The organism is Marichromatium sp. AB31 (genome assembly GCF_003718685.1).
Lineage (GTDB): Bacteria > Pseudomonadota > Gammaproteobacteria > Chromatiales > Chromatiaceae > Marichromatium > Marichromatium gracile.
Map to the genome: position 1 here is coordinate 1 of NZ_RHFI01000014.1, position 57,671 is coordinate 57,671.

At 70.2% G+C, this 57,671-nt stretch carries 39 protein-coding genes, 3 tRNA genes and 1 CRISPR repeat array (1 of these 43 running past the window's edge); of the genes, 24 read left to right on the top strand and 18 right to left on the bottom strand.

Annotated elements, in window-relative coordinates:
* The 8 genes from EBL84_RS11280 to serS form a co-directional block, all read left to right on the top strand.
* Positions 1-587, top strand: a 587-nt coding sequence (locus EBL84_RS11280) for a DNA repair protein RecO (protein WP_123140907.1), incomplete at its 5' end; no start/stop codon positions are given.
* Positions 588-607: 20 nt separating this feature from the next.
* Entirely contained in the window at positions 608-1,396 is a 789-nt protein-coding gene (gene pdxJ / locus EBL84_RS11285) for a pyridoxine 5'-phosphate synthase (protein WP_123140908.1), read from the top strand.
* Between the two features lie 148 nt (positions 1,397-1,544).
* Positions 1,545-2,780 carry a sugar phosphate nucleotidyltransferase gene (locus EBL84_RS11290; RefSeq protein WP_123140909.1) on the top strand — a complete coding sequence of 412 codons (1,236 nt, stop codon included), beginning with the start codon at positions 1,545-1,547 and terminating at the stop codon, positions 2,778-2,780.
* Entirely contained in the window at positions 2,774-3,439 is a 666-nt protein-coding gene (locus tag EBL84_RS11295) for an endonuclease III domain-containing protein (RefSeq protein ID WP_123140910.1), read from the top strand. Before EBL84_RS11290 ends, EBL84_RS11295 begins: the two co-directional genes overlap by 7 nt.
* A gap of 18 nt (positions 3,440-3,457) precedes the next feature.
* On the top strand, positions 3,458-4,039 hold the full coding sequence (locus EBL84_RS11300; RefSeq protein WP_123140911.1) for a class I SAM-dependent methyltransferase: 582 nt from the start codon (positions 3,458-3,460) through the stop codon (positions 4,037-4,039).
* Positions 4,040-4,304: 265 nt separating this feature from the next.
* Positions 4,305-4,926: direct repeats of the CRISPR family, unit length 37 nt; unit sequence GTTTCAATCCTTGTTGTAATGGATTGAGCATTGCGGC.
* A gap of 382 nt (positions 4,927-5,308) precedes the next feature.
* The gene (gene crcB, locus EBL84_RS11305) at positions 5,309-5,683 is read left to right on the top strand and encodes a fluoride efflux transporter CrcB (protein WP_190287942.1); all 375 of its coding nucleotides are present in this window, start codon (positions 5,309-5,311) and stop codon (positions 5,681-5,683) included.
* Positions 5,680-5,985: a DUF190 domain-containing protein gene (locus EBL84_RS11310; protein ID WP_123140912.1), complete on the top strand. Its 306-nt coding sequence runs from the start codon at positions 5,680-5,682 to the stop codon at positions 5,983-5,985. The genes crcB and EBL84_RS11310 overlap by 4 nt, the downstream gene beginning before the upstream one ends.
* A 16-nt stretch (positions 5,986-6,001) precedes the next feature.
* The gene (serS, locus tag EBL84_RS11315) at positions 6,002-7,276 is read left to right on the top strand and encodes a serine--tRNA ligase (protein WP_123140913.1); all 1,275 of its coding nucleotides are present in this window, start codon (positions 6,002-6,004) and stop codon (positions 7,274-7,276) included.
* Between the two features lie 16 nt (positions 7,277-7,292).
* On the opposite strand, the gene EBL84_RS11320 is transcribed toward serS, so the two are convergent.
* Positions 7,293-7,634 (bottom strand): hypothetical protein, encoded by a 342-nt coding sequence (locus EBL84_RS11320; protein WP_123140961.1) that lies wholly within the window; start codon positions 7,632-7,634, stop codon positions 7,293-7,295.
* 354 nt (positions 7,635-7,988) lie between these two features.
* Between EBL84_RS11320 and EBL84_RS11325 the strand changes: the two genes are divergently transcribed.
* The 3 genes from EBL84_RS11325 (at position 7,989) to EBL84_RS11335 (ending at position 14,201) form a co-directional block, all read left to right on the top strand.
* Complete coding sequence (locus EBL84_RS11325) at positions 7,989-11,189, top strand: GGDEF and EAL domain-containing protein (RefSeq protein ID WP_190287943.1); 3,201 nt, start codon at positions 7,989-7,991, stop codon at positions 11,187-11,189.
* A gap of 38 nt (positions 11,190-11,227) precedes the next feature.
* A complete protein-coding gene (locus tag EBL84_RS11330) occupies positions 11,228-12,226 on the top strand; it encodes an MDR family oxidoreductase (protein ID WP_123140915.1) in 999 nt (332 codons plus the stop codon).
* Between the two features lie 214 nt (positions 12,227-12,440).
* Positions 12,441-14,201, top strand: coding sequence for a SufS family cysteine desulfurase (locus EBL84_RS11335; RefSeq protein WP_123140916.1), 1,761 nt, complete (start codon positions 12,441-12,443; stop codon positions 14,199-14,201).
* 57 nt (positions 14,202-14,258) lie between these two features.
* Here EBL84_RS11335 and EBL84_RS11340 read toward each other — a convergent pair whose 3' ends face one another.
* Positions 14,259-14,444 (bottom strand): hypothetical protein, encoded by a 186-nt coding sequence (locus tag EBL84_RS11340; protein WP_005224143.1) that lies wholly within the window; start codon positions 14,442-14,444, stop codon positions 14,259-14,261.
* A 72-nt stretch (positions 14,445-14,516) separates the two neighbouring features.
* Positions 14,517-15,188, bottom strand: a complete 672-nt coding sequence (locus EBL84_RS11345; protein ID WP_062275071.1) for a Bax inhibitor-1/YccA family protein — start codon at positions 15,186-15,188, stop codon at positions 14,517-14,519.
* A gap of 294 nt (positions 15,189-15,482) precedes the next feature.
* Between EBL84_RS11345 and EBL84_RS11350 the strand changes: the two genes are divergently transcribed.
* Positions 15,483-15,572 (top strand) — tRNA-Ser (locus tag EBL84_RS11350).
* A 266-nt stretch (positions 15,573-15,838) separates the two neighbouring features.
* On the opposite strand, the gene EBL84_RS11355 is transcribed toward EBL84_RS11350, so the two are convergent.
* The 7 genes from EBL84_RS11355 to EBL84_RS17525 form a co-directional block, all read right to left on the bottom strand.
* On the bottom strand, positions 15,839-18,109 hold the full coding sequence (locus EBL84_RS11355; RefSeq protein WP_123140917.1) for a pentapeptide repeat-containing protein: 2,271 nt from the start codon (positions 18,107-18,109) through the stop codon (positions 15,839-15,841).
* Between the two features lie 22 nt (positions 18,110-18,131).
* Positions 18,132-18,368, bottom strand: a complete 237-nt coding sequence (locus EBL84_RS11360; RefSeq protein WP_123140918.1) for a hypothetical protein — start codon at positions 18,366-18,368, stop codon at positions 18,132-18,134.
* Between the two features lie 98 nt (positions 18,369-18,466).
* Positions 18,467-19,252, bottom strand: coding sequence for a thioesterase II family protein (locus tag EBL84_RS11365; RefSeq protein WP_123140919.1), 786 nt, complete (start codon positions 19,250-19,252; stop codon positions 18,467-18,469).
* A complete protein-coding gene (locus EBL84_RS11370) occupies positions 19,242-20,522 on the bottom strand; it encodes an MFS transporter (RefSeq protein ID WP_123140920.1) in 1,281 nt (426 codons plus the stop codon). Before EBL84_RS11370 ends, EBL84_RS11365 begins: the two co-directional genes overlap by 11 nt.
* A gap of 13 nt (positions 20,523-20,535) precedes the next feature.
* Positions 20,536-22,653, bottom strand: coding sequence for a TonB-dependent receptor (locus tag EBL84_RS11375; protein WP_123140921.1), 2,118 nt, complete (start codon positions 22,651-22,653; stop codon positions 20,536-20,538).
* 334 nt (positions 22,654-22,987) lie between these two features.
* A complete protein-coding gene (locus EBL84_RS11380; RefSeq protein WP_123140922.1) occupies positions 22,988-26,398 on the bottom strand; it encodes a non-ribosomal peptide synthetase in 3,411 nt (1,136 codons plus the stop codon).
* On the bottom strand, positions 26,395-29,373 hold the full coding sequence (locus tag EBL84_RS17525) for a salicylate synthase (RefSeq protein ID WP_123140923.1): 2,979 nt from the start codon (positions 29,371-29,373) through the stop codon (positions 26,395-26,397). Before EBL84_RS17525 ends, EBL84_RS11380 begins: the two co-directional genes overlap by 4 nt.
* Positions 29,374-29,582: 209 nt before the next feature.
* On the opposite strand from EBL84_RS17525, the gene EBL84_RS11390 reads away from it, so the two are divergent.
* Positions 29,583-30,323 carry a 4'-phosphopantetheinyl transferase superfamily protein gene (locus EBL84_RS11390; RefSeq protein WP_148040293.1) on the top strand — a complete coding sequence of 247 codons (741 nt, stop codon included), beginning with the start codon at positions 29,583-29,585 and terminating at the stop codon, positions 30,321-30,323.
* Here the strand turns inward: EBL84_RS11390 and EBL84_RS11395 are convergent.
* The 7 genes from EBL84_RS11395 to EBL84_RS11425 all read right to left on the bottom strand — a co-directional run bounded on the left by EBL84_RS11395 (position 30,296) and on the right by EBL84_RS11425 (position 42,911).
* Positions 30,296-31,216 carry an AraC family transcriptional regulator gene (locus EBL84_RS11395; protein WP_123140925.1) on the bottom strand — a complete coding sequence of 307 codons (921 nt, stop codon included), beginning with the start codon at positions 31,214-31,216 and terminating at the stop codon, positions 30,296-30,298. The two genes, EBL84_RS11390 and EBL84_RS11395, sit on opposite strands and share 28 nt — an antisense overlap.
* 138 nt (positions 31,217-31,354) lie before the next feature.
* Positions 31,355-32,062: a VOC family protein gene (locus EBL84_RS11400; RefSeq protein ID WP_123140926.1), complete on the bottom strand. Its 708-nt coding sequence runs from the start codon at positions 32,060-32,062 to the stop codon at positions 31,355-31,357.
* Positions 32,059-33,153, bottom strand: coding sequence for a Gfo/Idh/MocA family oxidoreductase (locus tag EBL84_RS11405; RefSeq protein ID WP_123140927.1), 1,095 nt, complete (start codon positions 33,151-33,153; stop codon positions 32,059-32,061). Before EBL84_RS11405 ends, EBL84_RS11400 begins: the two co-directional genes overlap by 4 nt.
* Positions 33,150-35,234, bottom strand: coding sequence for a class I SAM-dependent methyltransferase (locus EBL84_RS11410; protein WP_123140928.1), 2,085 nt, complete (start codon positions 35,232-35,234; stop codon positions 33,150-33,152). Before EBL84_RS11410 ends, EBL84_RS11405 begins: the two co-directional genes overlap by 4 nt.
* Positions 35,231-36,334: a trans-aconitate 2-methyltransferase gene (locus EBL84_RS11415; protein WP_123140929.1), complete on the bottom strand. Its 1,104-nt coding sequence runs from the start codon at positions 36,332-36,334 to the stop codon at positions 35,231-35,233. The genes EBL84_RS11410 and EBL84_RS11415 overlap by 4 nt, the downstream gene beginning before the upstream one ends.
* Positions 36,331-37,440, bottom strand: coding sequence for a saccharopine dehydrogenase NADP-binding domain-containing protein (locus EBL84_RS11420; RefSeq protein WP_190287944.1), 1,110 nt, complete (start codon positions 37,438-37,440; stop codon positions 36,331-36,333). The genes EBL84_RS11415 and EBL84_RS11420 overlap by 4 nt, the downstream gene beginning before the upstream one ends.
* Positions 37,437-42,911, bottom strand: a complete 5,475-nt coding sequence (locus EBL84_RS11425; protein WP_123140931.1) for a non-ribosomal peptide synthetase — start codon at positions 42,909-42,911, stop codon at positions 37,437-37,439. The genes EBL84_RS11420 and EBL84_RS11425 overlap by 4 nt, the downstream gene beginning before the upstream one ends.
* Positions 42,912-43,182: 271 nt before the next feature.
* On the opposite strand from EBL84_RS11425, the gene EBL84_RS11430 reads away from it, so the two are divergent.
* From EBL84_RS11430 to EBL84_RS11440, 3 genes are read left to right on the top strand one after another with little or no spacing between them, the layout of a single operon-like run.
* Positions 43,183-43,968 (top strand): outer membrane lipoprotein-sorting protein, encoded by a 786-nt coding sequence (locus EBL84_RS11430; RefSeq protein ID WP_123140932.1) that lies wholly within the window; start codon positions 43,183-43,185, stop codon positions 43,966-43,968.
* Positions 43,969-43,990: 22 nt separating this feature from the next.
* On the top strand, positions 43,991-45,208 hold the full coding sequence (locus EBL84_RS11435; protein ID WP_123140933.1) for a DUF1302 family protein: 1,218 nt from the start codon (positions 43,991-43,993) through the stop codon (positions 45,206-45,208).
* A gap of 25 nt (positions 45,209-45,233) precedes the next feature.
* A complete protein-coding gene (locus EBL84_RS11440) occupies positions 45,234-47,585 on the top strand; it encodes an RND family transporter (protein ID WP_123140934.1) in 2,352 nt (783 codons plus the stop codon).
* A gap of 13 nt (positions 47,586-47,598) precedes the next feature.
* On the opposite strand, the gene EBL84_RS11445 is transcribed toward EBL84_RS11440, so the two are convergent.
* Entirely contained in the window at positions 47,599-48,948 is a 1,350-nt protein-coding gene (locus EBL84_RS11445) for an SPOR domain-containing protein (protein ID WP_123140935.1), read from the bottom strand.
* A 171-nt stretch (positions 48,949-49,119) separates the two neighbouring features.
* Between EBL84_RS11445 and uvrC the strand changes: the two genes are divergently transcribed.
* The 8 genes from uvrC to EBL84_RS11485 form a co-directional block, all read left to right on the top strand.
* Positions 49,120-50,967 (top strand): excinuclease ABC subunit UvrC, encoded by a 1,848-nt coding sequence (uvrC, locus tag EBL84_RS11450; RefSeq protein WP_123140936.1) that lies wholly within the window; start codon positions 49,120-49,122, stop codon positions 50,965-50,967.
* 4 nt (positions 50,968-50,971) lie between these two features.
* On the top strand, positions 50,972-51,538 hold the full coding sequence (gene pgsA / locus EBL84_RS11455) for a CDP-diacylglycerol--glycerol-3-phosphate 3-phosphatidyltransferase (protein ID WP_123140937.1): 567 nt from the start codon (positions 50,972-50,974) through the stop codon (positions 51,536-51,538).
* A 63-nt stretch (positions 51,539-51,601) separates the two neighbouring features.
* A tRNA-Gly gene (locus EBL84_RS11460) sits at positions 51,602-51,677 on the top strand.
* 135 nt (positions 51,678-51,812) lie between these two features.
* Positions 51,813-51,888 (top strand) — tRNA-Gly (locus EBL84_RS11465).
* A gap of 114 nt (positions 51,889-52,002) precedes the next feature.
* Positions 52,003-54,105, top strand: coding sequence for a DUF4407 domain-containing protein (locus EBL84_RS11470; RefSeq protein ID WP_123140938.1), 2,103 nt, complete (start codon positions 52,003-52,005; stop codon positions 54,103-54,105).
* Positions 54,106-54,216: 111 nt separating this feature from the next.
* Entirely contained in the window at positions 54,217-55,131 is a 915-nt protein-coding gene (locus EBL84_RS11475) for a sirohydrochlorin chelatase (RefSeq protein ID WP_123140939.1), read from the top strand.
* Positions 55,118-56,560 carry an FMN-binding protein gene (locus EBL84_RS11480; protein ID WP_123140940.1) on the top strand — a complete coding sequence of 481 codons (1,443 nt, stop codon included), beginning with the start codon at positions 55,118-55,120 and terminating at the stop codon, positions 56,558-56,560. Before EBL84_RS11475 ends, EBL84_RS11480 begins: the two co-directional genes overlap by 14 nt.
* 60 nt (positions 56,561-56,620) lie before the next feature.
* Positions 56,621-57,671 carry the 5' portion of a TonB-dependent hemoglobin/transferrin/lactoferrin family receptor gene (locus EBL84_RS11485; protein ID WP_123140962.1) on the top strand. 968 nt of this gene lie beyond the right edge of the window, so the window shows 1,051 of its 2,019 coding nt (coding positions 1-1,051); the start codon lies at positions 56,621-56,623; its stop codon lies off the right edge, out of view.

Sequence of the window (57,671 nt, forward strand, 5' to 3'; positions counted from 1 at the left end):
TGCTCCAGCCCTTCCAGCCGCTGTGGCTGGAACTCGGCGGACGTGGCGAGGTGCGCACCCTGACCCGGGTCGAGGCCGTGGGCCGACCCTATGCGCTCGCCGGTCGGGCGCTGCTCTGCGGTTTCTATGTCAACGAGCTGCTGTTGCGTCTGCTCGGTCGCGAGGACCCGCACGATGCGCTGCTCGACGACTACCAGGTCGCGCTCGCGGCGCTGGCCGCGGGGGACGACCTCGAGCCGGTGCTGCGCCGCTTCGAGCTGCGCCTGCTTGATGCCCTCGGCTATGGCCTCGCGCTCGATGTCGAGACCGCCACCGGTCGGCCGGTGCGCGCCACCGCCGACTATGTCTTCGAGCCCGAGCAGGGGCTGCGCGCGGCCACCGCCACCGATGACCCGCGACTGTGCTGCCGTGGCGCCACCCTGCAGGCGCTCGCCGCCGACGCCGCGCCGGCCGACGCCGAACGCGCGCGCGAGGCGCGGGCGCTGCTGCGCGCCATGCTCGCCCCGCATCTCGGCGAACGTCCGTTGCGCACCCGCGCGCTGTTCCAGCAGTGGTATGGCGGGCGCGAGCGTTCATCCCCACACTAGATTGAGTGGCGACGCCGGTCATGGCGCCGCCTTCCCGACCGTACGAAGCGAGGAGAAATCCCTTGAGCACGCATGCCAACGAGGTGCTGCTGGGCGTCAACATCGATCACGTCGCCACCGTGCGCCAGGCGCGCGGCACCCGCTACCCCGAGCCGATCCAGGCGGCGCTGGTCGCCGAGCAGGCCGGGGCCGACGCCATCACCCTGCACCTGCGCGAGGACCGTCGTCACATCCAGGACCGCGACGTCGAGCTGCTGCGCGGCATCCTGCAGACGCGGATGAACCTGGAGATGGCCGCCACCGCCGAGATGGGCGAGATCGCCGCCCGGCTGCGCCCGCACGATTGCTGTCTGGTCCCCGAGCGACGCGAGGAGCTGACCACCGAGGGCGGACTCGACCTGATCGCCAATCAGGCCTATCTGACCGATTTCTGTGCCCGTCTAGCCGAGGCCGGGGTGCGGGTGTCGCTGTTCGTCGACCCCGAGCCGGCACAGCTCGACGCGGCGCGCGCCATCGGCGCCCCGGTCGTCGAGCTGCATACCGGCCACTATGCCGATGCGCAGACGCGCGAGACCCGCGCCGAGGCGCTGGCGCGCATCGAGCGCGCCGTCGATCACGGTCTGTCGCTGGGCCTGCAGGTCAATGCCGGGCACGGGCTCGACTACGACAACGTCAAGCCGATCGCCGCCATCCCCGGCATCACCGAGCTCAACATCGGTCATGCGATCATCGCCCGCGCGCTCTTCTCCGGACTCGATCGCGCGGTGCGCGACATGCGTGCACAGATCGCCGTGGGCAGCCGTCGCTGAGAGGCATGCGCCGTCGGGGGAGGGCGCTCGGCGTGCCCGATCGACATGACCCTTTCGATCGGAACATGCCCGACGTCGTTCCCCGACCTCGATCTGCGGGCTAGACTGTGCCGCGGGAAAATACTCCCGTCAGCCAAAGCCAAGAGCCATGTCCGCAGATACCCTGATCTTTTTGCTTGCCATCGATCGCGGGGTGGGCCCCGCGCCTCTGACCCGTCATCGCCCGAAGGCGGCCGTTCCCTTCGGTGGCAAGTTCCGGGTGATCGACTTCGCGCTGGCCAACTGTCTGCACTCCGGGCTGCGTCAGGTCCTGGTGATCACGCAGTACAAGAGTCACTCATTGCACAAACACCTGCGCGATGGCTGGTCGATCTACAACCCCGAACTCGGCGAGTTCATCATCCCGGTGCCGGCGCAGATGCGCGATGGCAAGCACTGGTACGCCGGGCCCTTCGACGCGATCCGCCAGAATCGCAACCTGATCGAGCGCAACCGCGCGCGCCAGGTCCTCGCGCTCGATGGCAGCGCCGTCTATCGCATGGACTACAGCGAGGTGGTGCACGCCCATGTCGACGCCCGCGCCGAGGTCACGGTGGCGGTGCGCGAGGTCGATCCCGGCGCGCCGCCCTCGCAGACCCAGGCCCGCGTCGAACTCGACGAGCACGACCGCATCGTGCGCATCCTGCCGGCCGAGCGCGCCGGTGAGATCACCGGCGAGCGCGCCTTCGAGACCATGGGCGTCTATGTCTTCGATCGCGGCTGGCTGTTCGATGCCTTCGCTCGCCGCGAGAGCGCCGATGCCGAGGTCGGCCCGCTGCCCCCGGATCGGCATCTCGCCAAGGACGTGCTCGCCCATCTCACCCAGAGCCACCGGGTGCGCGCCTATCGCTTCGGTCAGGAGCGCGGGCGCGTCACTCCGGATCGCTACTGGTGCGATCTCTCCTCGGTCGATGCCTACTATCGCGCCAACATGGCGCTGTTGCGCCCGCAGCCGCCGCTCGATCTCTACCAGGACGACTGGAACATCCGCACCGCCCAGGGGCAGTATCCGCCGGCGCGTACCGTGCCCGGCGCGCGCAGCGGCAACGAGGGGGTGTTCGTCAACTCGATGCTCGCCGCCGGCACCGTGATCAGCGGCGGTGGGGTCAATCACTCGATGCTGTTCCCCTGCGTGCGCGTCGGTGACAGCGCCATCGTCGAGGAGGCGATCCTGTTCGACGGCGTCGAGGTCGGCGCCGAGGCCCATCTGCGCAACTGCATCGTCGAGAAGGGCGTGGTGGTGCCGCCGGGCGAGCAGGTCGGCATCGATCCCGAACGCGATCGCGAGCGTTTCGATGTCTCGGAAGAGGGCATCGTGGTGGTGTCCAGGGACGTCGAGTGGTAGCGGCGGCCACGCCGCAGACGGTCTATCGGACCCTGCTCGCGGCCCATGGCCCCCAGGGATGGTGGCCGGCCGAGACCCCGTTCGAGGTCATGGTCGGCGCCATCCTCACCCAGAACACCAGCTGGCGTAACGTCGAGCGCGCGCTCGACCAGGTTCGCGCCGAGACGGCGTTGAACGCCGAGGCGCTGCTCGCGCTCGATCCGGCGCGGCTGGCCGAGCTGCTGCGGCCCAGCGGCTACTACAGGGTCAAGACCCGACGCCTGCAGGGATTCTGCAAGCGCTATCATGCCGCTGGCGGTCTCGAGCCGCTCGCCGCGCTCGCCACCCCGAGGCTGCGCGAGTGGCTGCTGGCGACCCCCGGCATCGGCCCGGAGACCGCCGACGACATCCTGCTCTATGCCTTCGCGCGCCCGGTGTTCGTGGTCGATGCCTATACCCGGCGACTGTTCTCGCGGCTCGGGTTGCTCGGCGGTGACGAGGACTACGAGACCATCCGCCGCTGGTTCGAGCGGGCGCTGCCGGACGATGTCGCGCTGTTGCAGGAGTATCATGCGCTGATCGTGGCGCACGCCAAGCATGCCTGCCGGGCCAGGCCGGTCTGTGCGGGGTGTGCGCTGCGGGCGTGCTGTCCGTCATCGAAACCGACCCAGGTGAGCTGAGACGAGGATTGCGAGACCATGCCGCGAGTCGATAACCACACCTTCTACGATGACGCACTCAAGACCCACGGCACCAATGCCGAAGGGGTGCAGTGGATCTCCGAGGAGACCCAGCGGGTACGTTTCCGGGTGCTGCGCGAGTTGCTGCCCGAGGACCTCTCCAGCGTCGAGCTGGCCGATGCCGGCTGTGGTTTCGGCGACTTCCTCGTCTATCTGCGCGAGCGCAACCAGACGCCGGGGCGCTATCTCGGTCTCGACGTGATGGCGCCGATGATCGAGACGGCGCGCGCGCGCACCGGCTGCGAGATCCGCCGGTGCGACGTGCTCCAGGATCCGCTGCCCGAGGCCGATTACTACGTCTGCAGCGGCGCCATGAACATCCTCACCTGGGATGAGACCCAGAGCTTCATCCGCAACTGTCTCGCCGCCAGCCGTCGCGGTTTCGTGTTCAACCTGCTCAAGGGCCGCGACACCTCGCTGATCTACAATTGCCGCCGACCCACCGAGATCCAACAGCTCGCTGATACCTTGAATGCGACCATGAGGGTGCGTGAGGGTTATCTGGCGGGGGATTTCAGCGTATTGCTCGAACACTGCTGACTCGATGCATTGAGATCGATCTGATCGCTGTTGATGTCATCGACCGATGTTGGGTTGCTGAAAAACAGCAACCCAACCTAAATCGCTATGTCATCTCGCAGGTTGAGTTGCCCGTTCCTCACCCTCTCATCGCAACAAAACAGCGTTTAGCGCATCCAAGGTTTCAATCCTTGTTGTATGGGTTGAGCATTGCGGCCGTGCTCGCCCATCTCTACCCGGCAGCGATCCCCGCGTTTCAATCCTTGTTGTACAAGCGGCGCCGGCAGTTTCAATCCTTGTTGTAATGGATTGAGCATTGCGGCCACCAGCCAAGGACCCGAAGGGGATGAGGTGAACGGGGTTTCAATCCTTGTTGTAATGGATTGAGCATTGCGGCATGACGGATCGACGAGTAAAACTTATCGCAGAAGACGTTTCAATCCTTGTTGTAATGGATTGAGCATTGCGGCCTCGATGAGGATATCCCTGCGCCGGGAATCCTTGAGGTTTCAATCCTTGTTGTAATGGATTGAGCATTGCGGCATGGCGGCGCGTGGGGACTGAGAAAATCCCCATGTGTTTCAATCCTTGTTGTAATGGATTGAGCATTGCGGCGTTGCCCCGATGTTGGACTGGACGGACGGTCTTCGGTTTCAATCCTTGTTGTAATGGATTGAGCATTGCGGCGGGTTACCGGCTAGAGCACGCCGACGGCGCACCGATAGGTTTCAATCCTTGTTGTAATGGATTGAGCATTGCGGCGATCGGCGGTGAGATAGTCGCGGATCATCCGATCCGGTTTCAATCCTTGTTGTAATGGATTGAGCATTGCGGCGCGAGGTTTGGCCTGGGAGTAGTGGGCGGAAGTCGAGTTTCAATCCTTGTTGTAATGGATTGAGAATTGCGGCCGCAAATTCCCTAAAAAGCATTTTGAAACAAGCGCTTGGTCTTTTCTGCCGAGGCTCTTGAGTGGCGAAAAATAGATGCCTTGCACCGATGTATGCCCTGTTTTCTCGCTGTCTGACATTGACACTTTTGATTTTATGTCTTTTTTATCAGAAGGTTGCGTCAGTGGCGTTGGGGGTCGGTGATATTTTTTGCTCAGCAGTCTGAGTCGAGGTCGCTGCGGGCAGTGGTATTGCCGTGGCCCGATAATATCAAGTCGGTGCGATCGGTGTCCTCTGTGTGTGCGCTTCGGATGTGCGGCAGTGGCCAGGGTGGGCGGGGCGTTCGCCCGGGCAAAGGCCCGGACGTCCATAGTAGACTTATCCCTTTTGGCGGGAAGATACCGTGTTGCAACTTGTGGCGATCGCCGGGGGCGGCGCGCTCGGGGCGTTGTCGCGCTTCTGGATCTCGACCGGCGTCTACCGGGTGCTGGGGCGTGACTTCCCCTGGGGCACCCTGGCGGTGAACGTGATCGGCTCCTTCCTCATGGGGCTGCTGTTCGTGCTGCTCACCGAGCGGCTGGCGGTGGCGGCCGAGTGGCGCGGCGCCGTGCTGGTCGGGTTTCTGGGGGCCTTGACGACCTTCTCGACCTTCTCGATCGAGACCCTGAATCTGATCGAGCAGGGGGCGCTGTTGCGCGCCACCCTGAACGTGGGCGCGAGCGTCGGGGTCTGCGTGTTGCTGTGCTGGGCGGGCATCGCCCTGGGGAGGTCACTGTGAGTCAGAACGAAGCGATCATGGTGCGGGTCTATCTCGCCGAGTCCGATCATGAGCTCAAACCTCTGGTGCACGCCCTGCGCGACGAGCTGGGGGTGCGCGGGGTGACGGTGCTGCGCGCGATCGAGGGCTATGGTCCCTCGGGGCGCGCCCACGCCGCCTCGCTGATCGATCTGTCGCTCGATCTGCCGCTGGTGGTGGAGTTCTTCGATGCCCCCGAACGTGCCCGTGCGGCGATCGCCCGAATCCGTAATCAGGTGAAACCGGGGCACATCGTGTCCTGGCCGGTCACCGTCGAGTCCTGAGACCCAAGGAGACTACATGCTAGACCCACGACTGTTGCGCAACGATCTCGCGCGCGTCGCCGAGCTGCTCGCCCGTCGCGGCGTGACCCTGGACACTGCCCGTTTCGAGCAGCTCGAACAAGAGCGCAAGCGGCTGCAGGTCGAGGCCCAGACGCTGCAGACCGAGCGCAACACCCGCTCCAAGTCGATCGGCAAGGCCAAGGCCGCGGGTGAGGATATTCAGCCGCTGCTCGCCGAGGTCGCCGACCTGGGTGATCGGCTCAAGGCCGCCGAGCAGGCGCTGACCGAGTGCCAGGGCGAGATCGAGTCGATCGCGCTGGGGCTGCCGAACCTGCCCGACGACAGCGTGCCGGACGGGCGCGACGAGGCCGACAACCGCGAGGAGCGGCGCTGGGGCGAGGTGCCGAGCTTCGACTTCACCCCGCTCGATCACGTCGACCTGGGCGCGCGCAACGGCTGGATGGACTTCGATCTCGCCGCCAAGGTGACCGGCTCGCGCTTCGTCACCCTGTCCGGGCCGATGGCGCGGCTGCATCGCGCGCTGATCCAGTTCATGCTCGACGTGCACACCACCGAGCACGGCTACACCGAGACCTATGTCCCCTATCTGGTCAACGCCGACAGCCTCTACGGCACCGGTCAACTGCCCAAGTTCGAGGAGGATCTGTTCAAGGTTCCCGGCGAGCGCGATCTCTATCTGATCCCGACCGCCGAGGTGCCGGTGACCAATCTGGCGCGCGACTGCATCTTCGAGGCCGATGAGCTGCCGCGCCGCTGGGTCGCCCACACCCCCTGCTTCCGCAGCGAGGCCGGTTCCTACGGCAAGGACACCCGCGGGATGATCCGTCAGCACCAGTTCGAGAAGGTCGAGCTGGTGCAGGCGGTGCCCGAGGCCGAGTCCTTCGCCGCGCTCGAGGCCCTCACCGGGCACGCCGAGTCGATCCTGCAACGGCTGGGGCTGGCCTATCGGGTGGTGACCCTGTGCACCGGCGATCTCGGCTTCTCCTCGCGCAAGACCTACGACCTGGAGGTGTGGCTGCCGGGTCAGCAGGCCTATCGCGAGATCTCCTCGTGCAGCAACTTCGGCGACTTCCAGGCGCGGCGACTGCGTGCACGCTGGCGCAACCCCGAGACCGGCAAGCCCGAGCTGCTGCACACCCTCAACGGCTCCGGGCTGGCGATCGGTCGCACCCTGGTGGCGGTGCTCGAGAACTACCAGCTCGCCGACGGTCGGGTGACCGTCCCCGAGGCGCTGCGCCCCTACATGGGCGGTCTCGAGGTGCTCGGCTGAGTCCGGGCGCGCCGCCTCAGCGCGTCTGCGGGATATAGACGTAGGCGCGCGCCACCCCGGCGCCGACGATCTCCAGTGCCTTGCTGTCGTAGAAGTGCCCGAGCGCGGCGAGTGCGCCCGCCGGGTAGTCGCCGAGATCGACCTGATTGGCGGTGACCCGGTAGCGGCCCTCGCCGGGCGGCAGCTGCAGATAGACCGCGCAGGGGTTGGAGGTACAGGTGCCGGTGTCGCCCGGCGCCAGGGTGATGCTGCCCCAGTCGGTGACATGGCGGGTGGCGGTGGCGCAGCCGACGAGGCTTGCGACCAGGACGAGAACGACAGGTCCGGCGCCGCAGACGGCGCGTGCGGGCTGATGCATGACGGGCTCCGGCCGGTTGCGACCGGCGCGTGTTCGGCAGGTGTCGTCAAGCATAGCGGCGGCGTCGCCGGCTGTCCCCGAGGTTCGTCGATGATGTACTGCTCGGGTGGGGACGCCCCATTTGATCAATGCCCTTGCGCCCGTCAGAATGCGGGTTCCGATGAGTCGCCCCGGGGTGGGGCACGTGGGCACGGATGTTGTTCTATGCTGATCGCCCAAGGGTCAGGGAGACGGAGCCGTGGCGCATGCTCGGTCGCGACCCCTCCCTCCGCCCGTCGCATGTCTGTCTCGCCCCTAACCGAGCACGATGAGAAAAGGTTCCAGTCTCCGTTGTCCCGCCATCCCGAGCCGTCCATGAAGTCGATCGATGCCTGGGCATGTCTCGATGCCCTCGAGTGTGCGATCGCGGTGATCGATTCCGAGGGGCGGGTGCTCTACAGCAACCGTCAGCAGCGCGCGACCCTGCCGCTCGGTGTCTGGGCGGTGCCGGAGGGGCCTGGCCAGGTGCTCGATCAGGCGCGCCAGGGGATCCGTGAGGTCTGCCAGGGGCGGCGCGCCGATTTCACGCTCGAATACGTCTTGCCGCTCGAGGGCGAGACCCGCTGGCTGAGTCTCGGCGCCCGTCTGCTGAACGATGGCGAGGAGGCCGAGCGGCAGGTGCTGGTCGCCCATCGCGATGTCTCCGCCTATCGGCTGACCGAGCAGGCACTGGCGCTCACCCAGGGGCAGCTCGGCAGCGTGCTCGACAACTCGCCCGACCTGATCTTCTTCAAGGGTGAGAACGGGCGTTATCTCGGTTGTAACCGCGCGCTCGGCGCGCTGGTCGGTCGCGAGCCGGCGGAGATCATCGGTCAGGATGATGAGGCGCTCTTCCCTCCCGAGGTCGCCGCGCGGGTGCGCGCCGATGATCGACTGGTGCTCGAACAGAGGCGCGCGCGCCGCTTCGACTTCTGGTACAGCGACGCGCGCGGCCAGCGCCTGCTCTTCGACGTCCTCAAGACCCCCTATCACGGTCCCGACGGAGAGCTGCTCGGGGTGATGGGCTGCGGGCGCGATCTCAGCGCCCTGTATCGCACCCAGACGCTGCTGAGCGAGGCGCAGGCAATCACCGCGCTGGGCAGCTGGGAACTCGACCTCGCCACCGGTCGGGTGTTCTGGTCGGCGCAGCTGCTGGCCATCCTCGGGGTCGATCCCGGGACCTTCGTCGCCAGCGAGCAGGGGCTGCTCGAACGGGTCCATGACGAGGACCGTGGCCGCGTCGCCCGGGTACTGGATGCGGCGCGGTGCGGTATTGCCACCGAGGACGTCGAGCATCGCGTGGTGCGCCCGGACGCCGGGGTGCGCTGGGTGCGCCAGCGCATCCGGATCGTGCCGGGGGATCGTGGCGAGCCGTTGCGGGTGTTCGGCTCGGTGCTTGACATCACCGAGGATCGTCGCGCCCAGGAGGCGCTGCGCCAGAGCGAGGCGCGCTACCGCGCCCTGTTCGAGGGCGCCGAGGAGGCGATGTGGGTGATCGACGGCGCCGACCTGAGCTGTCTGGCCAATCCGGCCGCGGCGCGGCTGTTCGGCTATGACAGCGCCGCCGAGCTGACCGATGTCCATCCCGGCGCGCTCTCGCCCGAGTTCCAGGCCGACGGGCGTCGCTCGGCGGACCGCAACGCCGAGGTGCTGGGGTTTCTCGCCGAGCACGGCAGCGCCCGTTTCGAGTGGCTGCACCAGCGGCGCGACGGCTCGACCTTCCCGGCCGAGGTGCGCACCCGGCGCATCGAGCTCGAGAGCGGACGGCTGCGCGTGGCGATCATCCGCGATCTCAGCGAGCAGCGCCGGCGCGAGGACATCCTGCGCCTGACCAACGCGGTGTTCGAGAACACCGCCGAGGGCATCATCGTCACCGATGCCGACGGCGAGATCGTCGCGGTCAATCCCGCCTTTACCGAGATCACCGGTTACACCCCGGAGCAGGTGCGTGGTCGCAACCCGCGACTGCTCAAGTCCGGTCGTCAGGGTCAGGACTTCTATCGTCAGCTGTGGCGCGCGCTGCTCGAGCAGGGGCGCTGGCAGGGCGAGCTGTGGAACCGGCGCAGCAACGGCGAGCTCTATCCGCAGTGGATGAGCATCAACGCCATCCGCAACCACCACGGTCAGGTGGTCAACTATGTCGCCATCTTCAGCGACATCACCGAGCGCTACCGCTCGGCCGAGGAGATCGAGTATCTCAGCAACCACGACCCCCTCACCGGCCTGCCCAACGCCCGGCTGCTGAAGCAGCGTCTGGCCCAGGCCGTCGACCTGGCGACCATCCATCGTCAGCGCCTCGGGGTCTTCTATGTCGATATCGATCGCTACAACGACGTCATCGCCAGCTACGGTCACAATGTCGCCGACACCGTGCTCTGCGTGCTCGGCGAGCGGCTGAGCGAGTCGACCGGGCCGGGCGATCTGGTGGCGCGGCTGAGCGACGACACCTTCGTCATCCTCACCGAGATCGAGGGCGAGATCTCCGCCGCCTCGGCGTTCGCCGCGCACTATCTCGCCATCTGCTGTCAGCCGATCGAGATCGCCGGTCACGGTCAGCTCACCCTCAGCGCCTCGGCCGGCGGCGCGCTCTATCCCGGCGACGGCGAGAATGCCGCCGAGCTGCTGCGCAATGCCGCCTCGGCGCTGCTCTCGGCCAAGCGCAGCGGGCGGCGCTCGATCGCCTTCTACCGCCCCGAGATCACCGCCGCGGCGGTCGAGCGCCTGGCGCTCGAGGAGGCGCTGCGCATTGCCCTGGCCGAGGAGCAGTTCGTCGTCCATTATCAGCCGCTGGTCGAGCCGCAGCAGAACGGCATCCACGCCGCCGAGGCGCTGCTGCGCTGGCAGCGTGGCGGTCAGCTGGTGATGCCCGGGGTCTTCATCGACATCATCGAGAGCAGCGATCTGGTGGTGCCGGTGGGGCGCTGGGTGATCGAGGCGGTGCTGCGCCAGATGCGGCTGTGGCGCGACGCCGGGCTGCCCGAGATCCGCGTCTCGGTCAATGTCTCCGAGCCGCAGATCACCGCCGGCGGGCTGGCCGAGACCATCGCCGACCTGCTCGAACGCTACGACATCCCCGCGCGCCTGCTCCATATCGAGCTGATCGAGCGGGTGCTGCTGCAAGACCCGGAGCGCGCCCTGGCCGAGCTGGAGCGACTGCGTGCCCTCGGTATCGGCATCTCGCTCGACGACTTCGGCACCGGTTATTCCAGCCTCAGCTATCTCACCCATTTCCCGGTCGACTTCATCAAGATCGATCGCAGCTTCATCAACGACCTCGCCACCGACGGACGCAGCCGCGCGATCGTACGCGCCATCCTGTCGATGGCGCGCAATCTCGATATCGGCACCGTCGCCGAGGGCGTCGAGGACCTTCGCCAACAACGTATCCTCACCGCCGAGGGCTGCGACCTGATCCAGGGCTATCTGATCAGCCGCCCGGTCTCGGCCAACACCCTGACGCGCATGCTCGAGGACCAGCAGCGTGCGCGAGGTCCTCGTCGCTCACCCCAGCGCGCCCTGGTCCCGACGGCGGGCTGACTCGTCCCCCTCATTCCCAACGCACAGGAGATCGCCACATGACGACCACCTTCAGCGCCTATCGGATCGACCGCCACGACGGCACCCAGCAGCTCGAGTTCACCCGGCTGACCGAGGCCGACCTGATGGAGGGCAATGTCACCGTCGCGGTCGAGTACTCGACGCTCAACTACAAGGACGGGCTGGCGCTCACCGGACGCTCGCCGATCGTGCGGCGCTTCCCCTTGATCCCCGGCATCGATTTCGCCGGTCGGGTGGTGGAGTCGGGCGATCCGCGCTTCCGCCCCGGCGATCGCGTGGTGCTCAACGGCTACGGGGTGGGGGAGAAGCACTCCGGCGGCTATGCCGGACGCGCCCGGGTGCCGGGCGACTGGCTGGTGGCGTTGCCCGAGGGGCTGACCAGCCGCCAGGCGATGGCCATCGGCACCGCCGGCTACACCGCGATGCTCGCGGTGCTGGCGCTGGAGTCGCACGGACTCGAACCGGGCGCCGGCGAGGTGCTGGTGACCGGCGCCGCCGGTGGTGTCGGCAGCATCGCCGTGGCGCTGCTGGGACGGCTCGGTCATCGTGTCACCGCGGTCACCGGACGACCGCACGAGGCGGACTATCTGCGCGGGCTCGGCGCCACCGAGATCCTCGATCGCGCCGAGTTCACCCAGCCCCCGCGCCCGCTCGAATCCGAGCGTTGGGCGGCGGCGCTCGATGTCGCCGGCGGACTCACCCTGGCCAACGTGCTCAGTCGCATGCAGCGCGCCAGCGCGGTGGCCGCCTGCGGGCTGGCCGATGCGATGGAGCTGCCGACCACGGTCGCGCCCTTCATCCTGCGCGGCGTCACCCTCTACGGCATCGACTCGGTGATGGCCCCGCACGCGCTGCGCGAGCGCGCCTGGTCGCGGCTGGCGCGCGATCTCGATCTCGACCGGCTCGAGACCATGACCCGCGAGGTCGACTTCGCGCAACTGCCCCAGGCCGCCGAGGAGATCCTTGCCGGGCGGGTCCGCGGTCGCACCGTGGTGCGCATCCCCGAGGCCGACTGAGCCGCGCCACTGGCATCTCGCCCGCGGCGGACCCATCTCCCTACCCAATGGGGGCGCGCGGAGCGCGCCCCGTCGACCGATCGACCACGCCGCCCAGGGACGCGCGCCGTGTGCCACCCGAGTGCCTGCCGCACTGTCGCAGACGCATCCGGCCGACCGCACTGGGCGCCGCCGCGATAGAATCGTGCATCGCCTTAAACCAATGAATTCAGCCATGAACGCTCAAGCCGCACCGGCTCCGCGCAGCGATGACGCGACCCTCGACGTCGCCGCGCTGCGCGCCCAGTTCCCCATCCTCTCCACCCAGGTCGATGGTCGCCCGCTGGTCTATCTCGACAGCGCCGCCTCGACCCAGCAGCCGCAGGCGGTGATCGCGGCGGTCAGCGATTATCACCGTAGCGCCCACGCCAACATCCATCGCGGCAATTACCGCCTCTCGCAGCACGCCACCCGGCTCTACGAGCACGCCCGTGCGGCGGTGGCGCGCTTCCTCAACGCCGCCGAACCCGCCGAGTGCGTGTTCACCCGCGGCACCACCGAGGCGATCAACCTGGTCGCCGCCACCTGGGGGCGCGCCAACCTCGGCCCCGGTGACGAGATCCTGCTCTCCAACCTCGAACACCACTCCAACATCGTCCCCTGGCAGATGGTCGCCGAGCAGACCGGGGCGCGTATCCGCGTCATCCCCATCGACGATGCCGGCGACATCGACCTCGACGCCTATCGTCGGCTGCTCTCGCCGCGCACCCGGTTGGTCGGGGTCAACCAGGTCTCCAACGCCCTCGGTACCGTCAACCCGGTGCGCGAGATCATCGAGCTGGCCCACGCGCACGGTGCCCTGGTGCTGGTCGACGGCGCCCAGTGGGTCGCCCACGGGCGCACCGACGTGCGCGCGCTCGACGCCGACTTCTACGCCTTCTCCGGCCACAAGCTCTACGGCCCGACCGGGATCGGCGTGCTCTATGCCAAGCGCGCGCTGCTCGAGGCGATGCCGCCCTACCAGGGCGGCGGCGACATGATCGAGCAGGTCAGCTTCGAGGCCACCCGCTATGCCGCGCCGCCGACCCGCTTCGAGGCCGGCACGCCCAACATCTCCGGCGCGGTGGGGCTGGGCGCGGCGATCGACTGGATCGAGTCGGTCGGCTTCGAGCGCATCAGCGCCCACGAGCAGTGGCTGCTGCGTCATGCCACCGAGCGTCTGGAGGCCATTCCCGGGCTCGCGCTCAAGGGCCGGGCGCAGCGGCGCAGCTGCGTCACCTCCTGGGTGATGGAGGCGCCGGCGATCTCCAGCCTCGACCTCGGCACCGCGCTCGACCTGCGCGGCATCTGCGTGCGCACCGGCCACCACTGCTGCCAGCCGCTGATGGAGCGGCTCGGCGTGGCGGCCACGGTGCGCGCCTCCTTCGGGGTCTACAACACCCTGGAGGAGATCGACACCCTGGCCGATGCGCTGATCGAGATCGCTGACGAGACGCGCGCGCGTCAGGCACGGGTCGCGCCCGTCGCCGAGACCGCGCTCGACTACCCGGGGCCGAGCGCCGAGTCGCCCGCCGCCGCCGCCGCGCAGATCGCCGAGGACTTCGAGCTGCTGCCCGACTGGCCGACCCGGCACGAATACATCATCGACCTCGGCGGTCGGCTGCCGCACCTGCCCGCGTCGATGCAGAACGCCGCGACGCATGTACAGGGGTGTCAGAGCCAGGTCTATATCGCCGCCCGCGCCATGCCCGACGACCCCGAGCGCGTCGAGTTCCTCGCCGACAGCGACGCCGAGCTGGTGCGCGGGCTGATCGCGCTGCTCCAGCAGCTCTACTCCGGGCAGCGCGCGCGCGACATCCTCGACTTCGACGCCCGCGCCTTCTTCGCCCAGCTCGGGCTCGACGGGCATCTCAGCATGAACCGGCGCAATGGCCTCGAGGCGATGGTGCAGCGACTGCGTCAGGTGGCCGCGCGTCAGGTCGCGGCGGACGCCTGAGCGAATGCGTTGGCACGGGGCCGGACGGCCCCGTGCCGGGGGAGGGTGGGGCGCGCCTCAGCGCACCGCCATGATCAGCACGATCACCAGCGCCGCGACTGCGCCGAGCGGCACGATCGCCGCCGCCCAGTCACCCTTCTCGGCCTTGGGGCCGTGCTCCTGCCAGCGCTTGTAGACCGGCCAGAGATAGAACAGCATCAGCCCGAGCAGGGCCGCGGCCATGATCTTCAGGAACAATTCCATGGTGGAGACCTCCGGCGAGACAAACAAAAGCCCCGGCGCGGGGCCGGGGCTGTTGCGGGGCGAGCAGGGTGATTACTCGTCGCCGCCCATGATGCCGAGGATCTGCAACAGGCTGATGAAGATGTTGAAGATGCTCAGATAGATGCCGTAGGTGGCCATGATGTAGTTGGTCTCCTCACCCCGCGCGATCCGGCTGGTATCGAACAGGATGAAGCCGCTCATCAGCAGGATGATGGCCGAGGAGATCGCCAGCGACAGCGCCGGCATCTGCAGGAACAGGTTCGCGATCACCGCGATCATCACCACCATCATGCCGGCGAAGATGAACCCGCCCATGAAGCTGAAGTCACGCTTGCTGCTGAGCGCGTAACCCGACAGCCCGAGGAAGATCGCGGCGGTGCCACCGAAGGCCAGACCCACGGTCTGCGGGCCGTTGGGCAGCGCCAGATACATGCTCAGGATCGAGCCCAGACCGAAGCCCATCAGGCCGGTGATCAGGAAGATCACGCCGATGCCGGCCGAGGAGTTGGCGGTGCGTGGCAGCACGAACATCCCCAGCACCATGGCCACGATCACCGAGGCCAGGTAGGTCCAGGAGGGCATCGCCAGCGCGATCGACAGCATCGCCGTCAGCGCGCTGAAACCGAGGGTCGCGGCCAGCAGCAGGTAGGTGTTCTTGAGCACCTTGTTGGCCGAGACGGCCGACGGGGCACTCTGAACGAAGGAAAAGTTGTTGTTGGCCATGTCGTGCATTCACTCCTTATGGTCGAACAGGTTGGGAAACCGAGTTGATCGCTGGGTGAGACTGATTGCGATCTCTCAAGTTCCAGAAGGATACCTGACCCGCCGCCCCGCGCAAGCCCGACCGGACTTGGGAAAACGCCCGAGTTGCGGTATCCTTCCATCCCCGCCAGATGCGGACGACCGGCGCCAACTCAAGCCGTCCCCACAGGTCGTCCCGCGCCTGCCCCGGAGAGGTGGCTGAGCGGTCGCAAGCGACGGTCTTGAAGGCTGTCCGTCACGGCGGAGAAAGTTATTGGAGGGATGGCAGAGCGGTTGAATGCACTGGTCTTGAAAACCAGCAAGGGTTAACGCCCTTCCAGGGTTCGAATCCCTGTCCCTCCGCCATATCAATCAAGCGCTTGCGGCGCATCTGCTCACGGTTCGCTTGATTCTGGAAACCCGCCTCTCGGCGGGTTTTTTCGTTTTGGGGCCGGTATGACCCGTGGGCACATGAAGCCGGTCGGTTGGGTTGGCCATCCTTGGCAAGCCAACGGCTGAGCCGTCGCTTGACGATGACCTCGATCGTCTTCTGGCGTCGATCGGGCTCGTTTGTTTGCCCGTCGCGACCGCCATCGCTGCCTCGATGACCGGTGAGCGATGGGCAACCCAACCTACGGGGCTGTCAACGCCTCGTTGAGGATTGGGCAGTCTTCTTCACTCGCCCGTCGTTGAATCGCCTCAGCCAAGATCGGATTGTCTTCAGCTCTTTGAATCATGCGTGCTGCAATGTATTGGTCAGAACAGGCAAGGTTGGCGAGATAGCCCGCTTGTTCCTGCAGGAATTTTTCATCACTAGGCGGGTCGGGCCAATTGGAGAAGAGGCCGCATTGATCATAGATTGCCTGTGGGGCTTGCTCCGGTGAAATCACCGTTGGCGTCAACGGTAGATCGAAGGCAATCGACCAGAAAGTTTCGATGCTTGTGGAAATGCGCTCTTTCGCTTCTTCAGAAAGAAGATCAGAGTAAATTTCAAGCTTGGACAAGCTTGAGCCCATCTTTTTGGGAATGATCGGAAGAAATATTACTGATTTTAGGTAGGAAAGTGTTAGGTTGGCATTCTCGAAATCTGTTGAATAAAATTTCGCCCCTTGCAAACTGCTCCCTTGTAGTTGCGCCTCCCTGAGATCGGCCCCCTGCAGTTGCACCCACCTGAGATCGGCCCCCTGCAGTTGCGCCCACCTGAGATCGGCCCCCTGCAGTTGCGCCCCTATGAGATCGGCCCCCTGCAGTTGCGCCCCTATGAGATAGGCCCCCTGCAGTTGCGCCCCTATGAGATCGGCCCCCTGCAGTTGCGCCCCTGTGAGATCGGCCCCCTGCAGTTGCGCCCCTATGAGATAGGCCCCCTGCAGTTGCGCCATGCTGAGATCGGCCCCCTGCAGTTGCGCCTCCCTCAGATAGGCCCCCTGCAGTTGCGCCCACCTGAGATCGGCCCCCTGCAGTTGCGCCTCCCTGAGATCGGCCCCCTGCAGTTGCGCCCACCTGAGATCGGCCCCCTGCAGTTGCGCCCCTATGAGATAGGCCCCCTGCAGTTGCGCCTCCCTGAGATAGGCCCCCTGCAGTTGCGCCCACCTGAGATTGGCCCCCTGCAGTTGCGCCCACCTGAGATTGGCCCCCTGCAGTTGCGCCCACCTGAGATCGGCCCCCTGCAGTTGCGCCCACCTGAGATCGGCCCCCTGCAGTTGCGCCTCCCTGAGATCGGCCCCCTGCAGTTGCACCTCCCTGAGATCGGCCCCCTGCAGTTGCGCCCACCTGAGATCGGCCCCCTGCAGTTGCGCCTCCCTGAGATCGGCCCCCTGCAGTTGCGCCCCTCTGAGATCGGCCCCCTGCAGTTGCGCCTCCCTGAGATCGACATCCCAAAGCGTCGCTCTCCATAAATCCGCATACCGCAAATCGCGATGTCGCAAGTCCAGTGCTTGACCGACGTCTTTCCAGATCTCGGCGCGCTCTTCATCCGTGTCGATATGGGCCGCGTATAGCACCTCGGCGGGTGGGGCCTTTATCATTAATACGCGCTCACGTAAATTCAGGTTACGTTGAAAGAGCCAGTTTATCCACGGTTGGTTTTCACCGATCATCCATTCGATTCCACCTCCCGGCGGAACCATTAGCCCCCATATGACGGATAAAAAGATTAGCGCCAAGGCTGGAGGTACTCTCGCGCCCCTGCGCTGCCATCTCCGGTTCGGACGAATCAGCCTCCCGATCTTTCTCGGCAACCATCTGGATGTCGGCCAGCGAATTCGCCAGCGGCCGGAGCGCGAACTCAGGCGCGGCCAGAGCAGCGCGATGAGCAGCAGATCCAGGGTTATGACGAGCTGATGGTCGAGGGTGATCCAGAAACTGTGATAGGGAAGAAACCGCCATTGAATGGCGGCCAGCAGCAGGATCGGCAAGAGAATCATGGTCACTTTGACCACGACTCGCAGCATCAAGCGGATCAGGCCCGGGTGGTGTCGGCCGATGAGCACATAGCTGAAGACGAGCGGAAAGGGTAGCTCTCGATAGGTGCGTTCTTCCGCCTCGGGAAGCTTCAGCAACAGGGCGTCGAGATTGAAAAGCTTGCGCGAGAGTTGGAAGAACTGCAGCAGCAGGTGAGCGTGGAAGAAGAGCACCAGCCAGGGGATAAAACTATAGAACCCCAGCAACGGCAACTCGATGTCGAGCAGCGGCAGGGTGGCGCCGGTCTCGCGCAGCAGTTGTTCGTCGTCCGTGGAGAAGACGATGACCGCGATATAGAAGCTGAACAGCAGGAAGGTGACATAGAGGTTGCGGACGTGTCGCGCCGCATCGTCGGCGGAGGCCCGTAACAGCGCAAGCTTCGCGAGGACGTCCTGCTCCTCCAGCGCCCAGAGGTTCTCCTTGCCATCCCACCGCCTGGACATCCGCCACCATCCCGGTTACACATCAGGTGTCCCCATTGTAGGGAAGCCCCATCGCCCCGTCATCGCCCGACGCCACGCCGCCCGATATCTGCGCCGACGTCTGGTGATCGGCATCAAGCGCCCTCGGGACACCGAGGCGGTTTTTCATCCCACGCGCGGATGTCGGGCAAGCCGTCCAAGAAGCCGATTCGTCGATGTCGTGGCCGACGGCCCCACCGATATTGCCGGTCGGATGGGCAACGCGCAGCGTGCCCATCATCGCCGCGCGCCGTCTCCAGGTACGGATGTCGGGTTGCCCGCCCCGATCGCCATCGCCTCCCGGTGGCCGCTGAGCGACGGGCAACCCGACCTGCGTGGCTACTGGGCGAGCAATGCGCTCAACCGGGCGACCACCGGGCCCGGCGCGTCGCTGAGATAGAAGTGTCCGCCGGGGAAGGTCTCGACGCGGAAGCCGGCGTCGGTCCAGCGCGACCAGGCATCGGCCTCCTCGGCGTCGAGGTCGGGGTCGTCGCGGCCGCGGAAGACGGTGAGCGGGCAGGGCAGCGGCGGGCGCTCGGGGTCGGGGCGGTAGGTCTCGATCAGGCGGTAGTCCTGGCGCACCGCCGGCAGCACGATGGCGCGGATCTCGGGCAGCGCGAGCAGCTCGGGCGGGGTGCCGCCGAGCGCGGTGAGCGCCGCGCACAGGGTGTCGTCGTCGTGCCGATGGAGGTCGCCGCCGTGGTGGCACTGCGGTGGCTCGCGCGCCGAGATCACCAGCTGCTCGGGCGCGCGCTGTCCCTGGTCGATGAGCGTCTGGGTCAGCTCGTGGGCGAGCGCCCCGCCCATGCTGTGGCCGAACAGCGCCCAGGGACGATCGAGCCAGGGGCGCACGGCACCGGCGAGCTGCCCGACCAGGGTGGGGATGTCCTCGGGCAGCGGCTCGTCGAGCCGGTTCTCGCGCCCCGGCAGACAGACCATCAGCGGCTCGATCCAGTCGGGCAGCAGCGGCGGCCAGTGCTTGAACAGCGCCGGGGTGCCGCCGGCGTGCGGCAGGCAGAACAGCCGCAGCCGCGCTGCCGGGCGCGGTTGCGGGCGGCGGATCCAGCGCCCGGCCGCCGCCGTGGCGGCGGCCGGGGCGAGGTGGCGCGAGGGTTCAGCGCGCATCGCCCGTCACCACGGCGGGGTCCAGCGCGGGCGCGTCCTCCGTCGACCCACCCTCGGGAAAGACCCGCTGGAAGCGGTAGGGCAGCGCCAGCAGCAGGGCGACGACGGCTACCGCCAGCGCGGTCCAGATCACCGAGAGATAGCCGAGCTGCTCTGCCAGCGAAGTGCTCACCGTCGCCGCAACCATCGCAAAACCCATGCTCAGGCTGAACTGCAGGCTGTAGTCGGTGGCCGGGGCGTCGTGCGAGGCGTGGTCCATCATCACCGCCGCCAGCACCGTGGTGGCCGGATTGCAGCAGAGGAAGAAGGCGCCGATGGCGAGCATCACCGTGAGGGTGTCGGTCATCCCCAGCAGCGGCAGCGCGACGGCGCCCACCCCGATGATCTGCAACAGCGCCGCGCCGGTCAGCGCGTTGCGTCGCGCCACGCGGTTGAACACCCAACCCGCGGCCAGCGCGCCGATGATGCCGACCACCGAGCCGAAGACGTTGACGGTGAAGCCGATGCGCTCGACCGACCAGCCGAGATCGACCAGGATCGGGGTCAGCGGGATGAACATCAGGTTGTAGCCGAGCGGGTAGAGCAGCAGCATCGCCAGCCAGTAGCGCCCGGGGCGGGCGCGCAACAGCCCGCCGATGCGTGGCAGCAGCCGGGGCCGCGCGGTCGTCGCCACCGGCCAGCGCGGCTCGCGGAAGACGAGCAGCTGCACCAGCGCCACCCCGGTGGCGAGAGCGAGCACCACCATGCTGCCGACCCATCCCAGATAGGGATAGGCCATCAGCACCACGCCGCCGCCGAGCATGTTGCCGAGCAGTCCGCCGGCGACCTGGATGCCGTTGCCGGTGCCGCGCTCCTCGGCCGGGATCAGCCGGCAGGCGAGCCCGTCGGCGGCGATGTCCTGGGTCGCCGAGAGCAGGGCGACCACCACGCAGAGCAGATAGATGGTGGAGAAATCGTCGATCAGGTCGTAGGCGCCGATCAGCAGGAAGCAGGCCATCATCCCCGCCTGCATCAGCATCAGCCAGCCGCGATAGTGCCCCCAGCGGCGCACGCCGATGCGGTCGACCAGCGGCGCCCAGAGGAACTTGAGCGCCCACAGCAGCCCGAGCATGTAGACCAGGCTGATCTGGTCGAGCGGCGCGCCCTGCTCGCGCAGCAGCGCGGCGAGGGCGATGACGAAGAAGCCGAGCCCGAGGTACTGGGTGGTGTAGAGGCTGGCGAGCAGCCACCAGGTGGACCTCGGGGTCTTGGTCCGGGTTGGATCATTCATCACGGATCAGGTCTCAGAAGAAGTAATTGACGCCGAGCCCGACGGTACGCCCGCGCGCCGGCGCGCCGATCCGCAGGGTCGGGGTGTACTGGTAGGCGTAGAGGTCGTAGTCCTCGTCGAGCAGGTTGTCGGCCCACAGATAGAGCTCGGCGTTGCCGGCGGCGAGGCCGACGCGCAGGTCGAGCTTCTGGTAGGCGTCGAGGTCGAAGGTGTTCTGCGGGTCGCCGGGGCGCTCGCCGACGAAGCGATAGCTGAGCTGGGTGTTGAGGGTGAGCGGACCGAGCCCGCCGACGGCCGGCAGCGGTTTGACGTGGCCGAGGCTCAGGCTCGCGCCCCAGCGCGGCACCTCGGGGACGCGGTTGCCGTCGTCGACGTCGCCGCCGGAGACGCCGACCGCGTCGCTGGTGATCTGGGCGTCGGTATAGCTGAGCGCGGCGGCGAGCGAGAGCCCGTTGTCGAAGGCATAGCGCCCCTCCAGCTCGGCGCCCTTGCTCTCGGTGTCGGCGTTGATCGCGGTGGCGGCGAAGGTGTGGGCGTCGTAGCCGAGCAGGTGGTCGTCCTTCACCCGGTTGAAGAAGAGCGCGCCGTTGAGGGTGAAGCGCCCGTCGAGCGATTCGTGCTTGAAGCCGAGTTCGAGGGTGTTGACGCTCGCCGAGTCGTAGGGCGTGCTGCCCTCGATGCTGGAGGCGTAGTCGTTGAAGCCGCCGGACTTGTGGCCGCGGGCGAGCAGGCCGTAGAGGTTGGTCTCCTCGCTGAGGGCATAGCTCAGCGCCAGTCGCCCGGTGGTGTAGTCGTCGCTGAGGTCGCGCTCGTCGCGGGTCACCGTGGCGCCGCGCCGATAGCTCGCCTCGTAGTCCTTCTCGTCCCAGGAATGACGCACGCCGCCGGTGAGCTTCAGCGCATCGCCGAGCGGATAGGTCAGCTCGCCGAACAGCGCCGCGCTCTGGCTGCTGAAGTCGCGCGCATAGAAGTTGCCGGTCATGGTGTCGAGGGTGTCGAAGGTACGATCGGACTGCGACAGGTGCAGGCCGGTCACCCAGAACACCGGGGCATCGGGCAGCGACGACCAGCGCAGCTCCTGGCTGGTCTCGTCCTGCTCCGAGGTGTCGAGGAAGGCGACCTCGCCGGGGAAACCGAAGACCTGCTCGGTGATGGTGCGGTCATAGGCCTTCCACTTGACGATATCGGTCGAGACCAGCGAGGTGATGAGACTCAGCCGGCTGCCGGCGAGGTCGTGGTTGATCTCCAGCGAGTAGCGCTCGGTCTTGCGCTCGTTGTCGTCGAACAGCCCCGGGGTGAGGTCGTTGGCCGGCTGATCGCCATAGGGTTGGGCGACGATCAGGTTGGCCTGGTGCTCGATCGAGTAGCGCTCGGCCACCAGCGTCGCCTCGGTGCCCGCGCCGATCTCCCACAGCAGGGTGCCGCGCAGGGTCTGCTCGTGCGGGCGCATCAGCGGCTCGCCGTCGCGGCTGTTCTCCACCCAGAGATCCGAGGTGGTGTTGCGATAGGCCACGCGGGCGCTCACCTGCTCGGAGATCGGGCCGCTGAACACCGCCTCGCCCATCTTGCGTCCGAGCTCACCGACCTCGCCGCGCACGTGGCCCTCGAAATAGCGTGTCGGCTTGCGCGTGGTGACATTGATCGCGCCGGCCTCGCTGTTGCGTCCGAACAGGGTGCCCTGCGGCCCCTTGAGCACCTCGATGCGCTCGATGTCGAGCATGCCGAGCGCGAGGTTGCGCGTGGACATCGACACCCCGTCGACGTTCAGCACCACCGAGTTGTCGTCCATGTTGAGCTGGTAGAGCGAGCCGACGCCACGGATGCGCACGTTGGAGTTGTTGGGACCGCCGTCGCCGCTGATGTCGACGCCGGGCACCGTCGCCAGCACCTCCTCGAGGTTGTCGAGACGCTGCTCCTCGAGCTGCTCGCCGCCGAGCACGCTGAGCCCGAAGGGGATCTCCTTGGCCTGCTCCTCGCCGCGTCGGGCGGTGACGGTGATGGTCGACAGCGAGACCGAGGCCTCCCCGGTCTCCGCGCCCGCCGCGTGCGTGGCCACGGGCAGGGTGGTCAGTCCGCTCGCGCCGACGACCAGCGCCAGGATCAATGGCTGGATCTGCTGTGGGGGCGTCATGGAATGCTCTCTCTTGTTCATCTGCGTGCTTCTTTCCTTAGCGATGCATGGGCCTTGCGGGCCTCGGGTGAACACGGGCGCGGGTCGCTCCGTGATGTCGTCGCCCGCCGCTCGGCTGGCGGGAGACGGTTGCCTGGTGTGCCTGTGCCGTTCCATCGCGGCGCTAGGCGCATCGGCATCGCGCAGCGCCCCCGCCGCGGTGCGCGGCGCGGGGCGTGGCTGGCCGACAGCCGCGGGATGGCTGTCATCGGCTGGCTGGAAGGTCGGGTGTGCATGAGGGCGAGGCGGGCTCAGCCGGGGGCGTCCGGTGTGGCGCCTGGCGTGCCGCGTGGTCTCACAGCGCGCCCTCCTCGAAGACCGTCTGCTCCGTCCCCGGGTCGCCGGGCGAGACGGTGCCGAACTCGGCGATCCGCTCGGCGAACGCCGCCAGGGTGGAGGCGCCGAACAGCAGCCGCAGCGGCACCAGGGTGTGGGTGACGCCCTCGCGCCTGAGCCGCTCGACGGTGCGGGTGGCGCCGAGGCTGTCGCCGCCGAGGAGGAAGAAGTCGTCCTCGCGGTGGATGTCGGCGCGCCCGAGGACCTCGGCCCAGATCGCGGCGAGGGCCTGTTCGAGCGGCCCCTGGGGCGGGGTGCGCACGCCTGCGGCGTCGAGCACGTCGAGCCGGGCGGCGAGCGCGCGGCGATCGACCTTGCCGTTGGCGCTGAGATCGAGCCGTTCGAGCGGCAGGATCGAGGTCGGGATCATGTACTCGGGCAGGCGCTGGACGAGGGTCTCGCGCAGTGCCGCGAGCGCCTGCTCGGACTGCACGCCGGGGGCGAGCACCACCGCCGCGCCGAGACGGGGCGGCTGCCCGAGGGTGAGGGCGCAGGCCTCGGTGACGTCGGGCGCGGCGGTGAGCGCGGTCTCGATCTCACCGAGCTCGATACGGTGCCCGCGCACCTTGACCTGCTGATCGGCGCGACCGAGGAACTCCAGGAGCCCGTCGGGGTGATAGCGGCCGATGTCGCCGGTGCGATACCAGCGCGCCCCGGCGCGGGTGACGAAGCGCTCGGCGGTGCGCTCGGCATCGCCGCGATAGCCGCTGGCCAGTCCCGCCCCGCCGATCCACAGCTCGCCGGGGACCCAGTCGGGGCAGTCGCGTCCCTGGGCGTCGACCACGCGATAGCACTGATTGGGCAGCGGTCGGCCATAGGGGATCGAGTTCCAGCCCGGGAGCGGCTCGGGTGCGGGCTCGAAGGCGTTCGACCAGATCGCCGCCTCCGTCGCCCCGCCCATCGCCACCATGCGGCAACCGCCGTCGGTGGCGGCGTCGAGCCGCGCCGGCAGGTCGCGGGCGATCCAGTCGCCCGAGACCAGCGCCAGGCGCAGCCCGAGCGGGTGCTCGTCCGTCCCGGCGAGGCTCAACAGCATCTCCAGCAGCACCGGCACCGAGTTCCACAGCGTCACCCGGTGGCGCGCGATCAGCGCGCGCCAGACGGCGGCATCGCGCCGCGCCGTCTCCGGCACGCAGACCAGCGCGCCGCCGACCTGCGAGGGGCCGAAGAGGTCATAGACCGAGAGATCGAAGTCGAGCGCCGAGACCGCCAGCACCCGATCCTCCGGCCCGACGCCGTAGCGCTGGTTGATCGCATCGATGGTGTTGGCCGCGGCCAGATGGGTGACCTCCACCCCCTTGGGCTCGCCGGTCGAGCCGGAGGTGAAGATCACATAGGCCGGGCTGCTCGGCGCCACCGCGATCGGCGCGGGCAACGGCGCGTGGGCTTGGGCCTGCGCGATCGTCTCGGCATCGAGCACCAGCCCGACCCCGGCGCGCTCGAGGATGCGCGCGCGTCGCGCCGACGGCTGCTCGACCCCGATCGGGACATAGCACCCCCCGGCGGCGAGCACCCCGAACACCGCCGCGACCTGGGTCGCGCCGCGCGGCAGCGACACGGCCACCGCCTCGCCCGGGGCGAGTCCGGCGGCGCGCAGCCAGCCGGCGATGCGCAGCGCCGCGGCGGCGAGTTCGCCGTGGTCGATCACCCGCTCGCCGTCGAACAGCGCCGGGCGCCCGGGCTCGCGCCGCGCGGTGGCGAAGAGCCCGGCGTGGAGCAGACGCGGGGCGAGCGCCAGCGCGGTGGCGTTGACCTCGCTGCGGACCCGACGCTGCGCCTCGGGGAGCGGCAGCATCGCCGGCTCGGACCAGGCCCGTTCGCTGCGCGCCAGACGCGTGAGCAGCTCGGTGTAGGCCGCGAACATGGCGTCGATCATGCCCTCGGGGAACAGCGCCTCGACCGCGTCCCAGGCGAGCAGCAGGGCGCCGTCCTGTTCGTAGACCTGATGGTCGAGCCACACCTGCGGGGTCTGCGAGATCATGTACTCGAACGCGCCGAGGGTCGCGCGGGTGTCGTCGTCGAGCAGCGGCGCGCCGAGGTTGCAGGCGAACACCACCGGGGCGGCGAAACCGTCGCCGCCACGCAGGTGGGCGAGGTCGCGCTGCACCCGCACGCCGCAATAGCCGGCGTGGGCCATGTCGGCATGGAACTGGCGCTGGACCGTCGCGGCGCGCGCGGCGAAGTCGCGCGGCGTGGCGCAGTCGACCTCGAGCAGCAGCAGGCTGGTGAAGTCGGCCACCGCCTCGGCCGCGCCGGGGAGGTCGTCGTGGCGGTCGAACAGCGGCAGGTTGAGCGAGAGCCTGGGCTCGGCGCTCCAGCGTGCGAGCACCTCGGCATAGGCGGTGGCGAGCACCAGCGCCGGGGTCAGACCGCGGGCCTGGGCGCGCTCGCCGAGGCGTCGCCAGTCGGCGACATCGAGCCAGTGCCGACGGCGGCGGAAGCGGGGTCGGTCGATCGTCTCCGGGGCCTGGCGCAGCGGGAGTTGCGGACCGGCGGGGAGGGTCGCGGCGCGTGCCCGCCAGTAGTCGCGATCGGCCTCACGGCGCGGCGCGGCGCGCGTCTCGACCGCCGCCAGATAGTCCGCGAAGCTCCACCCGGCGGGCGCCGCCGGGGGCGCGTCCGCGGCGTAGAGCCTGGCCAGATCGCGCAGCAGGATGCGCAGGCTCTCGACATCGGCCACCAGCAGGTCGAGGTCGAGATGGACCCGACCGCGACCCTCGGGCAACAGGCTCAGCGCAAGCCCCGCGACCTCGCCGCGCTCGACGGCGAGACGGCGGTGCGAGAGCGCCTCGCGGATCGTCTCCAGGCGTTGCGCGCGGCTCGCCGGGTCGAGCGTGCGCAGGTCGTGGACGGCGAGCGGCGCGCAGCCGCTCTGCGCCGCGATCCGCTGGCGTCCCTGGTCGTCGAAGCGCGCGCGCAGCATCGGGTGATGGGCGAGCAGGGCGCGCCAGGCGGCGTCGAGCCGCGCCGGGTCGAGCGCGTCGCCATCGAGTTCGAGATAGGCGTGACAGCCGACCCCGCCGAGCGGCTGGCCGTCCTGCCGACCGATCCAGTAGGCGTGCTGGACGTCGGTCAGCGCGAAGGGCGCGGCGGGGTCGTGCCGGGGCGCTGTCGGCGCCGGCGCTGTCGGCGCCGACGCGGCGCCGAGCAGCCCCTGCCAGGCGGCGAGCGTGGGGCGCTCGATCAGCTCGGCGAAGCCGATCTCGGCGCCGGCGCGACGCCACTGGCTGACCAGCCGCATCACGTGCAGCGAGTCGAGCCCGAGCGCGATCAGGTTGTCCTCGGCGGCGACCTCGGCGGCGGGCAGCGGCAGCAGCGCGCAGACCTGCTCGCGCACCGTCTCGGGGGCGATGGCGGCGCAGGTACTCATGACGCGCGGGCCTCCTCGGGCTGGTCGTTGGCGGCCAGCGCCGGGGCGAACAGGGTGGCGCAGACCCCGGCGAGCTTCTCGCGGGTCTCCTGCAGCTCGCGCTGCGGGGTGGAGAGTGCGATCAGCCCGGCACCGGCCTGCAACCACTGCCGGCCGTCCTGCTCGTAGAAGGCGCGCAGCACCAGCGCCGCGTCGAGGGTGCCGTCGCTGTCGACGGTGAGCACCGAGCCGCTGTAGAGCCCGCGTGGCTGTGTCTCGTGACGGCCGATGGCGTCGATCGCCTCGCGCTTGGGGATGCCCGAGGCGGTGACCGCCGGGAACAGCGACTGGAAGGCGTGCCAGGGGTTGGCGCCGGGGGCGAGCCGACCGCCGGCGCGCGAGCCGAGGTGCTGTACCGAGCCGCGTCGCGCCACCGACATCAGCTCCGAGACCTGGATGGTCCGCGGGTCGCAGACCGCCTCCAGCTCCTCGAACGAGAGCTTGACCGAGATGGCGTGCTCGGCGACCTCCTTGAGATCGGTGAGCAGCTCGGCGCGCAGCGCCGACTCCTCCTCCGGGGTCTCGCCGAGCGCGCGGGTACCGGCCAGCGGCTGGGTGCTCACCCAGCCCTCGGCCGAGACCTCGAGCACCGTCTCCGGGCTGAATCCGGCGGCGCGGAAGCCCGGCCACAGCAACAGGAAGGAGCGCGCCGGGGTGTTGTTGCGTCGCCCGGCGAGATAGCTGGTGATCGGGTCGATCGGCTCGGGGATGCCGACCCGGCGCGACAGGATCACCTTCTGGTACTGGCCGTCCTGGATCTCGGCCACCGCCGCGGCGACCATCTGCTGATAGGCCTCGCCGTGCTCGTGGGCGACCGGGGCCTGGACCGCGCGCACCGGCAGGTCGGGGGTCTCGGGTCGGTCGCTGTCGAGCCGTCCGAGGGTCTCGGCGAGGGCGTCGAGGTCCTGCTGCGAGAGCCCGCGCAGCAAGGCCTCGCCCTCGCGCAGCCGGATCTCGCGCGCGGGCACCACCAGTTGCAGCAGCTCGGTGCGGGTGTCCGCGTCGGGCAGGCCGTGGAAGCGTCGCGCAAGCTCGAAGCGGGCCATGCCGTAGGCGCGCCAGCCGCTGAAGGGCAGTGCCGCGAGCGCCGCCTCGACCGCGCTGGGGAAGTCCTCGAGCGGCCAGCTCCGCGTCTCCTCGTCGTAGCGGATACGCACCCGTTCGAGGTTGAGGTCGAGGCGTGCGGCGACGCCGATGCCCAGCGACCACTCGCCGTCGCGCTCGTAGAGCGTCAGGGTGTCGTCGAGCCCGGCCTGGGCGAGACGCGTGGCCAGTTGCAGCGGGTCGCCGACGATGCGCAGCCGGTGCTCGAGATAGGCGCGCGGCGCGGGGCGCTCGGTCGCCGGTTGCAAGCGCGTGCGCAGCGCCTGTTTGTCGATCTTGCCGATCGCCGTCAGCGGCCAGCCGTCGAGGTGCTCCAGACGGTCGGGCCACTTGTGACGGGGCAGATCGCGCGCGGCGAGAAAGCGGTGGAGCGCGGCGAGATCGAGTGTCGGGTCGTCGCCGAGCACGCAGGCGCAGGCGCTCTCGCCGAGTCGTGGATCGGGCAGCGCCACCAGCGCCGCCTCGCGGATCGCCGGGTGCTCGACGAGCAGGGCCTCGATCTCGGCGGCGGCGATCTTCTCCCCGGCGCGGTTGATCTGGTCCTTGATCCGTCCCTCGACGACGAGCGCGCCCTCGGCGGTGCGTCGCACCTTGTCGCCGGAGCGGTAATAGCCATCGCTGGTGAAGGCGATGCGGTTGTGGGCCTCGGCGCGATAGTAGCCACGGATGGTATAGGGGCCGCGCACCAGCAGCTCGCCGGCCTCGCCGGGGGCGACCTCGTGACCATTCGCGTCGACGATGCGGACATCGTCGTCGGCGCACATCGGTCGCCCCTGGGTGTGCAGCACGATGCTGTCGGGATCGTCGAGCCCGGTGAAGCAGAGCAGCCCCTCGGCCATGCCGAAGACCTGTTGCAGCGTGCAGCCGAGTTCGGGGCGGATGCGCGCGGCGGTCTCGGGCTCGAGTCGGGCGCCGCCGACCTGGAGCACCTGGAGGCTCGACAGGTCGGTGTCGTCCCACTCGCGCGCCTGCAGCCACAGCGGCACCAGCGCCGGGACCAGCGCGGTGTGGGTGACGCGCTCGCGGGCGATCAGCGGGAAGGTCTCGTCGAAGCCCGGGGTGCGGGCGAGCACCACCCGGCCGCCGGCGCAGAAGGTGCCGAGGATGCCGGGGCTGGCGAGCGGGAAGTTGTGGGCCACCGGCAGCGCGGCGAGATAGACGCTGTCGGCGTCGAGCCCGCTGATCTCGGCGGCGCGCCGGGCGTTGTAGGCGTAGTCGACATGGGTGCGCGGGATCAGCTTGGGCACGTCGGTGGTGCCGCCGGAGAGCAGCAGCAGCGCGATCGACTCGGGGTCGGGCCGGGGCAGGTCGAGGGGCTCGGCGTCGAGCGCGGCGAAGGCGGTGTGCGGCCCGGCCTCGCCGACCACGACGATCTCCTGCAGGCTCGGCAGCCCGGCCTGGATGCGCTCGGCCAGGGCGCGATGATCGAAGCCGTGGAAGCGGTCCGGGACGACGCAGGCGACCGGCTCGGCCAGCGCGCCGAGCGCGGCCAGCTCGCGCTCGCGCAGCGCGGTCATCACCATGATCGGCACCGCGCCGAGGCGCAGCAGCGCCAGGGTGGTGAGCACCAGCGGCAGGTCGTTGGGCAGCTGTACCAGCACCCGGTCGCCGAGCGCGATGCCGCGCCCGTGCAGCGCCGCGGCGAGACGGTCGACACGGGCGTCGAGCGCGGCGTAGCTCAGGCGCGCGTCGCCGGCGATCAGCGCGGTGCGCTCGCCCTGGGTCACGGCCCAGCGGCGCAGTTGCTCGCCCAGGGGCAGCGGTTCCCAGTAGCCTTTGTCCCGATAGCTTTGCGCCGTCTCGGGCGGCCAGAACGCGAGGGTGTGGTCCATGGAGGGTCTCCGGGGTTGTCGGGCGAGAGAACGATGCGCCATCTGCACCGTGCAGGGACGGATGGCTGAAGGCTTATTTGATATCAATTATCATTTGCTATATCGGTGGCCGACTCCCCGGATCGGCAGCCGTGAACCCCGATCGGGATTCTTCCCGGCGGAGATCGGATCGGCGCTCCAGGCGCGATGTCGGATGGAGGATGACGTGAGTGTTGGATGGTGACTGGCGCGAGTGCCCCTGGTCCGGGGTCGAGTCGGTGCTGGCCGGCGGGCTGGATCGGCCCCTGGTGGTGATGGCGCCCCTGGCGCCGAGCGGCGAGGCGCTCGCGCCCTGGCTGTCGGCGGCGGAGCGGGCGCGTTGCGCGCGCTATCGCCGGCCCGCCGACCGGCTGCGTTGCGCGAGCGCGCACGCGCTCAAGCGGCGGGTGCTGGCGGCGCTGCTCGGTGAGTCACCCGGGGCGTTGGCGCTGGTGTGCGAGGCCCACGGCAAGCCCGCGCTGGCGAGCGGCGCGCTCGCCTTCAACCTGTCGCACGCCGGCGACTGGGTGGCGCTCGCCTGCGACCCAAGTGGGGCGGTCGGGGTCGATCTGGAGCAACCGGCGGTGCGCCGCGGCGGTATCGCGGGGATCACCATCGGCCACCCGGAGGATCGGCTGGTGCCGGCGCCGGTGTCGGCCGAGCAGGGCTTCTACACCGCCTGGACGCTGAAGGAGGCGATCGCCAAGGGCGTCGGTCTCGGGCTCGGGATCGAGTTCGCCGCACTGGCGCTTCGCCCCGAGGGCGACGGGCGCTATCGCTGTCGCTGGCGCGGGCGTTGCTGGCAGGCGCGCCACCGGTGTCTCGACAGCGGCGTGCATCTGGCGCTGGCCTGCGCGCGTCCCTGGACGCAGGTGGATTGGTGGCAACTGAACTGGGACGCGGCTCAGTCGGCGCCGGCGTTGCCGAGATAGTGCTTGCGGGTCTCGCTCGGCAGCACCCCGAACTGCTTGCGGAAGGCGGCGCTGAAGTGGCTGATGTTGCTGTAGCCGAGCATCAGTGCGGTCTCGGTGACGCTGTGCTGGCGCAGCAGTTGGCGGGCACGGTCCATGCGATGTTGCTGGAAGAGGGCGTAGATGCTGGTGCCGAACAGCGCCTTGAAGCCCTGCTTGAGCTTGAGCTGGTTGAGCCCGGTGTCCTGGGCCAGCTCGGCGATGGTCGGCGGTTCGCTGAGGTTGCTGAGCAGACGCTCGCGCGCGGCGAGCAGACAACGGCGCTCGCGCAGCGGGGTGCGCGGATCGCGTTCGTCGGGGGTGAGCCCGTGCAGCAGCCAGCCGAGATACTCGAGCGCGGCGGCGTGCAGCAGCAGCGGCTCGGGTTGCTGGATACGCTGGGCGAGGCGGGTGGCGGCGGCGATGGTGCGGTTGCCGGGACGGCTGGCGCGCATCAGGAAGCCCTGCGCGATCGCCTCGCTGACCTGGCCGAAGTCCTCGCCGACGAGTTCGCCGAGCAGCTCGGGGCTGAGCGCCAGATCGATCTGCTGGTACTGGGCGCCGTAACGTACCGCGAAGCGTTCGTCCGGGGCGTAGCCGATGCAGCCCTCGCCGACCTTGGGGCAGAACACCCGATCGCGCACCCGCGCCTGCGAGGCCTCGCGCAACAGACAGGTGAAGTGCACCTGGTGGCTGGTGTTGACCACCACCGCCTGGGTCTCGCGCTGTCCGTTACCGCTGTAGAGCGCGGCGGTCATCCCCGGACAGACCTCGATCGACCAGCCCTGGACGCCCGGCAGGGCCTCGTGGACCCGCGGTGCGGGTCTGGGCAGACGGTGCCCCGCCGCGGACGATGATTCCTGTAGACAAGACATTCCTCCCTCCTGAACGCAATGACCGCTGGCGTCGGTCGTGATGGGGTCGCCGACACGGGCAGCGCCCACGCGATCGCGGTGGACGGCGCGGGCACGACCCTGTTGGGGATGGGGGAGTATCGTAAACAAGAATTAATCTTATTTGCAATCCTGTTCGGCCGATGCCGCCCGGATTGTCGCGCCGTGCAGCAGCGCGGGGTCGAGCGTTTCGGTCAGGCCGGTGAGTTCGATCGTCCTGACCCCGCTGCTCGGCGCATCCTCGAGCACGATGGTCGGATCATCGCCGATGATGCGGCGGATCTCGGCATGACGCTCGACGGGCGCGCCCAGCCGTACCCGACTGAGACGGCTGGCGCCGTTGGCATGACGGATCGTCGCCGGGTGCTGACGTGGCTGGTAGGGGCTGACCATGAAGGGCAGCGCCGGGTCGCGCGGATAGGCGAAGCTGAAGCGGGTCTCGCTTCCGTCGGCGCGACGTCGGCGCCAGCGTACCGCGCGACCGATCGGGATGCCGGCGGCGCACAGGGTCTTGCGGGTGGCGTCGAACAGCCCCGAGTCGGTGACCACGGCGAGGTCGCAGAAGCCCTCGCCGCGCGCGCTCCAGCCGATCATCCGCCGTCCCGCGCCACGCCCGGCGATCAGGTCGATCGGCCACTTGAACCAGCGGGCGTTGGCCGGGGTGGTGAGCAACTCGATCACCGGGCCGTCGCTGAACCAGACATGGGCGTGCTGCGCGCGCTCGCGCGGGGTGGCGTAGTCGACCTGGAAACCGAGCCGACGGTAGTCGTCGACGGCGCGGTGCAGGTCGTTCACCCGCACCAGGACATGACTGCAACGGGTCTTCATCGCGGCTCCTCGCAAGGCTCGCCCAGCAGCGTCTCCAGCGCCACGGGGCGGGGTGGATCGGGGCGGATCAGCTCGGGGACGCCGATCCGCGTGGCAAGCTCGCGCCAGGCGAGCGAGACGTCGAGCGCCCAGCGTCCGGCACGCGCGCGACCGCCCGGCTCGGCGATGTCGGCGCGCAGCGCATCGAGCGCATGCACCACGGCATCGGGCCAGGTGTGGGCGAAGATGTGGTGGAAGGTCGGCGTCGGCAGACCGTCGATCAGGCTGGTGCTCGGGGTGTCGAGCCGTTTGGTGCCGGGACCGGCAAGGCGCAGCCGACCGCTGGCATCGCGCGGCGCGTGCAGCCGCGCGTTCCACAGCACCGGGCCGTGGGTGTCGGCGAGGGTGAGCACGCCGCCCTCGCAGAACAGCGACACCCGGTGCATCAGCAACCCGTGGTTGTCCGGGTCCTCGGGGTGGACCTGATTGTGCACGCGCAGCGTCACCGGCACCCCGGCGAGTTCGGCATAGAGCTGTCGGAACGGCTGACCGGGCGGCGGCGGGCAGTCGGTGAACGACCAGGGTCGCAGCCCGCCGAGGGCGTGACCGATGAGGTCGAGCAAGGGGTAGCTGACCTGGCTGTTGCAGGCGGCGTCGACACAGAGGATGCGCTGCTGGGCGCGCAGCCGCGCGGCGGTGTCGATGAACTGCCGCACCGGCGCGAGGTTGGGGTAGAGGGTGTTGACCGCATAGGCGGCGTTGCCGGCGCGCGCGGCGCGCAGGCAGGCGGTGATCTCGGTGGCGTGCACCGGGTGCTCCTGGAGGACGTGCACGCCACGGGCGAGCAGCCGCTGGGCGATCTCCGCGCCCGGCCCGCCGGTCGCCCCCGAGGGCACCACCACGCAGACGATGGCGACATCCCCGGGGATCTGCTCGGGATCGGTGTAGCAGGGCACGCCGAGCTCGCCGGCGAGCGCCCGCGAGTAGTCGCTGCCGCGGGCGAGGATGCCGGCGAGGGTGTAGCGCTCGGGCGCCGAGCGCACCGCATCGAGATAGACACGACCGAAGCCGGTGCCGGCGACCACGACCTTGACGGGGTGGCTGGTGCTCATGCGTGGGCCTCCGTCTCGATCGCGGTCTCTCGCGCCAACCGCGCGCGGTCGATCGCGCCCGAGGGCGTGCGCGGCAGGTGTGCGACCAGCGTCAGATCGCAGGGCGCGGAGAGTCGTGCGGCCAGGGTCGCGGCGCTCGCTGGTGCCGCTGGCCGGCGGGTGGCGAACACCCGATGACCGAGCCGATCGAGCGGGTGATCGGGACCGGGCAGCTCGCGCACCCGCTCGAGACCGGCGCCGTCGAGCACCGCGCGCCACTGCGCCAGATCGAGGAAGGTGGCGCGGGCGTCGGCGCGCGCGTCGCTCGCCTCGCTGAGCATCAGCGCCTGCGAGGCCATCACCCAATACTCCTCGCGGGTCGGCTCGGAGAGCAGCAGCCAGCCGCCGGGGGCCAGCAGCTCGCCGAGCCAGCGCACCGAGGCGTCGGTGTCGCGCGCGGCGTTGAGCACCCCGCCGGCGAGGATCAGGTCGAAGCGCGCCGCGGCCAGCCCCTGCTCGGCGGGGTCGCGGTCGATGTCGTGCAGGCCGCGCCGCACCCAGGGATAGGGCGAGAGCAGGGGGGCGGCACGATCGAGGAAGAAGGCGGAGACGTCGGTGAAGCGATAGTCGACCGCGTACCCGGCGAGCGCCGGCAACACCTGCTCCGTGGTCGCGCCGGTGCCGGCGCCGACCTCGAGCACCCGCAGCGCCCGCCCGCGCGGGTGCGCGGCGGCGATGCACGCTGCCAGCTCGGCCATGGCGCGGTGCTGGTAGCGACCGACGACCGACTCGCGATAGAGCGCGGCGGCGCGCTCGGTGCGCCCCTCGGGGAAGAGCAGGTGCACCGCCCGGTGCTCGTCGCGCAGCAGCGCCGGCAGGCGCGCGGCGTTGTCGCGGGCGTAGACGATGGTCTCGGCGCTGCCGAGACAGTCGCGCCACGCCTCCTCGATCGCCGTCCAGGCGGTGGCGAGCGCCGCATCGTCGTAGGCGCTCGACGGGCGGGTCGAGCGCAGCGCGCCTGTGGCCTCGGCGGCCAGCAGCCCTTCTGCGCGCAACACCTCGAGCCAGCGCCCGACCAGGGCGCGATGGGCGGGGGCGACCCCGGCCCGGCGCAGCACCTCGTCGGGGGCGTGGGTCGTCTCGGAATCGGTGAACAGACCGCCGTGCCAGAGTGCGTTGAGCATCGAGTCGAGGGCGATCCGGGCGAGCCGCTCGGTGAGCGCGACGGCGTGATCGAGGTCGTCGGCGGTCATGCCGATGTCGATCGCCCGGTCCTCGGGCAGGGTCGGGAGGGCGGTGCGCGCCGGGGCGGGGACCGCGACCAGTCGCGGTGTCGTCCCCGGGCGCTCGAGTGCGACCGCCTCGGCCAGCTCGGGCAGGGCGCGCGCCTCGGCCTCCAGTCGCGCCGTCGGGGTGGCGATCGTCCAGCCATCGCCGGTCTCGACCAGTGACATGCAGTCGACGCCGAGCTGCTGTGACGGCATTTGCTGGCCGGGGTCGAGAAGCGGGCAGAACAGCCGTTCGAGGGCATCGAGATCGGCCAGCGCGGCGGCCGGGTGGGCGGCCAGGGCGTCGAGCCGGGTCGGCGCGATCAGCGCCTGATCGACCCGGTCGCGCTCGAGCAGTCCGAGCGCGAGTGCCGGGGCGCAGTCGGCCGGCAGCAACAGTACGCAGCCGCCCTGCTGCCAGCAGGCGAGCGCGGCGGTGAGGGCGAGCGCCGCGGGCGTCTCCTGGAGCGCGAGCATGCGCGGTGCGCCGAACCAGGGGCCGGGGTGCGCGATCGCGGTGTCCGGCGGCGCTGTCTGCAGCGGCTCGATCCCGGCGAGATCGGCCGGGTCCGGGGGCGGCGGCGCCTGGGGATCGAGTCGCAGCTCGGCGCCGAGCTGCAGACAGGCGAGCCCTGCCTGCAGGGTCAGCGCCGGGTCGTCGGGACGCCAGTGGAGACGCCGACCGGCGCCGAGTCCGTCGGCGGCGAGCCGCGCGGCCAGCCGCTCGGCGTGTTCGAGCAGCGCGGCGCCGCTCCAGACGTAACCGTCGACGATCAGGCGCGGCGTGGTGGCGGCGGCTTCGAGCGCCGCGAACAGGGTGGATGAGCGGATCATGCGGACTCCTCGGGGGCCTGCGCGATGAACAGCCGCTGACCGGCCAGGGCCAGCGGGTCGTCCTCCTCGGGCAGGATGGAATGGATCGCCAGCCCGGCGCCTTCGAGCGCGCGGCGCCAGCCGGCGGTGTCGAGGAACACCCGTCCCTCGCGCGCGCGCTCGTCGCCGCTGCCGGGGCGCGGCGCGCCGGGTGCGGGCGAGAGCAGGAACTGCATGGCGCCGAGCGTCGCCGCGCTGTCGTCGACCGACTCGCTGAACACCAGCCAGCCGCCCGGGGCGAGCAGGGTGCGGATGTGGGTGAGGGCGCGTACCGCGTCGACGGCGTTGTGGAGCACGTTGGTGGCCAGCACCAGCGCCGCCGAGCCGGGCGCGCGGCCCTGCTCGCGCGGGTCGCGGTCGATGTCGAGCAGCGCGGTGTCGACGCCGTGACGGCGCTCCGCGGCCAGCGTGAACAGGCGCGAGACGTCGGTGAACAGATAATCCGGCGGCAGTGCGCCGAGGCGCGCGCGCACCGCCTCGGTGGTATGTCCCAGCCCGGCACCGAGTTCGACCACCCGGCGTGGTCGCAGCGCCACCAGCTCGGCGCAGACGGCGTTGAGCGCGGCGGTGAAGTGGTTGCGCTGATAGGCGCCGAGGTCGGCGAGATCGCCGCCGTTGCGAAACACCAGCTCGGGCAGGCCGGTGCGGTCGCGGGCGAGGTCGACGAGATGGCCGAGCGCGAGCCGGTGCAGCCCGGCCATCCCCGGCGGGAAGCCGAGCGCGGCATAGGCCGCGTCGAGCGCCTCGGTGGCGACCTCGGGCGCTGTCTCGGCGGCGCGGCGATAGCCCGCTCCGTCGCGCACGATCAGGCCGCGCGCGGCGAGCACGGCGAGCCAGCGACCGATCAGCCAGACGTGACGCGGCGCGGCGCCGAGCGCGGCGGCGACCGCGGCGGCATCGCGCCCGGTCTCGGCGACGAGCGCGCGCTGCTCGATCAGCACCCGCAGGATCGCCGCGAGGCTGATCGCCTCGAGCCGTGCCAGCGCCGCGGCCAGGGCCTCGGGCGCGGCGGGACGGGGCATGGCGGCGATCAGCCGTTGCTGACTCGGCAACAGGATCACAGCGCGCCCTCCTCGGTGACGGCGAGGTCTTCGACCCCGCCGTCGAGCCATTGCGGCGGCTCGATCGCGCGCTGTGCGCGCAGCCCCGCGAGCATCGCCTCGGGGTCGAGCGCGAGCGCGGCAAAGCCCGCGCCGGGGGTGAGCGCGCCGTCGACCAGCGCCCCGGTGGCGAGGGCGATCAGGGTGCCGCTGACGGTCGCGTTGCCGACGCCGTCGACCAGGGCGCAGCGGGTCAGCGCCCGTCCCGCCGGGTCGCGTCCGGCGAGTTCCACCAGCAGCTGGATGCGCGGGCGACGCCCGAGCAGGTCGAGCGCGCTGGCGCGTTCGAGCGCCGCGCGTGCCGCCTCCGGCTCCAGCGCGGGGGCGCGGTCGAAGGCGTCGAGCACCTGGGGCGCGCTGACCACGCTGAACCAGTCGCCGTGCTCCAGCCCGAGCGCCCCGGCGAGCGCCATCGCCTCCTGATCGAGATAGGGCAGCAGCGTCGCCGGGGCGTCGAAGAAGGGCAGCTCGACCGCGCTGCGCCGCGCCAGCGCGCCGCCGCGCGGTCCCGAGCGCCACGCCGCCAGCGGCAGGCAGCCGGCGTCGGTGGTGTGGAGGAAGTCGGTCGCGGCGGTGGCGGTGAAGCGGTCGAACACCCGCAGATAGCTGCGCAACCGGGTGACGCGCGCAAACCCCCGCCCCGCCAGCCAGCGTGGCAGCAGCCCGGTCAACCCCGGCTGGAGCCCGGCGCCGAGCAGCGCGGTGCGCGCCGGGGCGCGCTCGAACAGCGCGGCGATCCCCGGCTCGGCGCTGGCGTCGACCAGATCGACCCCGGCGGCGATGGCGGCGAGCGCGGCATGGCGGCTGGTGTCGCGGGCCGGACCGGCGCAGTTGACCAGCACCCCGCAGTCGGCGGCGAAGGCCAGCGCCGAGGCCGGTTCGGTGAGATCGACCGCGCGGGTCTCGATGCGCGCCCCCGGCGCCCGTCGGCGCAGCTCGGCGGCCAGCGTCTCGGCGCGGCGCCGGTCGCGTGCGCCGAGACGCAGGGTGTCGAGTCCGCCATCGAGCAGGACGCGCGCGGCGACGCCGCCGAGTTCGCCGCTGGCGCCGAGCAGTCCGACCCTCACTGTTGCGCCCCGAGCGCGGCGCCGAGATGGGTGAGCACCTGCTCGACGTGCGGCGGCTCGATCACGCTGAAGTGGTTGCCGGCGACGTCGATCAGCCGGAACTCGCCGAGGCAGACCTCCTGCCAGAAGGGCGCGGCGAGATGCCCGACCCCGGCGGCGATGCCGAACGACTGCTGCTCGCGGCAGCGCAGGAAGGTCATGTCGCCGACATAGGGCGGCGGGTCGAAGCGCGCCGCGCGCATGCTGTGGCGGCACACCCGGAAGAGCGCCGGGACCAGCTCGGGGCCGACCGGCAGCCCGGCCTGGGCGGCGGCGGCGCTGGCATAGCCGGCGAGCCGGGTCTCCTGGTCGATCGCCTCGCGGGCACGCACCGCCGCGGCCACCGCCTCCAGTCCGGGGTCGCCGGAGAGCGCGGCCATCGCCCCGGCCGGGACCCGGCGCTCGGGGTTGTCGGTGAGCCGGGCGATGGCGCGATGGAGCTGCTCGGGCTCGACCTGCTCGCCGAACACCGCCGCCACCGGATCGAGGTTGAGGTTGGGGACGAAGATCGCCTCGAAGGCCAGCTCCTCGTCGGTGTCGATGAACATCGGGATGCTGTCGACCAGGGTGAGGTCGACCACCTCCAGGCCCTGCTCGAAGAGCCGTCGCGCGGTCTCGGTGGCGAGCAGCCCGCCGAGGCAGTAGCCGACGAGCTGGAAGCGGGTGTGGCCGGTGGCGCGCAGCCGCGCGGCGTAATCGGCGGCGACGGTCTCGATCAGCGCCGGGGTGTCGATGGCCAGATAGCGCTCGACGTCGGCGACGGCGATGCCCACCACCGGCCCGAGCTGCTGGGCGGCGAGCCCGCGCCCGAGGTGCTGGAAGTAGTCGAGGGTGCCGAGCGCGGCGTGGAACATCACCCGCAGCGGACCCGTATCACCACCGCCGAAGGACACCAGTCGGGCGTTGCTCTCGGCGCTCGCCGCCGCGTGGTCCGGCTGCGCCACCGGCGCCGCCGCCGGCTCGGCCTCGGGGCTGGCGCGCAGCGCGGCGGCGAGCGCGGCCACCGTCGGTTCGTTGAGCATCTGACGCAGCAGGGTGTCGTAGGCGAAGGGCGCGGCGGCGTCGACCTCCTCGCGCAGCCGTCCGGCGACCCGGGCGAGGATCAGCGAGTCGGCGCCGCGATCGTAGACGTTCTCCTCGGGGGCGATCCGCTCGATCCCCAGGGCATCGGCCCAGATCGCGCAGAGTTCGGTCTCGAGCGGGTCCGGCACGCGCGCGTCGCTCGCGGCGCGCTCGTCGCCGTCGGCCAGCGGTGCCGGGCGCAGCCCGGCGAGGCGCTTGCGGTCGATCTTGCCGGTGGCGCTGAGCGGCAGACGGTCGAGGATCTGCAGGTGCGCGGGGCGCATCGGCGCCGGCAGTCGCTGGGCGAGGGTGGCGGCGAGGTCGTCGAGGTCGAGGGCGCGGCGCTCGCGCTTGAAGCGCGCGGCGAACACCGCCATGCCGCGGCAGGCGAGGGGGTGGGCCGCCTCGGGCAGCTCCACGGCGAGGGCGCCGCCGCGCGACTCGATCAGCGCGCGCCAGCGCTCGCGGGAGAGGAAGCGACCGGCGCCGTCGTCCCGCGGGCTCATCATGAAGCCCTGGGTGAGCATCACGTGGGCCAGCTCCTCGGTCGGCTCGGTGAATACCAGCCAGCCGCCCGGGGCGAGCAGTTCGACGATGGCATCGAGCGCGCGCTCGGGGTCGGCGACGCTGTTGAGCATGCCGGCGCAGAGGATCAGGTCGGCGCCGTTGGGCGCCAGCCCCTGGGCGCGAAGATCGCCGTCGAGGTCGAAGCGGGCGAAGCGCATCCCCGCGCGCTCGCCCCAGCGCCGCCGGGCCTCGCCGAGGAAGAAGGGGCTGATGTCGGTGAACAGATAGTCGACCGGGTAGCCCTCGAGCAGCGCCAGCACCTCGGCGGTGGTGGCGCCGGTGCCGGCGCCGAGTTCGAGGATGCGCAGCGGATGGCGCTCGTCGTGCCCGGTGACGACGCGGTTGATCAGTGCGGCGGCGGCCTGGTTGTTGTAGCACGCGGCGAGGTCGTCGCGATAGATCGCCAGCGCGGTCTCCTGTCGCCCCTCGGGGAAGAGCAGGGCGAAGGGATCGGCGCGGTCCTCGAGCAGCGCCTGGAGCCGCTCGACATGGGCGAGGTGATAGTCGATGAAGGCCGATGAGAAGACCGCGCCGTGGTGTTCGCGCAGTCGTGTCCAGGCCGCCGGTGCGGCCGCGGCGCAGAAGGGGCGCGCGAGGCGGTAGCGCTCGGCGTCCTGAGCGCGTTCGAGCCAGCCACCGCGTTCGAGCAGGTCGAGCCAGCGGCGCGTCAGCCAGTGGTGACGCGGGGCGATGGCGGCGCGCTCGAGGATCTCGTCGAAGGCGTGCCAGCTCTCGGTGTCGGCGAACAGCCCCCGGGCGGCGAGGGCGGCGAGCATCGACTGACGCGCCGCCGCCTCGAGTTCGGCGCTGGCCTCGTCGAGTCGCGGGGTGTTGGCGCACTGGCGCTCGGCGAAACGGGCGACGGCGCGGCGCAGCGGCTCGGGATCGTCCTCGGGGGGACGCTCGACGGTGGCGCACTCGACGAAGCCGAGCAGCGCGCGCTCGCCGGCGCCGGGGTCGCTGATCACCGCCGCGGCGGCGCCGACGTCGGGATGGGCGAGCAGCGCGCTCTCGACCTCGCCGAGTTCGATGCGATGACCGCGCAGCTTCACCTGACCGTCCTCGCGGCCGAGGAACTCGACCTCGCCGCCGGGGCGGTAACGGGCCAGGTCGCCGGTGCGATAGAGCCGCTGGCCGTCGCGCGGGTGGGTGATGAAGCGCGCCGCGGTCAGCTCGGTATCGCCGAGATAGCCCTGGGCAAGCCCGGCGCCGCCGAGATAGAGCTCACCCCGGGTCCACACCGGGACGTCGCGCAGCTCGGCGTCGAGCACCCGCAGCCCCTGGTTGGCCAGTGGTCGGCCGTAGGGGATGCTGGTCCAGTCGGGGTCGACCCGGGTGATGCGGTGATAGTTCGACCAGATCGCCGCCTCGGTGGCACCGCCGAGCGAGACCAGCGCCAGATCGGGCAGCAGCCGGGCGAGCTGCTCGGGCAGGGTGATCGGGATCCAGTCGCCGGAGAGCAGCGCCAGACGCAGCGAGGGCAGGGCGCGCGGCTCGCTCTCCAGGTAACCGGCGAGCATCTGCAACTGGGCCGGGACCGAGTTCCACAGGGTCAGCGCGTGGCGGGCGATCAGCTCGGCCCAGTGCGAGGGGTCGGCGCCGCGCGCCGGGTCGGGCAGCACCAGGGTGGCGCCGAGTCCGAGGGTGCCGAAGAGGTCGTAGACCGAGAGATCGAAGCCGAGCTGGGCGAGCCCGAGCACCCGTGCCCCGGCGTCGACGCCGAAGCGGCGGTTGATGTCGTCGATGGTGTTGCAGGCGGCGCGGTGACTGATCATCACCCCCTTGGGCTCGCCGGTCGAGCCGGAGGTGTGGATCACGTAGGCGAGCGCGTCGGGGTCGCCGGCGGGACACACCGGCACCTCGGCGGCGGGCGTCAGGGTGTCGACGGCGATCTCCGTGCAACCGCTGTCGAGCGCGAGCCAGGACTGGGTGAGCACCACCCGGACCCCGGCGCGCTCGATGATCCGCGCCCGGCGCAGCGCCGGCTGGGTGATGTCGATCGGCACATAGACGGCGCCGGCGAGCAGGGCGCCGAGCACCGCGACGACCTGCTCTCGCCCCTTCTCCATCACCACCGCGACCCGCTCGCCCGGTCGACAACCGGCCGCGCGCAGCGTCTCGGCGACGGCGCCGGCGGCGCGCGTCAGGGTGGCGTAGTCGAGCGTGCCGCGGGCGTCGATCAGCGCCCTCGCCCCGGGGTGCTCGGCGGCGCGCTCGAACACCGCCTGGTGGAGCAGGCGTTCGGGCAGCGCGGCGGCGGTGTCGTTGGCCGCGCGGCGCTCCTGGCGCTGCCATTCGGGCAGCGCCACCGGGTCCTGGTCGCGCCAGCGCGCCGGCTCGGTGGCGAGCGCGCGCAGCAGGGTGGTGAAGGCGGTGAACATGTCCTCGACCATGCCCTCGGGGAAGACGCCCTGGCGCACGTCCCAGTTGATCTCCAGCCCGTCGTGATCGTCCATCACCTGGCAGTCGAGCAGCACCTGCGGGGTCTGGGTGAGCCCGCGCAGGGTGCGCCGACCGCTGCGCGGCGGCTCGCCCCGGCCGAGCCCGATGGCGCTGGTGAAGACCACCGGCATCAGCGCCGCCTCGCGGCCGCGTCGGCGGGTGATCTCGCGCAGCACCTCGACGCCGGAGAACAGCCGGTGGTCGAGATCGGCGAACAGCCGCTCGCCGATCGCCGCGGCCCAGTCGTCGAACGCGCGTCCGTCGAGCGGTGCGATCTCGAGCAGGCTCACCGAGGTGAAGTCGCCGACCAGCCGCTCGACCTGCGGGTGCAGCGGCAGCCGGTTGAGCAGGGTGAGATTGAGGGAGAAGGCCTGGTGTCGGCTCCAGCGCTGGAGCACGGCGGCGTAGGCGGCGAGCACCGGGATGGTGGCGGTGGTGCCGTGTTCGGCGGCGCGGGCGCGCAGTCTCTCCCAGGTCGTCGCATCGAGCCGGGCGTGATGACGGGCGAAGCGCGCCGGACCCTCGCCGCTGTCGTGCCGGAGCGGCAGCTCGGGGGCCGGCGGCAGGGCGTCGACGCGCGCCATCCAGTACTGACGGTCGCGCTGGTAGCGGGCGCTCTCGCGCATCCGTCGCTCGGCGACGAGATAGTCGCGGAAGCCGATCTCGAGCGCGGGCAGCGCCTCGCCCTCGCCGGCGAGGATGCGGTCGAGCTCGTCGAAGAGGATGCCGGCGCTGGCCCAGTCGGCGATCAGCGAGTCGAGCGAGACGTGGAGGATCTCGCCGGCCTCGGTGCGGCTCAGGCGCAGCTCGAACAGCGGCCAGCGGGTGGTCTCGTAGAGACGGTGATCGAGCGCGGCGCGGGTCTCGGCGAGGGCGTGCTTGCGCGCGGCGGTGTCGAGCGCGCGCAGGTCGTCGACCCGGAGCGCGTAGTGCGCCACGGTCTCGAGTACCCGCTGGGTGCCCTCGGGGGCGATCACCGCACGCAGCATCGGGTGACGTGCGATCAGTTGGTTCCAGGCCGTCTCGAAGCACGCCGGGTCCTCGACCCTGGGGTAGAGCACCTCGAGATAGCCGTGACAGGCCACGCCGCCGTAACCGAAGGAGTCGTGACGGCCGAGCAGATAGGCCGTCTGCACATCGGTCAGGCCGAAGGGCGCGTGGGCCTGCGCCGGGTCGGCGTCGACCTCGACCGTGGCCGGCTCGGCAAGCAGGTCGAGGAGGTCGTCGCGGTGCGCGCGCAGGTGCGCCATGCGCTCCTCGGTGAGCACGCCGCTGGGGGCACGAAAGCGCAGCTTGCCGTCCTCGGCCCAGAGCGCGACCCCGAGGGTCTCCAGTTCGGTCATCAACTCGGTGGCTTGCATGGTGGTGAATCCGCTCCTGTGATCCGGGCTCCGGGGACGCGCCGGCGATCTACTTAAGAATGTATTCGAGAATCATTATTATTTGAGGTTAAAGGCCCGTTGCAGGACGCCGCTCACCGCAACGGGACGGCCTCTGCCCGAATCGGGATTCTCTGTGGCGCGGACGGGAAAACTTCAGATCGGGTCAGCGTGCGACCCTATGCGGGGAGCGTCGGGGCGGGGCGACTCATAGGCTGGGGGCCTCCCCGAAACCGATCAGAGGACCCCATCGATGCCCAGCGCCCAACTGTTATCCCGCCTGCTCGCCGGCGCGCTCGCGCTCACCGCCGCCACGACCCTCGCCGCCCCCACCGGCGAGGAGATCATGACCCGTGTCGATCAGCGTCCCGACGGTGAGGATCGCCGCTCGACCATGGTGATGGAGCTGATCAACAGCAACGGCAGCACCCGGGTGCGGCGGATGCTGGTGCTGTCCAAGGACGACGGGCCGGACACCCGCAAGGTGATGGCGCTGCAGTCGCCGCCCGACGTCAAGGGCACCGCCTTCCTCACCTGGGAGTACGACGACATCGCTCGCGACGACGATCGCTGGCTCTATCTGCCCGCGCTCAAGCGGGTGCGGCGGATCATGGGCGAGTCGCGCAACGACGCCTTCATGGGCTCGGACTTCACCTATGACGACCTGGGCGACCGCAGCGTCGAGGAGGACACCCATCAACTGATCGGTGAGGAACGCCTCGACGGGCACGATTGCTGGGTGGTGGAGTCGGTGCCCAAGGCCGCCGACGAGTTCTATACCCGCAAGCAGGTGTGGGTGCGCAAGGACGCCGACCTGCCGATCAAGGTCGAGTTCTACGACCACCGCGGTCTGCTCAAGGTGCTGCGGGTGCTCGAGGCGCGCCAGCAGGACGGCTTCTGGGTGCAGTTCCGCACCGAGATGCACAACGTCCAGCAGGACCACCGCACGCTGATGACCATCGAGGAGATCGCCCACGACACCGGGCTGCGCGACGCGCTCTTCGAGGTCTCGGCGATCCAGCGCGGCCATCTGCGCTGACCCCGCCGTGTCGTCCCCGTTGATGTGTCGCCGTCTCATCGCCGTCCTGCTGTGCTGTGGCTGTCTGTCGCCGGCGGCCTCGGGCGAGCTGCTCGACACCCTGAGCTGGGACGGCTTCGTCGAGACCTATCAGGCGCTGCAGCTTGCCGCCCCTCAGGACACCCAGGGCTCGCGCGCCCGGGCGCGGCTGCGGCTCTACGCCGGCGAGGGCGATCGTCAGCTGTTCGCGCGCATCACCGCCGAGCGTGATCTCGCCTTCGAGGGCAACCGGATCGAGCTCGACGAGGGCTATCTCGATCTGGTCGGGCGCGGCTGGGACGCGCGCCTCGGGCGCCAGGTGGTGATCTGGGGGCGTGCCGACGGGCTGCGTATCGTCGACCGGGTCTCGACCCTGGACAGCTCCGAGTCGCTCACCCGCGAGCTCGACGAGGTGCGGCTCGGGGTCGACGCGCTACGGCTGCGCCGGCTCGACGACTCCAGCCAGATCACGCTGATCTGGTCGCCGCGCTTTCGCCCCGGGCGCGCGCCGAGCGAGGTCTGGGCGCTGCCCGACCCGGTCCCCGAGGGGGTGGCGCGCGCGGGCGTCGAGCGTCCCGGCAGCGCCCTCGACGAGGGGGTGTTCGCCGCGCGCTGGTCCTACTACGGCGCCGGGCTCGATCTCGCCGTCTCCGTCCTCCACACCTGGGAGGACCTGCCGAGCCTCGATCGCGAGTATGGCGCCGACGGCGCCCTCACCCTGGTGCCGCGCCACCATCGTCTGACCCTCTGGGGGCTGGAGTTCGCCCGTCCGTGGCAGAGCTTCGTGTTCCGTGGCGAGGCGGTCTACATCCAGGGGCAGCGCCTCGAGCCCGCCGACTGGCGCGACCCGCTGCGCCGCGAGGACCTGCTCCACTGGATGCTCGGGCTGGATTGGACGCCGGGCAACAACTGGACGCTGATCGCCCAGGTCTCGGACGCCTGGATCCCCGGCTATGGCCAGGGCCTGGCCAGCGAGGCCCATACCCCGGTGCTCACCCTGGGGCTGAGCGCCGATCTGCTGCGCGAGACCCTCGAATTCAGCAACCTGCTCTTCGTCCGTCCCAACGAGCAGGGCTACTACAACCGCCTCAGCCTCGATTACGCGGTCACCGATCGCTTCCACGCCGGTCTCGGGCTCGACCTGTTCGGCGGCGAGGAGGGGGCTTTCGCCTTCTACAAGGAGAACGATCAGTTATGGCTCAAGCTCAAGTACAGCTTCTGACCCGCGCCGCCACGGGGAGCGCGTCATGCTGAGGATCGAGCGCGTCAACCTCGGCTTTCGCCGGCTCACCGAGACCTTGCTGCGTCGCCGACTGTGGGTGCTGCTCGGCGTCGGGCTCTGTCTCGGTGGGGCGGTGTCCGGGATCGGCGGCCTGCACAGCGATGTCGACCCGGACAACTGGCTGCTCGAAGACGACGCCATGCGTCAGGACCACGACCACTTCGAGCGCATCTTCGGCAACAGCGACTATTGCGCGGTGCTGATCGAGCACGAGGACGTGTTCAGCCCCGAGGTGCTGCGCGGCATCCGCGCGCTCGGCACCGAGCTGGAGCGTCGCGTCCCCCATGCCGACGAGGTGCTGTCGCTGACCGACCTGGAGTTCATGCTCGGGAGCGAGGAGGGGCTGGAGATCACCGAGCTGGTCCCCGAGCCGGTGCCGGAGTCGGCCGCGGCGCTCGCCGAGATCCGCGCCCTGGCGATGTCGCGCCCGTCGATCCGCGATCGGCTGGTCTCGGCCGACGGCACCCAGACCTGGGTGATGCTGCGTCTCCACGGCTATGGCGAGGTCGCGCGCAGCGAGGGCCCGGACCTGCAGGTCGGGCGCAGCTGCAGCGAGATCGCCGCCCAGCCCGAGTACGCCTTCATGCGCCCGCAGGTCTCGGGGCTGCCGGCGGTCAACTACGAGAAGAAGCGGTTCTTCAACGCCGAGGCGCCGCGCCTGCTGGGGATCTCGCTGCTGGTCAGCGCGCTGATCCTGGCGGTGACGCTGCGCTCGGTGTGGGGCGTGCTCTTCCCGCTGCTCACCGCGGCGGCGGCGATGGCGATGGTGCTCGGGGTGCAGGGCCATCTCGGCGTCGGTATCGACCCCTCGCTGGTGTTCCTGCCGCTGTTTCTCGGCATGGCGGTGTCGATCGGCTACTCGATCCATGTCATCAACCACTTCCGCCGTCGCTTCCTCGTCACCGGCGCGCGCCGCGCGGCCATCCTCCACGCCCTGGAGGAGACCGGCTGGCCGCTGCTGTTCACCGCGCTGACCACGGCCGCGGCGATGCTCTCCTTCCTGCTCATCCCGCTGCAGCCGATCCACTGGATCGGCTACACCGCGGCGAGCCTGGTGCTGGTGACCTGGGCGCTGGTGGTGCTGGTGTTGCCGGTGCTGCTGAGCTTCGGTCGGGATCGCGCCCCGGCGCCGGACGCGGGTCCGGGCGATCGCCCCCGTGGGCGTGCGCTGGAGCGGCTGCTCGGCGCCTTCGGCGGCTGGGTGTTGCGCCGTCCGCGTGCGGTGATCGCCGTCTTCCTGCTGCTCACCCTGGGCTGCGTGGCCGGGCTCAGTCAGTTCCGCGTCTCGTTCGACTATCGCGAGACCATGGGGCTGCAGGTGCCCTATATCGCGCGGATGAACGCGGTGGCCGAGAGCGAGGTCGGCTCGCTCTACGCCTATGACCTGGCGATCGCCTTCGACGCCCCGGACAAGGCGCGCGAGCCGGCCAACCTCGCCAAGCTCGACCAGCTGCGCGAGGAGATCCTCGGCTTCCCGCTGACCAAGCGGGTGACCTCGCTCAACCTGGTGGTGAAGGACCTGCACCAGGCGGTGTTCGGCGGCGGCGACGCCGACTACCGGCTGCCGGAGGATCGCCAGCTGCTCGCCCAGCTGCTGTTGCTCTACGAGAACGCCGGCGGCACCGAGGCGGCGCGCTGGGTCGATTACGACTACCAGCGACTGCGGATGATGATCGAGGTCAGCGACTACGACTCGGAGGAGGCCGAGCGCGAGCTCGAGCGTATCCGCGCCCGCGCCGCCGAGTTGTTCCCCGACGCCAAGGTGTATCTGATCGGCTCGATCGCGCAGTACACCTACATGATGCACCAGGTCACCTGGGGCCAGCTCGGCTCCTTCATGGTGGCGCTGGTGATCATCGGTGGGTTGATGATGGTGGTCTTCGGCGGGGTGCGCATCGGCCTGATCGCGATGATCCCGAACGTCGCCCCGGCGCTCGCCGTCGGTGGCGCCATGGGCTGGAGCGGGATCCCGATGGACATCATGACGGTGACCATCATGCCGATGCTGCTGGGGCTGGCGGTCGACGACAGCATCCACTTCATCGCCCATGCCCGGCTCGAGCACCAGCGCACCGGTGGCGATTACGTCGAGTCGATCCGGCGTACCTTCACCAGCGTCGGCGTCGCCCTGGTGCTGACCTCGGTGGTGCTGGTGCTGAACTTCTCCGTCTATCTCGCCTCGACGGTGAACATGTTCGTCCACATGGGCGCGCTGGTGGCGCTGGGGATCGGTGCGGCGCTGCTCACCGACTTCTTCGTCACCCCGGTGCTGCTCGAGCGGCTGCGTCCCTTCGACCCCCGGTCACGCCGGGGGTGAGGGCCGGGCGGCCTCAGCGCCGCCCGGTGTAGAGCTCGGTGCCGACCGGCAGCTCGCGCACCCAGGCGCCGGCGTCGCGTAGTGGTCGGGGGAGCTTGGCCAGGGCGGTGGCCGCGGGCGTCCAGCCGGGGTAGATGCCCTCGGTGATGGCGATCCAGCCGCTGCCCGGGCCGCTGTCGATGCGCCAGGTGTCGATCCCCTGGGCGGCGAGCTGGCGCTGGAAGCGCCCGGCGCGCTCCTCGCTGAGGAAGGCGCCGAGCTGCAGGGTGTAGCGGATCTCCTTGAGCGCGACGCGCCGTCCGGGCGCGGCGGTCGGCGTCGGGGTGGTCGGCGCCGGGGTTGCTGCGAGGGGGGCGTCGGGGAAGTCGGCGTCGCCGTCGTCGACGGGCGCGTCGCGTCGTGCCTCGGCCAGCTCGGCGCGGGTGGTCTCGAGCGCGTCGGTGAGCGCCCGGACCTCGGCCTGGAGCCCCGAGACCTGGGTCTCGAGCCCCTGGATGGCGCGCAGCGGCTCGTCGCTGAGCCCGGCGCCGAGTCCGGCGACCGCGCCCCCCAGGTTCCACCAGGCGAGCGCGATCACCAGCACCAATACCCCGCCGAGCGCGCCGAGCGCGGCCGCGCCCTGGAGCTTGACGCGCTCGAGCTGTCTCTCCCACCATTTACGGTCGCGTGGATCGAGCCGCTGTGTCGTCGCGCTGGCCGTGCCAGATGCGCGACCGTCGGCGTCGGGCCGCGGACGTGCCCGGCCGGCGCGTGCCACGGGCTCGGGGTCCGGCTCGGGCGGTGGTGGCGGTGCGCGTCGCTCGGGCCGCGGCGGTGGCGCCGCGGGCGCGGGCGTGCGCTCCCAAATGTCGTCGTCGAGTTCGTGGACGGCGGCTATGGGTTCCGGCTCCGGTCTGGGCGGCGGTGCGGGTTCGGGCGGCGGGGTCGGCCGCGGTCTCGGTGGCGGCTCGGGTTCGGGTTGAGGCTCGGGCTCGGGGGATCTCTTCTGGGCCTGATGGACGCGCCCCGGCAGCGGGTCCTCGAACAGCGACTCCAGGGTGTTGTCCTGGGCGCCCGGCTCCGGCATCGGGGCGACCATGTCCTCGGCGAGCCGTTCGAGGGTGCGCAGCTGGCGCGGGTCGGTCTCCAGGTCCTCGAAGGCTTGGAGGATCTCGGCGAGATAGATGCGCTCGCGCATCCCGATCTGCCCCTGGTCGAGTTGGGCGAGCGCCCGCCCCAGACTGTTGACCAGGGTCTCGGTGCCGTCCGGGTCCTGTTCGGCGACCCGGGCGAGACGATGGCTGATGGTGGCGATCAGGGCGGCGTCCCGATCCTGCTTCGCGCCCGCCTCGGCGGTGCGCGGTGTGGAATTCTCTTCTGTCATCCAACGCTCCTCGCGCAGTGAGTCCAGGGCCTGGGGGCGGGGTGGGGCGCGCGCTGGCGCGCAATCGCCTGGATCGCCCCCATGTTGGAGTCGAGCCTGGCCCAGGGACAAGGACGCGCACAATCAATCGATGCCGCCCCGTTCGGCGGGGCCGACGAGACGAATCCTTGCATGAGTGTCGCAGCAGACGCCAATCGATCCGATCCCCGGAGCCTGCTCCAGGGCATCCCCCAGTCACCCGGGGTCTATCGCATGCTCGACGCCGAGGGCACGGTGCTCTACGTCGGCAAGGCGAAGAATCTCCGACGCCGGGTGGCAAGCTACTTCAGTCGCAGCCGTCAGCTCAACCGTCGTATTCAGTTGATGGTGAGCCTGATCGCCGACATCGCCATCACCGTCACCCGGACCGAGGGCGAGGCGCTGCTGCTCGAGAGCAATCTCATCAAGTCGCTGCAGCCGCGTTTCAACGTGCTGTTGCGCGATGACAAGGGCTATCCGCACATCCTCCTCACCACCCAGGACCGTTTCCCCCGGTTGACCTTCCACCGCGGTGCGCGCCCGCGCGCGGGGCGGCTGTTCGGCCCCTATCCGAACGTCTGGGCGGTGCGCGAGACGCTGCAGCTGCTGCAGAAGGTCTTCCCCCTGCGCCAGTGCGAGGAGGCCGTCTTCCGCAACCGCTCGCGCCCCTGTCTGCAGTACCAGATCAAGCGCTGCAGCGGTCCCTGTGTCGGGCTGGTCGACGAGGCGAGCTATGCCGCCGACGTGGCGCGTACCGTCAAGTTCCTGGAGGGGCGGGCGCCCGAGCTGATCGACGAGCTGGTCGCCGAGATGGAGGCCGCCGCCGCCGCGCTCGAGTTCGAACGCGCCGCCGAGCTGCGCGACCGCATCGAGCAGCTGCGTCAGGTGCTGCAGCGTCAGTACGTCAGCGGCGAGGGCGGCGATCTCGATCTGCTCGCCTGCGTGCAGGACGGGGGGCAGAGCTGCGTGGCGGTGATGTTCGTGCGCGGCGGGCGCAGCCTCGGCACCCGCGCGTTCTTCCCGCGCGTGCCCGAGGAGACGGCGACGGACGGGGTGCTCGCGGCCTTCCTCGCTCAATTCTATGCCGGGCACGAGGTCCCGGGGGAGCTGGTCGTCGGCGAGTCGGTCGAGGAGCAGGGGCTGCTCGAGCAGGCGCTCGGCGAGCACGCCGGTCACCGGGTGCGGATCAAGTCGCGGGTGCGCGCCGAGCGCGCGCGCTGGCTGGAGATGGTGCGCGCCAACGCCGAGGTGGCGCTGCGCGCGCGGCTCGGCAGTCGCGCCGGCTACGGACTCAGGTTGGAGTCGCTGCGCGAGGCGCTGGCGCTCGATGCCGTGCCGCGCCGGATGGAGTGCTTCGACATCAGCCATACCCGGGGTGAGCGCACGGTGGCCTCCTGCGTGGTGTTCGACGGCGAGGGGCCGCGCAAGTCCGACTACCGTCGCTTCAACATCGAGGGTATCACCCCGGGCGACGACTATGCCGCCATGGCCCAGGCGCTGACCCGTCGCTACACCCGGGTGCAGCGCGGCGAGGCGCCCGAACCCGACGTGCTCTTCATCGACGGCGGGCGCGGTCAGCTCAACGCCGCGGCCGCCGCGCTGACCGAGCTGGGGATGCGGCTCGACTGTCTGGTCGGCGTCTCCAAGGGGCCGGACCGACGCCCCGGCACCGAACAGCTCTGGTTGTTGGGGCGGGAGGCGCCCGTTATACTGCCGAGCGATTCGCCGGCCATGCATCTCATCGAGCAGATCCGTGACGAAGCCCATCGTTTTGCGATCACGGCCCACCGCCAGCGGCGAGCCAAGGCCCGCACCACCTCGGTGCTGGAAGGCATCGACGGAATCGGTCCCAAGCGCCGACAGCGACTCCTCAGGCAATTTGGCGGCATGCGCGGCCTGATCCGGGCCGGTGTCGAGGACATCGCCGGGGTCGAGGGGATCAGCCGGCACCTGGCCCAACAGATCTACGATGCCCTCCACCGCGAGGCCGCTGGACCCTGACCTTATGTGGAACCTCCCCAATCTGCTGACGTTGCTGCGGATCCTGCTGATCCCGGTGTTCGTCGCCGTCTTCTATGTCGATGCCCCCTGGGCCGCCTATGCCGCCGCCGCCGTGTTCGGTGCCGCGGCGCTGACCGACTGGCTCGATGGTTATCTGGCGCGCCGCTGGAGCCAGACCTCGCCGCTCGGCGCCTTCCTCGACCCGGTGGCCGACAAGCTGATGGTGGCCGTGGCCCTGGTGGTCGCCGTGCAGGCCGACCCGCGGGTGCTGATGGCGCTACCGGTGATGGTGATCATCGGGCGCGAGATCGCCGTCTCCGCGGTGCGTGAGTGGATGGCCGAGATCGGCGACCGCGCGGCGGTGGCCGTCTCCATGCTCGGCAAGATCAAGACCACGGTGCAGATGATCTCGATCGCCATCCTCATCCTGCGCGAGTCGGTCTTCGGCCCCTGGCTCTACGGTCTCGGCGTGGCGCTGCTCTATGTCGCCGCCATCCTGACCCTGTGGTCGATGGTGCTCTATCTGCGCGCGGCCTGGCCGAGCCTGAGCGGCGCCAAGCAGGGCGACTGAAAAAAAATATGACGATAGGGGTTGACGCCCCGGAGATGTCGTCTATAATGGGCATCTCTTTCGGCGGGAATAGCTCAGTTGGTAGAGCACAACCTTGCCAAGGTTGGGGTCGCGAGTTCGAGTCTCGTTTCCCGCTCCAAATTCCGAAAGAACGACCGCTTCGCGGGTTTGAGGCGATCGGGCTTTTTGGTCGGCAGGCTGCATCGGCGCCACCGACCGGTTCAAGAAGGCACTTGAACATCGTCACGAAAGACGTTAAAATTCAAAAAATAAAGCGGGAATAGCTCAGTTGGTAGAGCACAACCTTGCCAAGGTTGGGGTCGCGAGTTCGAGTCTCGTTTCCCGCTCCAAACACTCAAGAAAACCGGTATCGAAAGATGCCGGTTTTTTTGTGCCCGTCATCTCCCATCCCCATCTCTCCCTGGTCGGCGTCTGTGTGCCGCCGTTCCTGTCGAGGTCTCGAGATGGCGAATGGATGGTCGCGCCCGGGCCCCGGGCGTCTCCTGCTCGACCGCTTGCGGCTGCGTCCCTACGGCGCCGCGCTGCTCACCCCGGCCGTGCGCATCTGGCTCGGCTTCGCGACTCTGTTGATCCTGCTGATGGCGCTGCTCGAGGGCGTCGTCTGGGGGCTGGTCGGCGCCTCGCTGGTGCCCGAGGCGAGCCCCTGGCTGCGCTGGCCGGCGGGGATCTTCTTCTTCCTGCTGATGTTCACCGTGATCTGGGTGGTCGATGCCTCGCTGATGCTCTCGGAGCGACCGCGCGGCGGTCTCGGCGCGCGCACGCGCTGGTTCGTCGGGGTGCTGGTGCGCGTGCTCATCGTCGCGCTCTCGCTCTATGTCACCGCGCCCCTGCTGGCGCGGCTGATCCGCGCCGACGACATCGCCCTCCATCACCAGCGCCAGGTCGAGCGCTATCAGGCCGAGCGTGCCGCGCGGCTGGAGGCCCGGCTCGCCGAGCGTCTGGCGCCGCTGGCACGCGAGACCGGCGCACGGATCGCGGCCCTGGAGGCCGAGCGCGCGCGCCTCACCGAGACGCTCGAGCGCGCGCGGGCGCGCCGCGCGCGGATCGAGTCGGCCGCCGCCCCCGGGCTCGAACTGCTGCGCGAGGAGTTGGCCGCCGCCCGTCTGCGGCTCGGCGACGAGTTGCACGGTCGCGCCGGGCGCCCGCCCGGCTATGGTCCCGAGGCCAGACGCTGGGAACGTCAGGCCGCCGAACTGGAGACCGAGGTCGAGCGTGCCGAGGCCGCGCTCGGCGCTCGGCTCGGCGGGACCGGCACCGAGATCGCGGAGACCGAGCAGCGGCTGCGCGCGCTCGCCGCGCGGCTCGACGCACTGCGTGCCTCGGGCGCGGCCGAGCGCGAACGCCTCCGCGCCGAACTCGCCGCCGAGCAGCCCCCGGCCGAGCCCCCGCGCCTGACCTTCGCCGCCCGCTCCAAGGCGCTCGAGGCGCTGCGCGCGCGCCCCGACGAGCGCGGCGTGCCGCACTTCGAGACCGTCGAGGGCTTCGCCCAGGCGCTGCTCGCCATCCTCTTCTGCGCGCTGCTCGCGCTCAAGCTGTTCGAGCCGGGGGCGGTACGCGCCTATTTCGACGATCGTCTGCAAGGGCAGTACCGCAAGTATCTGCGTGGCGGTCTCGCCACGATCCCCGGCTTCGAGCACTGGGAGGACCCGGCGCGGCGGCTCTCGCCGCACGAGTTCGCCACCGCCTGGCGCGCGCACGAGCGCGATCCCGGCACCTTCCAGTCGGCCCGACTGGCACTGCTCGAGGCCGCGGCGCCGGTGGAGTCCGCCGAGCGAGCGCAGCGTCTGGAGGCGGCGCGGGAGCGTGCCCGGCACGCCGAGCTCGCCGAGGAGCAGGCGCTGGCGCGGGAGCGGCGCGCGCGCGAGTTGGAGGCCCATGCGCGTGAACTCGAACTGCGCAACGCCTCGCTGGAGGAGGCGCTGCGCGAGGAACGCGCGCAACGGCGCGCACGCGCCGAGGCCGAGTGGGCGCTGCACCAGGAGGGCGAGCGCGAGGCCTTGCGACAGCGTCGGGCGCGTTTCGACGACGAGTTGCGCCAGCTCGGCGAGGAGCAACGACTGCGCGAGCGCGAGATCGAGGTGCTGCACCAGCAGCGCATGCACACCCTGGAGCGCGAGGGACACGAGGCCGCGCTCAGTCGTGCCGGGCGGGCCCGACGCGAGGAGGCCGAGGCACGGCTGGCGCGGGTACAGGGGGTACTGGACCGGCTCGGTGAGCGCGAGGCGGTCGAGCGCGAGCGCCTGTCAGCAGCGCGGGCGCGGGTGGTGGGGCTCGAGCGCGCGCTCGACGAGATCGGCGAGCAGCTTGCGGCGGTGGCGACGAGCCCGGGCTCGCGCCGTGCCCGACGTGCGCGCGAACGGGCACATGCGCTGGAGGTCGAGCTGACCGAGGCGCGGGCGCTGACCGAGGGTGCCGAACAGCGACTGGCGACGGTGCGCACACGTATCGCTCTGATCGAGGACGCGCTGGGTCGCTGGCTGTTCGAGACGGGGGCGGGGGAGGGGACCGATGAGCGGGCGGGCGAGGAGTTGCCGACAGCGGATTGACAGCTCTCAATTGATAATGATTCTCGAAGCCAATATCATCCCTGGCCGGAATCATCGTCCCCGAGAATCGTGTACAGGGGACTCGCGCGATTGAGGAGTCGATCCACCGCCATGAACAGACGATTGCTGAAACGGGCCCTCGCCGTCCTGGTGCTGTTGCCGCTGCTGCTGGGCGGCTGCGGCGAACCGGTCCCCGAGGAGGGGCAGGGGGCCAAGGTCGGGGTGCTGCTGGTCAACCACGGCTCGCACTCGAAGAACTGGCGCGACATGCTGGTCGATGTCGAGGAATCGGTGCGCGATCGCATCATGGCCGATGGCCGGATCGCCGAGGTGCGTACCGCCTTCATGGAGTACAACGAACCCTCGATCGGCACCCAGATGCGCGCCTTCGACGAGGCCGGGTTCGACGAGGTGATCGTGGTGCCGCTGTTTCTCACCGTCAGCTCGCACTCGCTCGACGACATCCCCACCATCCTCGGCATGAAGGCCGACCCCAAGGTCATGGCCAAGCTCGCCGAGGAGGAGATCGAACTCTATCGCCCCCGGGCGCGTGTCACCCTGACCCCGATGCTCGACTTCTCCTCGCTGCTGAAGAAGAACCTGCTGCGCCGCACCCAGGCGCTCGTCGGCGAGACCGAGGACACCGGGGTGGTGCTGGTGGCCTACGGCGATGCCAGTTACAACCAGCAGTGGGAGGCCCTGGTCGGCGACATCGGGCGTTATCTCAAGCTCAAGGCGGGCATCGACACCGTCGCCTATGCCTGGTGCGGGCACCTGGTCGACTACTCGCCCGAGCCGACCCTGCGCGCCATCGAGCAGGTGCTGGAGCTGGAGGACCGGGCGGCGGTGCTGCCGGTGCTGGTCGCCGTCGACCCCGCCTTCCAGGACGACATCATCGGCGAGGCGGTGGCGCAGAGTCCGGAGGGCAGCCGGATACGCTATGCCGGCGACGCCATCCTCCCCGATGCCGGTCTCAACGACTGGGTGGTCGAGATCGTGAGGCAGACCCTCGATGGTGGCGCTTGAGCGGCTCGGCCGCCGTCGGGTCGCCGCGACCCTGCTGCTCGTCGTGCTCGTCGCCGTGCTGTGGGCGCGCGCCGAGCCGGTCGAGACCGGTCCGGCCTTCCGCATCGACCCCGTCGATCCGGCACACGCGCAGCCGCGGCTGATCGGCCGGACGGACGAGGCGGCGAGCACGGGGTTCGGGCTGATGAGCGGCGCGGTCCCCACCCGGGGACACGGCTATGCGCTGCTCGGTGCCGCCGAGTCGGCGCCGAGCGGCTTCGGCCTGCTCGGCGGCGATGATCCGGCACGCGTTGCTCCGGGCGAGGCCGCCGCCGCGTTGGCCGCGCGCGCCGAGGCCGGCGACCCGGACGGCTATCGCGCGCTGGCGCAGGCCACCGAGGGGCTGCCGCTCGCCGAGCGGCGCGATCGCGCCGGGCGCTATCGCGGGGTCTATCTCGACAACCTCGGGCTCGACAGCCGGGTGCGCGGCTTCGCCGGGCCGCTGCACATCGGCGTCTATCTCGATGCCGAGGGCGGGGTGCGCGAGCTGGTGCTACTGGAGTCGCGCGAGACCCCGAGCTATCTGCACCGGGTCGAGCGCGCCGGGTTCTACGATCGCGCCCGCGCCGTCGAGATCGCCCCGGGGTTGCAACGGATCGACGCGGTGAGCGGCGCGACCCTGACCTCGCAGGCGCTGGTGCGCGCCCTCGACGAGCTGATCGACAGCGCCGCGCCGGCGCTCGACGAGCATCTCGACCGTCCGGCCCAGGGCTTCGCCCTGGAGGCGCCGCTCTCCGATCGCTGGGTCTGGCAGCTGGCGCTGCTCCTGGTGCTGTTCGCGCTCGTCTGGCAGCGGCGCTGGCGGCTGGAGCGGACCGAGCGAACCCTGCTCGGGTTGATCAGCCTGGTGACGCTCGGCTTCCTGTTCAACCTCGGCTTCACCTATCTCAACCTGCTCCATCCGCTGCTCGGTGTCTCGGTCTCGGCGCTGGTCGGTGGCTATGCCGTGCTGGTGCTGCTCGGCGCGATCTGGGACGACAACACCTATTGTCGTCACCTCTGTCCCTTCGGTCAGGCACAACGGCTGGTGGCGCGTCTCGACCGGCGCTCGCGCTGGCGTCGCTGGCCGCTCGGCGCTCGCACGATGTACTGGCTGCGGCTGGTGCTGGCGGCGGTGCTGATCGGCGGGGTGGTGCTCGGTGTCGAGCGCTGGAGCGGGTTCGAGCTGTTCCCCGACCTGTTCGCGCTCGATGTCGCGTCACTGTGGTTCCTGCTCGCGCTCTTTCTGGTGCTGCGGGTCGCGGCCTGGGTGCCGATGCTGTGGTGTCGGCTGCTCTGTCCGACCGGCGCGGTGCTCGATCTGGTCGCGCGCGCGGTGCGTCCGTCGCGCCGTGGCGCCGGGGTGCGGGTTGCCGCGCCCGTGCCGCAGACGCTGTCTGAGAGATCCTGATCCATCCCGACGCCAGCCTCCACGCCAGCGATGTCGGCCCTGTCTTCGAGGTGATCCATGATGTCCCAATCCGCATCGCTCCCGCGGCTGGTCGGTTGCTGCGCGCTGGCCGCGCTCGCCCAGCCGCTGGCCGCCGAGCCCCGCCTGCCGACCATCTCGGTGGTGGCCACCGGCACCGAGCGCGCCGTCGACACCCTGCCCGAGTCGGTCAGCGTGGTCGAGCGCGACCAGCTCGAGCGCAACCAGCCGAGCACCGTCGGCGAGGTGCTCGAGACCCTGCCCAACGTCGCCCTCGGCGGCGGTCCGCGCCCGGCCGGGCAGCAGCTGACCATCCGCGGCATCGGCGACAGCCGGCTGCTCTATCTGATCGACGGGGTGCGGCAGAACTTCTCGCGCTCGCACAGCGCGCGGATCTTCGTCGAGCCCGAGCTGCTCGAACGCGTCGAGGTGCTGCGTGGCCCGGCCTCGGCGCTCTGGGGCAGCGGCGCGATCGGCGGGGTGGTGGCGTTGCAGACCCGGGAGGCGGCCGATCTGCTGCGCCCGGGGCAGCGCATCGGCGGACTGGTCAAGACCGGCTATCAGGACGTCAACGACGAGTGGCTGGGGGCGGCGGCGGTCTATGGCGCGCCGACCGACGGGCTCGACTACCTGCTCAATCTCTCCTACCGCGAGGCCGGTGACGTTGCCCTCGGCAACGGCGAGGATCTCGATCACTCCGGCTACGAACGGCTCTCCGGGCTCGGCAAGCTCAACTGGACCCCGGACGGGGTCAACCACTTCGGGCTCTCGCTGATGGGCGGCGCGCTCTCCGGCGAGGTGCCGTCGAACGCCCAGATCGCCGCCACCGCCGAGGATCTGCTCGATCGCGACATCCAGCAGACCAATCTGGCGCTGCGCTATCGTCACGCCTCGCCGGATCAGCCCTGGTTCAACCCGTCGCTGACCCTCTATCGCAACCTCACCGACATCGACGAGACCCGGCTGCACGACGGTCGCGAGGACGAGACCGAGATCGAGACCCTGGGGGGCGACCTGCGCAACCAGATGCACTTCTCCGGCGAGGGCGCCCTGGCGCAGCTGGTGAGCTACGGCCTCGAGTGGCATCGCGACA

Excerpts from the sequence above, each read along its gene's own strand:
- pdxJ (WP_123140908.1), top strand. The coding sequence starts at position 608 with ATGGCGCCGCCTTCCCGACCGTACGAAGCGAGGAGAAATCCCTTGAGC.
- EBL84_RS11290 (WP_123140909.1), top strand. The coding sequence starts at position 1,545 with ATGTCCGCAGATACCCTGATCTTTTTGCTTGCCATCGATCGCGGGGTG.
- EBL84_RS11300 (WP_123140911.1), top strand. The coding sequence starts at position 3,458 with ATGCCGCGAGTCGATAACCACACCTTCTACGATGACGCACTCAAGACC.
- serS (WP_123140913.1), top strand. The coding sequence starts at position 6,002 with ATGCTAGACCCACGACTGTTGCGCAACGATCTCGCGCGCGTCGCCGAG.
- EBL84_RS11320 (WP_123140961.1), bottom strand. The coding sequence starts at position 7,634 with ATGCATCAGCCCGCACGCGCCGTCTGCGGCGCCGGACCTGTCGTTCTC.
- EBL84_RS11325 (WP_190287943.1), top strand. The coding sequence starts at position 7,989 with ATGAAGTCGATCGATGCCTGGGCATGTCTCGATGCCCTCGAGTGTGCG.
- EBL84_RS11330 (WP_123140915.1), top strand. The coding sequence starts at position 11,228 with ATGACGACCACCTTCAGCGCCTATCGGATCGACCGCCACGACGGCACC.
- EBL84_RS11335 (WP_123140916.1), top strand. The coding sequence starts at position 12,441 with ATGAACGCTCAAGCCGCACCGGCTCCGCGCAGCGATGACGCGACCCTC.
- EBL84_RS11340 (WP_005224143.1), bottom strand. The coding sequence starts at position 14,444 with ATGGAATTGTTCCTGAAGATCATGGCCGCGGCCCTGCTCGGGCTGATG.
- EBL84_RS11345 (WP_062275071.1), bottom strand. The coding sequence starts at position 15,188 with ATGGCCAACAACAACTTTTCCTTCGTTCAGAGTGCCCCGTCGGCCGTC.
- EBL84_RS11355 (WP_123140917.1), bottom strand. The coding sequence starts at position 18,109 with ATGTCCAGGCGGTGGGATGGCAAGGAGAACCTCTGGGCGCTGGAGGAG.
- EBL84_RS11360 (WP_123140918.1), bottom strand. The coding sequence starts at position 18,368 with ATGATGGGCACGCTGCGCGTTGCCCATCCGACCGGCAATATCGGTGGG.
- EBL84_RS11365 (WP_123140919.1), bottom strand. The coding sequence starts at position 19,252 with ATGCGCGCTGAACCCTCGCGCCACCTCGCCCCGGCCGCCGCCACGGCG.
- EBL84_RS11370 (WP_123140920.1), bottom strand. The coding sequence starts at position 20,522 with ATGAATGATCCAACCCGGACCAAGACCCCGAGGTCCACCTGGTGGCTG.
- EBL84_RS11375 (WP_123140921.1), bottom strand. The coding sequence starts at position 22,653 with ATGACGCCCCCACAGCAGATCCAGCCATTGATCCTGGCGCTGGTCGTC.
- EBL84_RS11380 (WP_123140922.1), bottom strand. The coding sequence starts at position 26,398 with ATGAGTACCTGCGCCGCCATCGCCCCCGAGACGGTGCGCGAGCAGGTC.
- EBL84_RS17525 (WP_123140923.1), bottom strand. The coding sequence starts at position 29,373 with ATGGACCACACCCTCGCGTTCTGGCCGCCCGAGACGGCGCAAAGCTAT.
- EBL84_RS11395 (WP_123140925.1), bottom strand. The coding sequence starts at position 31,216 with ATGTCTTGTCTACAGGAATCATCGTCCGCGGCGGGGCACCGTCTGCCC.
- EBL84_RS11400 (WP_123140926.1), bottom strand. The coding sequence starts at position 32,062 with ATGAAGACCCGTTGCAGTCATGTCCTGGTGCGGGTGAACGACCTGCAC.
- EBL84_RS11405 (WP_123140927.1), bottom strand. The coding sequence starts at position 33,153 with ATGAGCACCAGCCACCCCGTCAAGGTCGTGGTCGCCGGCACCGGCTTC.
- EBL84_RS11410 (WP_123140928.1), bottom strand. The coding sequence starts at position 35,234 with ATGATCCGCTCATCCACCCTGTTCGCGGCGCTCGAAGCCGCCGCCACC.
- EBL84_RS11425 (WP_123140931.1), bottom strand. The coding sequence starts at position 42,911 with ATGCAAGCCACCGAGTTGATGACCGAACTGGAGACCCTCGGGGTCGCG.
- EBL84_RS11430 (WP_123140932.1), top strand. The coding sequence starts at position 43,183 with ATGCCCAGCGCCCAACTGTTATCCCGCCTGCTCGCCGGCGCGCTCGCG.
- EBL84_RS11435 (WP_123140933.1), top strand. The coding sequence starts at position 43,991 with ATGTGTCGCCGTCTCATCGCCGTCCTGCTGTGCTGTGGCTGTCTGTCG.
- EBL84_RS11440 (WP_123140934.1), top strand. The coding sequence starts at position 45,234 with ATGCTGAGGATCGAGCGCGTCAACCTCGGCTTTCGCCGGCTCACCGAG.
- EBL84_RS11445 (WP_123140935.1), bottom strand. The coding sequence starts at position 48,948 with ATGACAGAAGAGAATTCCACACCGCGCACCGCCGAGGCGGGCGCGAAG.
- uvrC (WP_123140936.1), top strand. The coding sequence starts at position 49,120 with ATGAGTGTCGCAGCAGACGCCAATCGATCCGATCCCCGGAGCCTGCTC.
- pgsA (WP_123140937.1), top strand. The coding sequence starts at position 50,972 with ATGTGGAACCTCCCCAATCTGCTGACGTTGCTGCGGATCCTGCTGATC.
- EBL84_RS11470 (WP_123140938.1), top strand. The coding sequence starts at position 52,003 with ATGGCGAATGGATGGTCGCGCCCGGGCCCCGGGCGTCTCCTGCTCGAC.
- EBL84_RS11475 (WP_123140939.1), top strand. The coding sequence starts at position 54,217 with ATGAACAGACGATTGCTGAAACGGGCCCTCGCCGTCCTGGTGCTGTTG.
- EBL84_RS11480 (WP_123140940.1), top strand. The coding sequence starts at position 55,118 with ATGGTGGCGCTTGAGCGGCTCGGCCGCCGTCGGGTCGCCGCGACCCTG.